Here is a 57671-nt window from a genome sequence, read left to right on the forward strand (position 1 = left end):
GGCAGTTTACCACCAAGGAGGCCCGGATAAAACTAAAAAAACTTTATCCGACAATATTATATTGACTAGACACTAGGGTGTAAGAATAAAATCCTAAGTGGTCTTAGCTTAAAGGGATGCTATCCTAAGGGGTCTGGCCAAAAACGGTATCTCTTTCCTTTGCAAAGGCCAGCATGGCTTCTTCGTTTCGTAATATCCGGACATTCGGATAGAAGATCTCCTGGATGGAATCGGCCTGTTTACCTGACATTACAATCTGCTTATCGGGGAAGAGACTGACCAACTTATCCACGTATATTTCGGGTTGACATCGGAACAGATTGGTAATCAGGTGGAAATACAAGTGCGTGACTGGTTTTCGGTCGCAGTAATGCTTCAATTGATCAAGGGGCGTATTTTTTCCAAAATAAACGGAGGATACCCCGTGTTTTTTCATTAAATAGCGCATATATAATAACGGGATCTCGTGGAATTCTCCTTCCGGGGCGAAGATCAGGACCGTTTTCCCAAAGCTGGGCATGGGAGTATCCAATCCATTAATCGCCACAAATATTTTCTTTAAAATCAAGGAGCTGGCAAAATGTTCCTGCGCGGGGGCTACATTACCGGTCAGCCATAAAAGCCCGATCTTTTGGAGAAAGGGAAAAGCTACCTGCGTTATTGCCTTTTCAAATCCCATATGAAGGATGATATTGTGCAATACTCTGTCGAAACGATCTTGTTCCAGATCCAGGGAGGCCTCAGTCAGATGGTTAATAAAAATATCCGATGATTTTCCCGTTGAGTATTGAGTGAGGGCCAGTTGGCAGATCTCCTTTTCATTTAACCTGGCAATGCTGGATATCTTATGTCCGTTATGATATAGAAAAGATATACGCAGCAGGTGTTTAAGATCATCATTGTCATAAAGGCGGCGATTACCCTCATTACGTTTGGGAACCCCCAGCTTATAACGTATCTCCCAAATGCGTAAAGTATGTGCTTTGATCCCGCAAAGGTTTTCAATATCGCGGATGGTAAATGAATTCATCTGACCTTAAAAGCTATTCATTTGATAAGTAAAAAAGTTCATTCGAACCGAAACTAGCATTTTTTTTATAATATTTACCCTTCTTACCGGCTAAATATCCCTGATCCAGCCCCTAAGCAGGTAATTACTATCTTTAATTATCCATTTTCAGGCCTTCTTATCGTTTCCGGCGGCCGGTACCGTTCATCCCTACAGCTTGGGGGTTTTCTCAAAACTTTATGGGTCATTGCTTTGGCGGGAGGATTATTATGGTATTTTTGCCGGAATCTAAAAAATACAGGAATGACGACGTCCCAGTTTCTCGTTTTAGTACTCATTCAATTACTGATCCTATTATTACCTTCGGTTGGTTTATATAAGTTATTTCTAAAAGCCGGTGCTCCTGGCTGGAAGGCTTTTATACCTTTTTACAACACCTGGATTATGCTGGAACTGGCAGAGCGACCCCGTCATTGGGTTTTCTGGCAATTGATCCCGGTGGTAGGCTGGTTCATCTCCATGGGTATATTTGTGGAATTTGTAAAAACCTTTGGAAAATTCCGGCTTTGGCAGCATGCACTGGCATCCCTTTTACCTGTATTTTATTTTCCCTATATCGGATTTAACCCAAAAGAAAAATTTTCAGGGCCTGAACCTGTCCGGAAACATAAAAAAAGTACGGCCAGGGAATGGATCGATGCCGGAGTCTTTGCCATTGTTGCAGCTACGCTGATCCGTACCTTCGTTTTTGAAGCCTATACGATCCCGACCGGGTCAATGGAAAAGACGCTTTTAATCAATGATTTCCTTTTTGTCAGTAAATTCAGCTATGGTCCGCGCATACCCAATACCCCCTTATCCATTCCCTTTGTGCACAATACCATGCCGATCACGAATGGCAAATCCTATCTGGAATGGATCAAAATTCCTTATACACGGTGGTTTCCCAGCCCAGTGAGGCGTACTGATGTCGTGGTGTTTAATTTTCCAGCCGGCGATACGGTTATAAACCTGCCGGACTACCAATCTCAAAAACCCTATTATGATGTGGCCCGTTTCGAGACAGGGCGTGGTAATTTTGATTCGGGCAGACAGGTCATCCTGGACAACCCGGACCAGTATCCCCTCGTCCTGCGTCCGGTTGACAAACAGGAAAATTATATTAAACGATGCGTGGCCATTGCCGGAGACACCTTGCAAATAAAAGATCAGGTCCTGTATATCGACGGCAAAGCACAAGTCTTCCCTCCGGAATCACAGACCTATTACACCGTGGAAACCAAAGGGCAACCGTTGGACGAAACCGTAATGAAAGAAGATTATAATCTGGATATGAACAATCCGGAAGAAGTAAGGCCTTATTCGGGATCTCCGAATCAATTTACCATGCTGCTGACATGGAAAGCAAAGGAAAAAATGGAAAAAAGCGGATTGGCTAAAAGTATTGTACCTGATATTGACAATACCCTTGATGTAGTATATCCTTATGATCATCTGCATAAATGGAGCCGGGATAATTTTGGCCCGATCTGGCTGCCCAAAAAAGGAGCCAGCCTTACCCTGACTCCTGAAAATTATTCTGTTTATGAAAGAGCGATTCGGGTTTATGAAGGCAATAAGCTGGAAAGGAAGGATGGTAAATTCTTCCTCAATGATCAGGAGGCCACCACCTATACTTTTAAAATGAATTATTACTGGATGATGGGTGACAACCGCCACGGATCACAGGATTCAAGATATTGGGGATTTGTTCCGGAAGATCATGTAGTAGGAGAAGCGTGGCTGATCTGGATGAGTTGGGACAAAGGAGTTAGATGGAGCCGTCTGTTTAAAAAGATTAAATAGCCTTCAGATTTGACATTGTCAACGAAAATGCATTTGAATGCAAAAAAAAGAATACGCATTTGTTTATGAGGAATATCCCTCAGAAGACGAATTAAGTGAACAGGATGCACAATTGCTAAACCAGGCAAAAGCCATAACAAACAATGCTTATGCTCCTTATTCCCGTTTCAAAGTAGGGGTAGTGGCAAGATTGACAAACGGCCATACCCTCTCAGGAACCAATCAGGAAAATGCATCTTACCCTGCGGGCATCTGCGCGGAAAGGGTGTTGTTATCAACTGCCTCTTCCTTATACCCCGGTGTAGCGATAGAAAGCATGGCCGTCAGTTATAAAAATGAGAACGGCCCCAGCGATCGCCCCATCTCCCCCTGTGGAATCTGCAGGCAATCCCTTCAGGAGTTTGAGCAAAGAACAGGCAAACCTGTACGCCTTATCCTTGGTGGACTGGAAGGTAAAGTCTACATCATTTCAAAATCCGTCTTTCTGCTGCCTTTGGCATTCACTTCCGAAGAACTGATCTGAACAGATCTTACCAGGGCCCATTCGTTTTCCAACTTGTTTTAGTATATTAGTTTTTTGCAAAAAACTGGCCTGAGTTTGAAGGGGCCTTTTTAACTATTGAAGTCAAGCTTCACATCCGTCTGCGCATAACCTACGCAAGTCAGGACCAATCCTTGCCGGAGGTCTTTTTCAGTCAGCACTTCATTTATACTCATTTTCACTTTTCCGGAAAGGCATCGGGCTACACAGGCCGAACAACGTCCTGCACGGCAGCTATAGGGGAGCGGGATATGCTCCTTCAGTCCCGCCTGTAAAATGGTTGCCGGCCAGGCAGCTTCATATTCATATCGTTTATTTCCGGAAAGGATGATTATTTTTTTCGGCGCCGGATCGGTCAGCGGTGGCGGAAGGGGGACAAACTCAACCGTAAAATTCTCCTTTTTGATACGATCAATGGCAATTCCCATTACCCGCAGGGTAAATTGCGCCATACGCATAAATGCAGGAGGTCCACACAGGTAAAATAAAGAGTCCTGTTGTTCCGCCTGTGATAAAAGGAGAAAGAATCCTCTAAGACTTTCCTCCAGCGACCAATTAGTAAACCTTCCTTCTCTGTTGGATAATCTGTTTACCCAGCTGAATCTTCTTCCTCCATCTTTTTCCAAATACTCCAATTGCCTTTTAAAAAGGATACTTTGTTCATCATGATGTTGTGAGAAAAGAATCACCCGGCTTTTCAGTTTTTCCTTAACGGCTTTTTTAACCAGGGAGAAAACAGGGACAACGCCGCTGCCAGCAGCTATAAAAAATAGCCATCCATCCTCCTTTTCCAGGGGCAATACAAATCTCCCGGAAGAGGGTAGGGACGTTAATTCATCTCCAATCTTAAGATGATCAAACAGATACCTCGAAACTTCCCCGTTAATTACTCTTTTTACTGTTATAGATGCCCTGTTATCAATACCCGGAGAAGAGGAAAAAGAATAGGACCGCCTTAACTCCCTGCCATGAATGCAGAATAGAAAAGTCAAAAACTGACCAGCCTGGTAGGCAAGGATGATCCCGTCAGCTCTTTCCAGAAAAATTGTGATGGTATCTTTTGCCTCCGGAGAGATCCCGGTTACTTTAAGTCTCCATAAATCCATACGGAAAGGTAAGGAGTTCCCCAAATGGTAAAAAGAATTAACCGATCATAAAAATCGTGGGATAAAGTATAAAAAATGTAATATCCAATTGCTTTTTTTAAAAAAAGCACCATTACGCGCCTGTGAAGGCCAAAACAATGATTTTTTAATCCTCTATTAATTCTTTTTTTAATCAATTGTTAACAGAACGGTGGAATGGCCGTAAGGATCCCCTCCGATCTCTGATCTTTGGTTAAATAGCGGATTCTGCCCGATTTCCATTTACCATCCATACAAAACCCGAAAACAGCTGATTTATACAAAATTTAAACTCATTATATTTGATATTAACAAATTATTTCTACTAAAATTACCTAGATGGTCTGGTTAACAGCAATAACAAGATATATCAGCATTCTGACCCATACTTTTATTTTCTTTCTTTTTTTCAGTTTCCTGTTATCGGGCTGTAAAGGAAAGGCTGAAGAAGATAAGCAGAAAACCCGTCCCAATCAGCCCACTATAGTTGACGTCATTATTGCCAGCTCCAAGAGCCTCGATAATACGGTAGAAGCAAACGGAAGTGTTGTCGCGAATGAATATGTCGAACTTCGGCCGGAGATCAGCGGACGTATTACCTATCTGAATGTGCCGGAAGGCGCCCATGTCGAAAAAGGTACTGTAATTGCCCGGATCAATGATGCTGATCTGCAGGCAACCCTCCAAAAATCAAAGGTGCTGCTGGATCTTTACCAAAAAACGGAAGAAAGGAACCATAAACTGCTGGAAGTTAACGGGATAAATCAGGCAGATTATGACCTGGCTCTGAACAATGTCAATGGAACAAAGGCAGATATGGAATATACAAAGGCTCAGATCGATAAAACGGTTATCCGTGCGCCTTTTAGCGGCACAGTGGGTCTGCGTCAGGTCAGTCCCGGTGCATATGTAACCTCTGCCAATATAATCGCTACCATCCAACAACTTGACAAAATAAAGGTAGATTTTACTATACCTGAACAATACAGCGCTATCATTAAAAAAGGTTCCACAGTCGATATCCTTATCGACGCTTCCTCCAGGACCCACCGAAAGGGGGTGATTATCGCTACCGAACCGCAGATAAATCAATCCAGCCGTAATCTGAAAGTAAGGGCTGTTTTGCAGGAAGGCAAAGGCCATCCCGGAGCCTTTGTCAAAGTATTGGTTGATGCCGGCGTTGACAAACAGGCCATTATGGTGCCAACGAATTCGATCATCCCTGATGACAAGAATAATCAATTGATCCTCGTAAAAGGGGGGAAAGCGGTTTTTGTAAATGTTCAGACGGGTATCAGGGAGGCAAATAATGTAGAGATCACCAAGGGTGTTCAGATAGGAGATACAGTTGTGGTAACCGGCGTATTATTTGCCAGACCTAAATCTACATTAACTGTAAGGAGTGTAAAATCCCTGGATAAATTAAATTAACCGTCCCCATTTTAATTAACCATGAATATTTCTGAATTATCATTGAAGAGGCCGGTTCTGGCAACAGTGATGAACCTGATGATCATCTTATTTGGGGTGGTGGGCTACAATTTTCTGGCTGTCCGCGATTATCCGGCGATCGATCCCCCTATCATAACCGTAACCACTTCTTATACCGGAGCCAACCCGGATCTGATCGAAAGTCAGATTACGGAGCCACTGGAAAAACAGATCAATGGTATTCCCGGTATTCGTACGATCTCATCGACCAGTTCCCTGGGAAACAGCAATATAACGGTTGAGTTCAACCTGGGAGTCGATCTGGAGGCAGCCGCCAGCGACGTGCGTGACAAAGTCGGTCAGGCTACCAGGAGTCTTCCCCTGGATATTGACGCCCCGCCCGTTGTCAGTAAAGCGGATGCCAATAGTGACTTCATCCTGATTCTTGCCGTACAAAGCCGTACCAAAAGCCTGATGGAACTGAGTGATTATGCAGATAATGTGCTGCAACAGCAATTACAGACCATCGATCAGGTAAGTTCCGTGAATGTATTTGGCGATAAGAGTTATGCCATGCGGATCTGGTTGGACCAGAATAAGATGAATGCTTACGGGATCGCTTATAATGATATAAATACCAGCCTTAATAATGAGAACGTCGAATTACCCCCCGGAAAGATCTATGGCAACAATACGGAAATGACCATAAAGACGCTGGGCCGTCTTACCACTGAAAAGGATTTCAGGGATCTGATCCTAAAGCAGGACAGCTCGGGTATTGTACGGTTGAGTGATGTGGCCAGGGTGGAATTGGGACCACAGATTGAGGAGCAAAGCTGGAAATACAATGGCGTAAATGCCGTTGGTTTGGCTATTATACCTCAGCCCGGGGCCAACAATATTGCCATAGCCGATGAGTTTAACAAACGTCTGGAAGAAATAAAAAAATCGAATAAATCAGATCTTGAGTTTAATGTGCTGATAGACAATACGAAGAATATCCGGCAATCGCTGGCAGAGGTTAAAGAAACCCTGGCTATCGCTTTTGCCCTGGTGGTATTGGTCATATTTTTCTTTTTCCGGAACTGGCTGATTGCATTAAGGCCGCTGATAGATATCCCGATATCGCTGATCGCTACTTTTTTTATTATGTATGTAGCCGGCTTTACCATTAATATCCTTACGTTATTAGGGATAGTACTCGCTACCGGATTGGTGGTGGATGACGGGATCGTGGTAACGGAAAACATCTTCCGTAAACTCGAGCAAGGCTTTCCCATTCATAAAGCGGCACTGGAAGGAAGTAAAGAGATCTTTTTTGCAGTTATTTCCACATCACTAACCCTTGCCGTGGTTTTTATGCCGGTCGTTTTCCTGCAGGGTTTTGTGGGAAGGCTTTTCAGAGAGTTTGGCGTAGTGCTGGCCGCAGCAGTATTGATATCTTCCTTTGTATCATTGACGATCACGCCTGTCCTGAATGTTTATCTTACCAGCAAAAAAAGTGGTCATGGCTGGTTCTATGATAAGACCGAGCCCTTCTTTGCGGGTATGGAGAATGGTTATCTGCGGCTGTTGAAAGGATTTATGCGGATACGGTGGGCAGCCTGGGTTATCATTGCCCTTTGTTTTGGTATGATCTTACTCATCCTTCGGAATATGCAAAGTGAAATCGCTCCTTTGGAAGACAGGAACAGTATCCGTTTCACGGTGACGCTTCCGGAAGGCGCCAGCTTCAATTATACACAAAGTGTCACAGACCAGATCTCGAGTTATCTGTATGATTCTGTTCCGGAAAGAGACTTCGTTTTTGCCAGAACGCCTGCGGGAAGCTCGGTGAATACCTCTCAACCCCGTATCGGCTTGGTCGATCCAGGTGAACGGCACAGAAGCCAGAATGAAATTTCCAATGATCTGCAGCGGAAACTTACCCGCTTTAATGATGCCAGGATATTTGCCATCCAGGAACAGACGATAGCCGTCGGCTCAGGATCCAAGACCAGTCTTCCGGTGCAATTCGTCCTCCAGAACCAGGATCTGAATAAAATGAAACAGATCATGCCTGCCTTTTTGGATGCAGCCAGAAAAGACAAGACATTTTCCAATGTGGATGTCAACCTTAAGTTTAATAAACCTGAATTGCAGGTCAGTGTGGATCGTATGAAGGTTAAGGACCTGGGATTGTCGACTAATGATGTGATCTCTGCCATGCAGGCGGCCTTCAGCGGAGGCAGACTGGCTTATTTTATCATGAACGGCTACCAGTATTATGTAATTGCCCAGTTGGAAAGAGGAGACCGTAATGAACCCACCGATATCAGTAAAGTCTACGTACGTAATAAGAACGGGGACAATATTCCATTGGATGCCGTCATTCATGTCGAATCCAACAGTAATCCTTCCACACTTTATCATTTTAACCGGTATAAAGCTGCCACGATTTCCGCATCCCTGGCTGAAGGCAAAACCATTGGCGACGGGATCAAAGCCATGCAGGCCATTGCCGATAAATTGCTGGATCCCAGCTATCAGACGGCTTTGTCCGGGTCTTCCCGGGATTACGCGGAAAGCTCTTCCAATATCGTATTTGCCTTTGTACTGGCGCTGGTACTCATTTACCTGGTGCTGTCTGCTCAATTCGAAAGTTTTATCGATCCGTTTACCATCATGCTCACCGTTCCCCTGGCACTGGCCGGAGCCTTGCTCAGTCTGTGGGTTTTCCATCAAACCCTGAATATATTCTCAGAGATCGGGATGATCATGCTGATTGGCCTGGTAACCAAGAACGGTATCCTTATTGTCGAATTTACCAACCAGAAAAGGGAGCAAGGCATGCCAAGGGTTGAGGCAGTGATAGAAGCCGCCTCCCAGCGATTGCGCCCCATATTAATGACGAGCTTGGCGACATCCCTGGGAGCTTTGCCGATAGCCCTTAGCCTCGGTGCTGCGGCTACCAGCAGGATCCCATTGGGGATCGTAGTCGTAGGCGGGATCATGTTTTCGTTGATCCTCACCCTCTTCGTTATACCCGCTATCTATACGTTTGTTTCCAGTAAACATAAGGCGCATATAACGGAAGTGAACGAATAAAGAAATACCTGAACAATTGACCTGATAAAACTGATTTAATTAATATGACGGGCATGAAAAAAAAGGTGTTGCAACGATCCGGACCACTACTCAAAGGATACAGGCTGGCTGTTATATACCTGCTATTCCCATCTTGTTTTTTGCAGGCGCAAAACCTTACGCTTCCGGATGCAGTGCAAATAGCCTTGAAAAACAGCCTGGGTATACGGCTTGCACAGAATTATGTTTCCATTGCAGGGATCAACAACAGTTATGGGATTGCGGGCGGCCTGCCGGTCGTCGCGGCTACTGCTTCAGACCAGGAACAACTTACCAGTCTTAGCCTGGAATCCTCGAATCCTGCCAATAACAAACATAGCACCAATGCCCAATCCAATAGTTTAACGGGAAACCTGAACGGATCCTTTTTAGTTTTTAACGGGATGCGGGTGGCCAGTGCAAAAAAGCGGCTTGAAATTATTGAATCCCAATCCCGGCTGCAATTAAGTTCCAGGGCTTTGGTCATCACCAATAATGTCATTCTGAAATATTATGATATTGTACGGCAACAGAGTTATGCCAAAACACTGGAAAGATCCATCGATGTTTCCAGGCAAAGGCTGTCTATAGTCCAAACTCAGCAAAGTGTTGGAGTTGCCAATAATGCAGACCTTTTTCAATCTCAGGTAGATCTGAATACTCAGATTCAAAACTTACAGGCTCAACAATTAGTGATCGACCAGGGAAAAACGGACCTGTTAACCTTGCTGACGCTGAACCCGGATTCGACCATTGTCGTAAACGATACCATCCTGGTTGACAAAAGCCTTCAGCTGGCCTCCATATTAAGCGCCTTGCAAACGGCAAATCCGGATCTGATAGCCGCAGATCAGCAGATCACCATCAACCAGTATATCCAAAAGGAAGTAGCTGCCCAGCGTTATCCCTCCTTAAGTCTGAATGCCGGTTATAGTTATAACCGGAACCAAAGTCCTCAGGGATCTACTTTATTCAATTTAAATTATGGTCCCTATGGAGGAGTTGGTCTTAGCGTGCCTATTTTTAATGGGAATATTTATAAGAAACAACAGGAAATTGCCGGTATTACTATAAAAAATGCGCAATTGCTAAAAGACACCATTCAGCTGAATTATACCTCCAATGCCGTTAAAAACTGGCAGGCGTATACCAATAATCTGCAACAACTCGAAACCTCCAAACAAAATTTCGATCTGTCGCAGAAATTACTGGACCTGGTCCTGTTACGGTTTCAATTAAAACAAGCCACGATCGTGGATGTAAAAAATGCCCAGCAAAGTTTTGAAAATGCCGGTTTTTTATTGATCAATGTGAGTTTTGCCGCAAAATCGGCGGAGATCCAATTAAGGCGTTACGCGAATCAACTGGTCTATTAAAACAGGATGAAGGGATAAGCCTGTTTACTGGAAAAAATAGATGCCTGGTCAAAAAAGCGTCTGCACCCCGTATAAGATCTTTGTTTCATGATCAAGAAGCCATTTTTTGCGCCAGAGGCCGCCCGCATACCCAACGAGATCCCGCTTGGATCCAATCACCCGGTGACAGGGGATGACGATAGCTATATTGTTTCTGCCATTTGCGGCTGCAACGGCACGGATGGCTTTTATGTCACCCAAACGCCGTGACTGGTCCAGGTAACTAATCGTTTTCCCAAAAGGAATAGAACTAAGTTCATTCCATACTTTTTGCTGAAAATCGGTTCCTTCCTGGAAAACCGGAAAATCAAAGAATCTGCGTTGACCTTGGAAATACTGGATCAGCTGTTCAATGCATTGGATGATCACAGGAGGTAAGGGGCCGGATAAAGGAGTAACAGATTTCCCGTCCAGGTTATCGATAAAACTGATTTCACTGATATAGGTGTCCGTACCTCCGATCCGGAGCAAACCCAGCGGGGATTGATAATAGGTAGAGGTGATCTCCAGCAAAGTTGACATTGTTCAGGGTTTTATGATCTGGTATGAATCAGCCGCCTTATCCGATCTTCCAGCCATTTTCCACTTTCCGTTCCGGTCCTATTAAAACTACTTCATTTTTGTCAGTATATATACCAAGAACCAGGCATTCGCTGAAAAAATTGGCAATTTGCCTGGGTGGAAAATTTACCACCGCCAGTATCTGTCTGCCAATCAGCTGTTGACTGTCATATAAATCGGTGATCTGTGCCGAGGATTTTTTGATCCCGAGTTCGCCAAAATCTATATTTAACTGATATGCAGGGTTTTTTGCTTTGGGAAAATCATTAACTTCCATGATCGTACCGACGCGGATATCTATTTTTTCAAAATCGTCCCATTTTATGGCAGAAGCCATGGTTTTTATAGTTGAAGACATCGGTGTAATTATTTATTTTAACTAAAAGTATAATTTTTTATGAAACGTACAGCAACAGCCGTTTGGAACGGTTCCGGAAAAGAGGGTAGTGGTAATTTAACCACTCAAAGTACATCCCTTAATCATACCCAGTATTCCTATAAATCAAGATTTGAAGAAGGGGTGGGAACAAACCCGGAGGAACTTATCGCGGCGGCCCACGCCGGTTGTTTTGCCATGGCCTTAAGTTTTGAATTGCAGGGGGCGGGTCTGACTGCAGATTCTCTGGATGCCACCGCTACGATCACTTTGGAGCCTGGCGTAGGGATCACCCGTTCGGATATAGTATTGAAAGCAAAAATACCCGGTGTAAGTCCTGAAAAATTCCAGGAATATGCTGCGAATGCCAAAGCTAACTGTCCCGTCAGTAAATTATTGAAAGCAGAGATCACCCTGGATGCCTCATTGGTATAACCAATGACCAATTTTTACATGGATGAAAACAGAAAGTTCCTTTTTAACCGATTAGTATTGCAAAATTTATGAACGAGAAACACACTAACCAGAGATCCCGCAGAAAGTTTTTGCGGGATGCTTCCCTTGCAGCCACCGGTTTTTTTATTGTTCCCCGGCATGTTTTGGGAAAGGGATTTATTGCGCCCAGTGACCGTCTGATCATTGCCGGAATTGGCGCAGGTGGGAAAGGGCAGGACGATCTGAAGAATTTTTATGGAAGCGGAAAGGCGGATATTGCCTGCCTCGTCGATGTTGATGACCGCCAGGCCGTAGATTCCGTTAAAAGATTTCCCAAGGCAAAATATTACAAGGATTTCAGGGAAATGCTGGATAAAGAGCATAAACATATAGATGCAGTATCCGTATCCACTCCGGATAATACCCATGCGGTTGCTGCCATTGCTGCTATGCAGTTAGGCAAACATGTGTATGTGCAAAAACCGCTGACGCATGATATTTATGAAGCCCGAACTTTAACGGAGGCTGCAAAAAGATACAAAGTGGTTACCCAAATGGGCAACCAGGGGGCTTCCAGCGATGGGGTACGCCAGATGCAGGAATGGTATAATGCCGGTTTGATCGGAGATGCTACAGCTATTCATGTCTGGACCAATCGCCCTGTATGGCCGCAGGGGTTCGGAAAACCCAAAAGCACGGACGCCATGCCAAAGGAATTGAATTGGGATCTCTGGCTTGGACCAGCGTCCATGGAAGAGTATCACAAAGAATATCTTCCTTTTAACTGGAGAGGGTTCTGGGCCTTTGGAACCGGTGCGATGGGGGACATGGGATGCCATCTGATCGACCCTGCTTTTAAGACAGTAGGACTTGGGTATCCTTCTGAAGTAGAATGCAGCGTTGCGAATGTATATGAAAAGATGTGGGACGCTGCTTATTACCCTGAAAGTTGCCCGGTAGCTTCTTCCGTGAAAATGAAGTTTCCGGGTAAAGAAGGTAAACCTAATGTAAGTTTATATTGGATGGATGGCGGCATTCAGCCGGAGCGTCCGGACGAATTAGGTCCGAATGAGCAAATGGGTGGAGATGATGGGGGCGGCGTCATAATAACAGGAACAAAAGGAAAAATCATGTGTGGTACTTATGGCAGTGATGCGACTTTGTTGCCGACTTCCCGCACCAAAGAAGTAAATGTTCCCCAAACAATTGCCAGAGTGCCGGAAGGGCACTATGTTCAATGGGTAAATGCCTGTATAGCCGGATATGGCAGGAACCAGGTCAGTTCACCTTTTGAATATGCCGGACCATTGACAGAGACTATTCTTATGGGTAACCTGGCCTTGAGAAGCTGGAATATTAAGGATAGCAAAGGAGAATTCCCTGGCAGGAAAAAATTGCTTTGGGATGCAGCCGCCATGAAGATCACAAATTTTGAGGAAGCGAATCGTTTCGTTAAACGGGAATACAGGCCTGGCTGGAAGGTTAGTTTGTAAGGACCGGCTATCCTCTCCTTCAAAAATGGTATTGTAGATATAATAAAAAAAGGCCTTTTCAGAAAGGCCTTTTTTTATAAAAATCCGATTTACTGATCCGATCACCACTATTCCGCTTATTCTATTCATTTAAAAGCCTGGAAAGCTCCATCAATTCTTTTTTCTTATAGGCATATCTCTCTTCCTCAAAACACTTTCCAAACTCTTCCAGGGCAATTTGAATAATGCGGTTATGAGATAGGGGTTTGAAATAAGAGGCTACCGGTGGAACGGAAATCCGTTTGAAATAACTTTCTACGTCCTTGTGGGAAAAGACCTGACCACTCATCGGGTCGATAAAGAACTCGACGCGTTCCTGGGGGCTGATCACATCAGAGCCTTCTTCATAACCAGGCTTGATATAGGCCAGCACGAACTGACGGGGAATATTAATGGCTTTTACCGGAATATCCAGCAATTCACTTAACAAGAGATATAATATTCCATTGGCGATGGCATTTCCCCTTTTTGTTTCGACCAGTTTGTTGATCAGGAATTCTTCGGGATGCAGATAAGCTACTTCGGTACCCTTTAATCCATAATAATTATAGAGAATACTGGTCAGGACATTAACCTGTTCCAACGGAGTCAGATAACTGTTGAGTTCCAGCCATATATTGCGGCGCAATTTTTCGACCTCCTGTAATACCGGCGTAGTGATCAGGTCGGGGTATTGAAATTTTGCCACCAACAGGGAGGCTGTGAGAAGGTCCTGGGTGCTGCTTTCTTTCCAATGGAGAAAATCTTCCGTAAGATCGTGATAATGCAATTTGTGAATAAGCAATTCTATCCGCTCCTGGATTTCCCCGCTGATGGTGTTTTCCCACAGATTTTCCAGATTCGGGATAATTCCTCTGCCATAACTTACAATACGGCTGCTAACCGAATCAAATACTTCCTGATCAGGGTCATCGATCAGGTGGAACAAGGCCTTTATTTCTTTATTCTCTGTCATGTGGTTGTTTTCTTCCCTTGTTTTGAGCCAGGAGGGGCTCTCCTGCTAAAGGATATGGGATCAAGATCGGGGAAGTTTATAAAACTATACTAAACTTATTATCCACAACCACCCGGATTATGTTTATTACTCAATTGGCCTTCTTTTTACGGGGCACACGTTTAGGAGGATTTGCCTTTACTTCTTCAATGATTGCCTTTACCTCTTCTATGCTAAGATCTGCCGCATTTTCCTGTTTCTCTTTAGGCAATTTATAATTACGCAACCCTTGTTTGATATAAGGGCCATAAGGTCCCCGCAATAACTGTATCTTTTCTTTTTCAAAAATTTTAATCGTTCGTTCTTCCTTTGCCGCCCTTTTTTCTACGATAAGTGGTGTAACCTGATCATAGCTTATACTATAAGGGTCAAATTCTTTTCCAAGGGAATAGAATTTTTTATCATGGGCAATATATGGCCCAAAACGACCAATATTTACCAATACATCCGTTCCTTCAAACTCTCCCAGCTTTCGGGGAAGACGGAATAGTTCCATTGCCTCATCAAAATTGATCGTTTCGATGCTTTGGGTGTTTTTTAATTTGGCAAAACGTGGCTTTTCTTCTTCATTGCTGGTATCCCCGATCTGTACCATCGGGCCATAACGACCCATCCTGGTTATCACCTTTTTACCGCTCTGGGGATCGATGCCAAGGTCTCTTTCCCCACTTATCCGTTCGGCCGTTTCAATCGTTTTATCAACATCCTTTTTAAAGGGGGTATAAAAATCATCGATCATTTTACTCCACTTCATTTTACCCTGGGCTACCTCATCAAATTCTTCTTCTATACGGGCAGTGAAATTATAATCCATAATATCGTCGAAATACAACTTCAGAAAATCCGTTACTACCAGTCCCAGATCGGTGGGAAATAGTTTGGACTTTTCAGCCCCGGTGTTTTCCTGTTCTGTCAGACTTCGGATAGTATCATTTTTTAGCTCCAATATCCTGAAATCTCTTTTTACTCCTTCTTTATCCCGTTTTTCCACATAACCCCTTTTCACGATGGTAGAGATGGTAGGGGCATAAGTAGAAGGGCGACCGATACCCAGCTCTTCCAGTTTTTTCACCAGAGATGCCTCCGTATACCTGGGTTGGGGGCGGCTGAAGCGTTCAATGGCCTTCATAGCGGTTAGCGGGAGCAGCTGTTTGACAGCCAGCGGAGGGAGTATGCCTTCGCCCTGCTCATCTTCAGTCATGTCCTCTTCATCCCTGTCTTCCATATAGACTTTCAGAAACCCGTCAAATTTTAATACTTCTCCACTAGCCGTTAATTCTTCTTTATTAGTGGATACCTGTATTTTGGCGATTGTTTTTTCCAGTTCTGCATCGGCCATCTGGCTGGCCATGGTCCTTTTCCAGATTAATTCATATAATCGTTTGCCATCGGAATCTTCCACCGTCATGGCATCCATATCCGTTGGCCGGATAGCTTCATGAGCTTCCTGAGCGGATTCATTCTTGTTTTTAAACTTACGAACCTGGATGTATTTAGCGCCATACTGGCTGCCGATCTGTTTCTTTACAGCATCAGTAGATGTTTCACTCAGATTGACGCTGTCGGTACGCATATAAGTGATCTTACCGCTTTCATATAATTTCTGCGCAAGTAACATGGTCCGGCTGACGCCATATCCCAATTTGCGGCTGGCCTCCTGTTGAAGTGTAGAGGTAGTGAATGGGGCGGCTGGAGTCTTTTTTCCGGGTTTGACCTGTATATCGCTGATCGTATAGTCCGCTCCAATACAACTTTTCAGAAAGGCCTCTGCATTTTCTGCCGAAGCCTGTTTTTTGCCTTCGGCCTTAAAAGAGACCATCTTACCAGACAAATCTTTTGCCGTAAAAAGCGCTTCGACCCTAAAGGTGCTGACCGTCGTAAAAGCGTTAATCTCTCTTTCCCTTTCCGCAATGATCCGGACGGCCACGCTTTGGACACGTCCGGCACTGAGATTGTTCTTCATGCTCATTTTGCGCCATAATACGGGGCTCAATTCAAATCCTACGATCCGATCCAATATCCTGCGCGCCTGTTGGGCATTCACCAGATTCATGTCCACCGTTCTGGGGTTGGTCACGGCCGCCTGTATGGCGGGCTTGGTAATTTCATGAAAAACAATGCGTTTGGTCTTTTCCGGATCCAGCCCAAGGACTTCGCACAAATGCCAGCTGATGGCCTCCCCTTCACGGTCCTCATCCGTTGCGAGCCAAACTTCACCAGATTTTTTGGCGATGCTTTTTAGCTCTTTGACCACTTTTTCTTTATCTTCCGGAACTATATATCTGGGCTGGTAATTGTTTTTCACATCAATTCCCATATCTCCTTTTTCCAGATCGCGGATATGTCCATAACAACTCTTTACTTCAAAATCTTCGCCCAGGATCTTTTCAATGGTCTTAGCTTTCGCCGGGGACTCCACAATCAATAAATTCTTAGCCATGTGTTCATTAACGGGTTTACGATCAATTGCTCAGAAAGTCTTTTTTTAAATAGAGCCATCCGGGCAACATTATCTTATTAATTGTCACGGACAATAGGTCCGGCCATGCCTGACGGCTTGCAAGTTTACAGTATAACTACCAAATTAAAAAATTGGTACAGCCGACAGAAAGGTGTACTATGGAAAATCGGCAACTGTTTTTTGCTGGATACCAGCTATTTATAGGCCAGGATGACCATTACAGGCAATTTCCAGCTGTATATTTCCGTACATTATAAAAAGTTTGTGCATACCCTTTTCAAAAAACTTTAATTTGCCTGTAAATATGTCGGACTTGAGCCCCTCTGTTTCTATATTTCCGCTGGGAGATGCGGCCATTACACTTGATTTGGGTAATCATATAGAGGAACCATTAAACAGAAAGGTTCTGGCCATTCAGGCATGGCTGGTAGGCCGCCAAATTAAGGGCGTAAAGGATATTGTAGTAGCCTACAGTTCGGTATCCATTTTTTATGATCCGGTTTTGGTCAGATCTGTAAAGGCTGGCTTTCAAGGAACTGCCTTTTTCATTTTTAAACAGATACTGGAAGAGGCTTATTCTAAGACTGATGTTCAATCTGTTGATTATCATGAACTTGATGAGATGAAAGTGGAGGGGAGCCTTATACATATCCCGGTTTCATATGGTGGGGAATTCGGACCTGATCTAAACGGGGTTGCCCTTCAAAAAGGGATATCCGAGGAGGAAATTATAAGGCTACATACGGACCGGATTTACCGTGTTTACATGATCGGATTTTTACCAGGGTTTTCGTATTTGGGGAAGCTGGATGAGCGATTGACCGTTTCCAGGAAAAAAAATCCGGTTCCGGTACGGGCTGGGGGCGTGGGAATTGCAGGAAGTCAAACGGGAGTTTATCCTTTGGATAGTCCTGGCGGCTGGCAGATAATCGGGCGAACCCCGATCAGGTTATTTGATCCCAAAGCAAAAATTCCAGTATGGCTAAAAGCGGGAGACCATGTCCGGTTTTTTGCGATTTCCACAGATGATTATCTTGCATTTAACCCTAAGAATCAGGCAACGATGTAAATTACCAGGGAAAAGCTGTAAAAGCAATGTCTTTTGTCGCAGGCCAATTGAAATAATCAATGATTAAGGGCCGTATTGAAATTTGTAGCTTCGAATCCTCCATTTGTTTGTTCTGGTTTGTTCCCGTACTCCTGCCTTTATCCTACTATTAGTGCCCAGTTTTATTGATTATGATTAATTATGGTATTTGGACTATTTATGTCTCACCCTAAATAGCATTCATGTCTTTTTCTATTATAAAGCCCGGATTATTAGATACTATACAGGATATGGGTAGGAATGGCTATGCAAATTGGGGTATTAATCCGGGAGGAGTGATGGATCGTTATGCCGCCCAGGTTGCCAATCTGCTGGTGGGTAACAGTAAACAGGAAGCATTGATTGAAATTCATTTTCCGGGTCCTCAGATTCTTTTCGAGCAAAACACGTTAATCGCCATTACCGGAGGTGATTTTTCTCCTACCGTGAATGATCAAAGGATTCCTAACTGGCAACCTGTGGTGGTGCGGAAGAATACAGTGCTTCATTTTCCTTCGCTGGTCCAGGGAGGACGTTGTTATATTAGTGTTCACGGTGGATTTTGCCTGAATAAATGGTTGGATAGTTACAGTACAAATCTTAAAGCCGGGGTAGGTGGTTGGAAAGGACAGGCTCTAAAAAAGGGAGACGAATTGCCATTCAAGGAGAATACCATTTATTTTGCCGGCTTACTTAAAGAAGCATGTAATTTTGAAGTGCTGCCCTGGAGAGTCAATACAAAAAAGGCCTACAACTACCCGCATGAGATTGGGTTTATTCAGGGAAGTGAGTGGGGGTTGTTGTCAACCTCTTCGCAAGATAATTTTATGGAAAGTAATTTTCTGATCCATCCTTCGTCGGACCGGATGGGGTACAGACTAAAAGGCAGCATTCTCCTTTCCGGAGAACCAGATTCAGGTACCGAGATGGTTTTCTCGGCAGTCAGTTTCGGAACGGTGCAATTATTACCCGATGGTCAATTGATCATATTGATGGCGGATCATCAGACTACGGGAGGATATCCAAGGATTGCTCATGTTATTTCTGCACATTTGCCAAAATTGGCCCAATTAAGGCCTTGTGATACCATACAATTTAAATTTATGGAATTAGAAACGGCCGAAGAATTATTAGAGGCCAGGCAAAAGGAACTGCATATTCTTCAAAGAGCCTGCATGGATCATCTGAATGAGCTGGTATGCTAACCCGGTCATGGCCATCTGGTTCAAATCTTCAAATTGACCTCAACTGCGATATGGGAGAGGGGCAGCCTACAGATGCCGAGATTTTTCCTTTTATTAGTTCGGCCAATATTGCGTGCGGTTCACATGCAGGGAATACGGATATAATGCGTCGAACGATCGAACTGGCACTTATTCATCAGGTAGCCATTGGAGCACACCCTTCTTACCCTGACAGGCTTAACTTTGGCAGAGTCGATATGCTGGAGCCCGGGTCAGGGGCTCTCCGGTTATCCGATCTTCGGCAAATATTGCTTGATCAGCTTTCAGGTTTACAAGAGATCTGTATGGAATTTGGCGTTCATATTCATCATATCAAACCGCATGGGGCGCTTTATAACAGGGCCTCACGGGATATTGAGCTTAGCGTGTTAATTTGTCAGGTTATCCGGGAGTTTGATTCAGGCCTTTTGCTGTATGGCCTAAGCGGTAGTGAAATGGAAAAGCAGGCGACAGCCAATGGTTTGCATTTTGTTAATGAAGTTTTTGCGGACCGGGCCTACCGGGAAGATGGAACCCTGACACCCAGATCAGAAAGAAATGCTTTGATTACCGATCCGGGGTTGGCCGTAAAACAGGTACTCAGCCTGATCAGGGAGGGAAAAGTGGTACTCAATGATGAAAAAGAAGTGTTTTTGTCAGCTGAAACGATCTGTATTCATGGTGATGGTGTTGCTGCTGTTCGGTTTGCCCACGATATTTACGAAGTTTTGCGTAACGAAGGAATTGTTATACGGTTTCCCGCCGGAGAATAGGAGAATAAATGAGGGCAATCAATACCTTAGGGCAATGGATTTTAATGCCTGAGTGGTTTTAGCATTTTCTTTGCAATTTATCTCCCGTTTTGTCGTTCATTTTATTGTTCCCACTCCAACCAGCTATCGATATCTTCTTTTTGAGATATCTACTTGTTCTTCTGTCTTTTTTAGAGACAGGATCTATTTAATTATGCTAACTGATAACCGATGTCTGAAAACAAAACAAATGGTCAGGAGCCGGGTTATACCTATGACTCCTTTACTGGTGGGAATGCAAAAAGAAAAACGGAATCACATTTTTTATGGTGGTGTTCAGGTGCCTATCAGGATCTTTTAAAAGAATGTCCCTCGGAACAAACGAAATATGCCGGTTTGGGTGGGGTGATCCTGGCTACTTTCGTGCTGGCCTCATTATCCTCCGGTTATGCGATTTTCAGCGTATTCGACAATGTTTTGTGGGCTGTGTGTTTTGCCCTGATCTGGGGAGCTGTCATCTTTAATTTTGACCGCTTTCTGGTTGCCACCATGCGGAAATATGGGGTATCCGGAAGCAAACAGATCTGGATGGCCATGCCTCGCCTTGTATTGGCTTTATTGATCGGTGTTACCATCGCCCGGCCCCTTGAGTTAAAGATCTTTGAGAAAGAAATTGATGTTCAGATCACAGAGAACAGACATAAGAAAATTTTATTGAATGATAGCCTTTTGCAAGCTGAAGGGCAAACTGTTCTGGTTACTGCCCAGGGAGAAAAGAACCGGCTGATTCATCGCAAATCGGCACTGGAAGATACGCTGCACCGGCTCCAGCAGGCATATGTAGAAGAGGCAGATGGAACGGGGGGGTCTTTGCACCGGGGTGTTGATAAGCTAACCCGGTTAAAACAGCAGGCATTTCAGGACGCCTTACATCAATATAGCCCCGAACTGCATCAATTGGAAGGGCTGATCCGTTATCAGGACAGTCTGCTTAACGGGGTCCATGCCGGAATAGAAACAAAAAATCGTCAATATGAGTCCCAGGTGAAGAATGACATAGGATTTCTTGAAAAAAATAAAGCACTGTCAGATCTTTCAGAACGGGAAACCAGTGTTTTCTGGGCAAACCTGTTGATTTCTCTTTTGATCATTCTGATAGAAACAGGGCCTGTATTGTCCAAACTGATCATGAGTACGGGACCTTATGACTTGTCCCTTGCCAGGTTCGAATTATTACAAATGGCGGCAGCTGAAGATGAAATGCATCGGGACAAGGAACTGATATATGAAAAGAAAAAAGACATTTATTCCCAAAAGAAGAGTATATCGACGGAATTGATCCGGAAGCTGGAAAATCTGCAAAAAAAGCATATTCAGGAAGAATTGGATCAATGGGAAACAGGAAGGAAGGTCACTCCCTCCCGGGAGTCTGTCGAAAACCTTGTCAGGCGAATAAAGGATCTCTATGATTACCGGGAAGAAGATATTCTGTAGGGGGCTTCTTCTAACCATGGCGTGAATTTTTCTTTCCTATGGGTAAAAAGTAATGCCGGCTATGAAAACAGCCTTCCTTTCTTTGAAAAGTAAACCCTGGTATGAAGTGGTATTGCAGTGTAGAAAAATCATCCCTTTTTATCGGGTGTATCCGGGAAATTTTTCTACATTGTTTTATAGCATGTCATGTTTTCTTGCCCTAAAATGATGGCAAAAAGGAGGTTTAGCTGCGAGTGCATTTAACTCTTTTATCCTTTTGGCATCGGGTGGGGATACCAGGGGTAATTGAATAATTTCGCGTCTTTCCCTGTTATGTTTTGTAGTATGTACGGCGAGCAAGGGTTCGGGTAATAAACGGGGAGAAACGGTTAAGGAATTTGTTTTCATATATATAAGTTTTCAACTGGTAGTTAATCGGTAATTGAATTTATAGTAGAACCATTTACCTGTCATTATGGTTCAAAAACAATACCATCCTCTTTAATAAATTATCCGGTAAAGCCTGTAACTGCCTTTATAACAATATCGTAACAAATAACATCCTGAAATTGAGTATAAGCCAATAATCCTTAAATTGGAACTTCTATTGTTAAAATAGATGCATTATTAATTTAAAATTAATCGACCCCCATTAGTTACTTGAGGAAGAATATTATGATACGGCCAGCGGCAGCGATCGTTTGCTTTTTATTTTGTTTTCATTCTTTCGGCCAGGTGGTTGATAGTAGTCGTAAACCTATCCGGGTCGACAGTAGTCTGGGGGTGTATCATATAGACAGCAGCAGGGGGTTTATTTTGGTTGATAGTATACATGGGAAACTTCGGATAGATAGTCTCCGGGGACTTAACCGGTTGAGGAATAATAATATTTTTCAATTTTTTAGAAATGCCGTCACCCGGGGAGGCCAGTCGGATTCTGTGATCAAACCTATCCTGCCCAGGGGAAGTCATACGGATTCGGCGGCTTTGACTACTGCGTTGAATACCAAGAGTGAAAGTCCTTTTAAGCCTTACGAGGGTAAAATTATCAGGAAGATCATCATAAAAAATTTCGGTTTTGAAAGGACCTTTACCGATACCTCCAAAAGACTGGAGCATTTTGGTAATAAGGTTTTAAATGACCTGCATCACAAAACCCGTGACTGGGTTATCCACAATTCGTTGTTTGTTAAAGAAAATACACCTCTCAGTGCATTTAAACTGGCAGATAATGAAAGACTGATCCGGTCTCTGAATTTTATCCAGGATGTCCGGATACTGATAAATTATCTCCCGGACACCCCTGATTCTGTGGATCTGGTGGTAGTTGTTAAGGATGTATTCAGCATAGGAGGGGAAATCGGCAGTTTCGGGGTTGGCCCAACAAGTATCCGGGGAAATATAAGTGATGCCAATGCTTTTGGGAGTGGGCAGAAGATTCTGTTCGGGGCTTTTGTGGAGCAAAACCGTGTTCCTAATTTCGGGTATCAATTATTGTATAGCAAGACCAATATCGGCAACTCTTTTGTAACCGGTACGGCCTCCTATACGCAGATCAACAATGACCTCAAAGACGGTACTCCGGATGAGCTGGCCTGGTTCGTTAAATTGGACCGCCCTTTATATGCTCCATATGCTCATTTGGCGGGGAATATCACCGTTGGGGAATTCGAGACTTTTAACCGATATTCAAGACCTGATTCTGTTTTTTTTAAATATCACTATAGTACACACGACGCCTGGATTGGCTGGAACCTGGGGTCGGAGAAATTTTTGAGCAATACATCCGTCCGGGATCGCCGTTTTTTAGGGATCCGGTATTTTCAGAATCATTTTCTTCAGACGCCTTATCAGTTGAAAAAGGATTTTAATTTCAGGTTCAATGACAGGGCGGCTGTTTTGGCACAATTCACATTTTTCAGGCAGGATTTTTATAAAACCAATTATGTATATGGTTTTGGTACTACGGAAGATTTGCCTGAGGGGTATAATATTGCCCTGACCGCAGGGTGGTACCGGCAGCTGGATCTGAAAAGGCCATATGGCGGAGTCGATGCGAATAATTTCATCGTAACAAAAAGAGGGGGGTTTATTCAATATTTTCTTCGGGCGGGCACTTTCCTGAATAAGGGAAAAATCCAGGATGGCAGTGTTCTGGTAGGGACGGGGTATAATAGCCCGCTTTTCCTGTTTGATCATTTTAAAATAAGACAATATGTTAATTTTAGTTATACCCGTCAATTTAACCGGCTCGCCATTGACCCACTTACCATTAATAATGTTTTCGGATTACGTTATTTCAGTGGGGATTCCACATTTGGATCTCAGCGTCTGACTTTTCATTCGGAGACCACTTTTTTTATAAACTACCGGTTACTGGGATTTAAATTTGCTCCATTTGCTTTTGCTGATTTGTCTTTATTGACCCCCGAAAAGGGACAATTCAGTAAGTCCGCGCTCTATCACGGTTTGGGCGCCGGTATCCGGACGCGAAATGAAAACCTGGTATTTCAAACGATTGAAATGCGGTTTGCTTATTTTCCCCGCAAGACTGATCAGAATAGTTCCTTTAAAATAATGATCAGCACCGGGCTTCAGTTCAGGTATAATAATACGTATATAAAGGCTCCGGATATTGTTTTTTTGAATACGGATGGCGTGAATACGATCTATTAAGGAATGGCCAGGATCTTTTCCGCTAATTGTGCTGCCCAGAACTTATATTCTTTTCCGGATGGGTGAAGTCCGTCGGAGGCAAATAAATCCTTATCTGAAACCGCCAAACGGGTATGGGTGGTAATATCCAGGAAATTCACACTGTATTGGTGGGATATTTGTTGGGCAGCTTTATTGAAGGCATCAATTTCCCCTGCGATCTTTTCTTTATTTCTGCCACCGGTATCGGGAAGATACGTATTGGCAAATGGTGTAACGCTCCAGTCCGGAATGGACAAGACAAAAACATGCGTTGTTTTGTTGCCTGCAAAATCAATTGCCTGTTTAAGTAAAGTTTCGAATTGGGTTTGGTATTCTTCCAGCTTTCTTGAGCGAAATTCATTATTAACGCCGATCAGCAGGGAAACAAAATCGTAGGTAGGCAACAAACAGGTATCCCTGATCCCATCCATCAACTCGTCGGTTGTCCATCCTGTTTTCGCTATAAGTTCCGGGGCGGCAACCGGAATCCCGGATTGCCGGAGACGTTGAACAGTTTGGCAAGGGAAGTTTTCATAGAACAGAAGACCCTCTCCAATGGTATAGGAGTCTCCCAAAGCCAGGTAGGTTTGTAGTTTGCCGGTCATGCCGACAAATATCCGGTATTTCCCGGATATCGTTAATTTTGCCCCTGTCCGCCCTGAGCTCCCTGAATACTTTCCATTTCTCCCTTCAGATTTTTCCGCTTGAATAAGGCCACATCGAATTTGCCAAAACGATAATTGAATTGGAGACGAAAGAATTGGGGGTCTCTTCTGCGCGTTGTCTCCTGGTTAAAATAATTGGATGAGGTATAAACATCGGAGACCCTGCTGCGAAAAATATCGCTTACACTGAGGGTCAATGACGCTGCCTTGTTTTTGAGGAATTCGTATTTCAGTGCTGCGTCGACTCCTCCGGATGGTTTGGAGTATCCCTGGGCGCTGCCACTGACGGTTTGGTTAAAACCCCTTCCACCGCCTCCGCCTCCGCCGCTACTGGCGCTGCCGCCGGGAGGAAGTACGGTTTTAGACGTATAATCACCGGTCAACTGCAGGGTGAAATTTTTGGGTAGTTTAAAGGTATTATTGATTTTTCCGAACCAGCTATACGTTTGATCGGCGGTGTGGATACTGGTATCGGCAATATTGATCTTTGAGGTAAATATGTTTACACTCGAAGTGATATCCCACCATTTGGTGATGGAGTTGCGGCCGATCAATTCCAACCCTCCCACATAACTGGATCTGGCATTAATAAAAGAACTGATGATTACAATCGAATCATTGATTGGGTTTTGCCCGGTAAATTGATAACGGGTGATCAGGTCGGTTGTATATTTATAGTATACGGAAGCCAGGAAACTGCTGTTACCGGCATAAGTTTTAGCATAGGAGATTTCGAAGGAATTGGTGAACTGGGGTTTCAGATCCGGATTACCCCGGCTTAAATTCAATGAGTCGGAATAATCGGTGAAAGGGAAAAGCTGGAAGAAACTCGGCCGGTCGATCCTGCGGGTATAATTCAGGGAAAGGTCCTGATCTCCTTCCAGTTTTTGGCTTAGGAAAACACTAGGGAAAAAGCTCAGTGGAAATTTATTACTGAAATTCCCGATAGTATCATTGAGCCCTCCGCCAACGGGTGCTTTTACCGAAAAATTCTGGGAACCGTTATAGTCGGAGCTTTCGGCCCGTAACCCTAATTGATAACCGAAGTCTTTGATGGCGTTGGAATAGGTCACGTATCCTGCATAGACACGGTCGCGGTATTTGTATCGGGAAGAAAGCAGAGGTTGGTTGTGGTATTGACCATCATTACCAAGCGTGTTAATGTCGTTGATGCTGGTTACGTTGCGGATGGCGATCCTGGCACCGGTTTCGAATTTTGATTTATCATTGATCGGTTTGACGAAATCCGTTTGCCCGGTTATATTTTCATTGGTTCCTGAACCGATTTGCTGTTGGTTGTAAATAGAACTGAGTGGACCATCCTTTTCGTTGAAAATATTGGAATTGACATAGTTTTTGTTCGAGTTGGTGCCTTTACTGTAATTAACATCACCTGTCCATTCCTGACCGGCCTTGGGAAAGGTATGTTTAAAGCTGAGCATACCTCCGTGATTATTAAATTGGGCATCGGTTGTAGCGGCCCTTTGGGTATAAGAGGAAAGGGTGCCTGATGGATAAAGCGTGTCCACATAAAGGTCGCTGTTGGTATAGGGATTAAAACTACCATGGACTATGGTTCCTGAAGCCGAAAGTGTATTTCTGTTATCGATCAGGTAATCGAGACCGAACCTGCCGAAGGCAAAATATCCCTTGTTAACGTTGTTGTCGTACTGGTGAAGGGTATTGAACGGTGATTGAAAAAATGTATTCCGATCCGTAGTTCCGGGTGAAATGGATTTGCGCTGACCGTAATTGGCATTGGCAAAGACATTGATTTTTCCTTGTTTGACGTTAATGTCCCCTCCCAGATTATATCTGCCCCGCTTGTCGACACCGGCACGGATGTTTCCATTATAACCAGCTTTGCGGTTCTTTTTCAATACGATATTCAGGATGCCGGAAGCGCCCCCGGAGGCATCGAATTTAGCGCCCGGGTTGGTGATGATCTCCACGCTTTGTATAGCATCTGCCGGGATCTGGTCGAGTGTAAGGGTGCTTGGCCGGCCGTCCACGAAAATGGTTGGTGTACTATTTCGCAATGTGACATTTCCATCGATATCCACCTGTACGGAGGGCACATTTTTCATTACATCGACCCCTGTTCCTCCTTGTGCTGAAATATCCTTTTCCACATTATAAATTTTCCGGTCGACTCCCATCTGGATCAGGGGTTTGGATGCGGTGACGGTGACCTGGGCAAGGGTTTGAGCGTCTGCGGCCAGTTTAATATTGCCGAGATCCCGGTCTACACCATTAAGAGCAGACTGCATGTCCCCGGATTTTCCTGCTTTCATTTCAAAGGCCACTTTTTGATCGTAGGCCTGGTAGCCTATCGCCGTAATTTTGAGACGGAAATTTCCAAAGATGGGGAGATTTTCGAGGCTGAAGTCCCCTTTCCGGCCGGTGATCATTCCGGCGATCACGGTATCTTTTCTTTTACGGGTGACCGTATCGAATTTGCTTTGTATCAGTTGAACGGAAACTCCGTCCATACCTTTGTCTGTTTTGGCGTCCAGGATCCTTCCGTAAAAATGCCCGATATTTGCAGCCTGGCCATTTCCGAAGCCTCCTTGTCTGCCTCCTCCTCCCATACCCGTCATTTGCCCAATACCGGAAAAAGCAGAAGTCTGTATTAAAATCAGTAGCCAAAATATTCTCATGAGTATAATATATTCAATTAATAGAGTAAAATTAATAGGGTAAAATTCCGCTCTAAAATCGGTGTTATGGTTTTAATCTATACAAACGGCATAAATTAAAGATAGAAGGGCTATTGCATGCAGGCCTCCGGGCCAATGCAGGGGCTTGTAGCCTGATATCCAGGCATGGGCGGCAAATTAGCGGTTATCGGTTAGTTATTAATGGTTCATCCATAAGGTCAGAAAGATCTGCAGAAGGCCGATGAAGAAACCAAGGGCTGCCCCGATAACTTCAACGAACCGGAATTCTTTGGTAAGGATCTGGTTGAGCATCGTTTCCAGTTTGTCAGAGGAGAAATTGGCGATTTTATCAACGACGATTCGTTCCAGGTCGAGGTCATTTTTCAGGTTAGCCACATAATTCTTCATGATAACGGGGAACAGTTCTTCCAGTTCCTGCATAAAGACCGTTTTTAATTGAGTAATGGTCTTATCACCGATGAACATGGAGATCATCGGCATACTTTCTTTCAGTTTGTTGCGCAGGAAATTGTCTATATGTTCTTCGGCCAGGGGGAGTATCCGCTGGACATTGGCGGGATTGGTGATCGTCTTTTCGATATCCTGGAAGGAGAGGAGCTCCTGTCCGACGATCTTACCCAGGCTCTCCGCTATCTGGCGTTGTCTTTTGGGGAATACGCCATGCAGGGTGAGCCCCAGAAATTTTTTCGGCTGACGTGGATGGAATAGTAGTTTCAATGCCATCCAGATGGTCAGCCAGTGAATAAATGCGGAAATGAAAGGAATACTATACAGCCACGGGTTCATGAAAGGTAAATTTGGATGCAAATAAACGCCAAATCAATGGCCCAAAAACAAAAATTTTGTTTTGCCCAAGTCCCCCTCAAAATTGATTTTGTGTTAAATCCAAAATATCCTAAATTTGCAGCTCCAAATACAATTTGGAAGACCTCATGGTGGTTGTAGCTCAGCTGGTTAGAGCACTAGATTGTGGTTCTAGGGGTCGAGGGTTCGAGCCCCTTCATCCACCCGGAAAAGATGCCGTTTCTGAAGAAAAATCTTCGAAACGGCATCTTAATTTATAACCGGGTATTCTTATCCGAACAGTTCCTGAAAACTTCCGTTCATGGAATATATCGTAAATCCGGTGTTAATATTCTTCTTTTCCGGCAACATACCTTAGTATTTATCGTTATTTTTGGATAGCTATGTTAAAAGTGTTAAAGTATATGATTAGTAAAAGAAACTTGCCGATCGTCCTATTGATCTTAGGAGCTGGTGTTTTTGTCGCTTTCAGGACATTGGGGATAGGGACGAACCCGCCTACGAAATATGAAAAGATATTGCATAATGTAGGGGAGATGCTGGCGCAGATCCATTATAGTCCCAAGCAGATCGATGATAAATTTTCAAAGGAAGTCTTTACGAAGTACCTGGCAGATGTGGATGTGGAGAAGAATGTGTTATTGATGTCCGATATTGAGGGATTGAGGAAGTATGAGACGCGGATCGATGATGAAATCCTGGGAAAAACGGGGATCCAGTTTGTTCCTGCCGTTACGGAGGTTTATAAGAAAAGAATGGCCGAGACGGAATTGATCTATAAGGATATTCTTTCCAAACCATTTGATTTTAATACGGATGAAAATGTCAACCAGGATTATGACAAGGTTGACTTTCCGAAAGATGAGGCGGAAAGAAAGGAATCCTGGAGGAAGCGGTTAAAATATCTGACATTGGAGAGGTATGCTGATCTTATCGAGCAGCAGGAGAATAATAAGAATAAGCCTGGATTTGTGGCGAAGAGTCAGGAAGAGTTGGAGAAGGATGCCCGTGGGAAAGCGCTGAAAGTAATGGATCGTTTTTATGACAGGCTTAAAAAGAAAATAAACGATGACGACCGGTTTAATATGTTTGTACAGACCATTGTACAATCGATGGATCCACACACTGATTATTTTCCCCCTGTAGAAAAGAGGTATTTTGATGAACAGATGAGCGGGCATTTTTTTGGCATTGGGGCATCCTTGCGGGATGAGGATGGGAATATAAAGATCACTACGTTAGTAACGGGCAGCCCTGCCTGGAAATCCGGTCTTGTCAATGTTGGGGATATTATTCAAAAGGTTGCACAGGGAAGCCTGGAGCCGGTGGATCTGACAGGATTTCTGGTGGAAGATGCGGTGAAGTTGATCCGTGGAACGAAAGGTACGGAAGTGAAGCTGACCTTGAAGAAGACAGATGGCTCGACAAAGGTGATCACGTTGATAAGGGATGAGATCGTACAGGATGAGGCAACCTTTGCGCGGAGTGCTATTGTTAATTCGGACAAAGGGAAAATCGGATATATTTATTTACCTGAGTTTTATGCAGATTTTGATAATCCAAAGGGAAATCGTTGTTCGGTGGATGTAGCCAAGGAAGTGATAAAACTTAAGGAGCAGAAAGTAGACGGAATAGTAATAGATCTGCGTAATAATGGTGGAGGTTCTTTATATGATGTGGTGCAGATGGTAGGATTATTTGTTGAGCAAGGGCCAATTGTTCAGGTAAAAGACAGGGACGGCAAACCTCAGATATTGCCTGACCACGACAAATCGGTTTTATATGAGGGGCCGTTGGCGGTGATGGTCAATGAACTGAGTGCATCTGCCTCTGAAATATTTGCGGCTGCTATTCAGGATTATAAGAGGGGAGTAATCATTGGCAGCACATCTACCTATGGAAAGGGAACGGTTCAACGGAATATCGGATTGGATAAAACGTTGGGTTTTATGGATGCGAACAGTGAGTTGGGAACGTTGAAACTTACCTTACAGAAATTCTATCGTATCAGTGGCGGGTCCACTCAATTGAGGGGAGTCTCTTCGGATATAATACTACCGGATTTATTTGAATATTCGAAGATCCGGGAAAAGGATAATCCTGATGCTTTGCCCTGGGATGAGATCCAAAAGGCGGATTATACTACCTGGAAGTATGCCTATGATCTTAATATTATTAAGGGGATGAGTAATGAGCGGTTGAAGAACAATTCGGCTTTTAATCTGATCCGGTCGGATGCGGAATGGCTGAGTAAAGAAAATGATAAAGTATATCCGTTGAACCTGCAGAAATACCGGGATGAGCAGAAGCAGATCAAGTCTACCATTAAGCAGGTTGAGACTTTAAGCAAATTAGGCGGGGCCAATGAATTAAAAATTCAGGCGCTTCCACAGGATGCCAATAAATACGAGGGAGATAAGGCGAAGGCTGATCGTTATCAACAGTGGTTAAAAGATCTTCGGACGAATATATATCTGGGTGAAGCGGTGAATGTGCTGGATGATATGATCACGCAGAAGAACCTGGTATATAATAAGTAGAGCAAAACAAATAAAGGAATGGCGAATGGCCATTTTGAACAAAATATTCTTTGGAAAAAAATCCGGGCTAATGGTCTTAATGACAGGGCCCGGATTTTTTTATGCTTTATTTCAGCTTTTTACTTTACTTTATTGCCGCTGTTTTAACGAGTATCTCGTTTTGAGACCTTGTTTAGGCGATTTCAGGATGTCTTTTTGAGTTTGCAGCATTTACGGCAACATCTTTTCCTAATAAAAAGTCACCAACTTCCTTCCAGTCATTCAGCCGGGTATGATGGGTGATGTGGATATTGTGGGTTGCAGTGAATAAGAGTGGTTTACCGGTGAAATTATCAAGATTTCTTAGGTGGTCGTCGATTATAAAATCCCCGATTACTGGTTTTTTAGATCCGCAGAGAATGATTTGTTTCCAGGAAATAAACGGAAAATGTTCCTGGAGCCAATCATATTTCTCGATCAGGGATTGAGGGAATTCCATAGCTGCAGAAACGATAAATACTTCATAGACCTTATTTAGCTCTTCTATTACTTCCTGGCTTCCGGGGATTACTTTGGCGGAGCGGAAAAATCCCGGACTGTTTAAAAATTGCCTGATAAGTTCAGGCTGGGGGAAGGCCAGGTCTTCGGGTTTACCCAGGAGAGATTCCCTTTCGACCTTCACCCCGGTGGCTTTTTTATACCATTGGATATAGTTGGTCGTAATATCGGCCATTACATGATCCATATCGATTAATACCCTCTTTTTTTCCATTGTTATTCCTTTTTGTTCCTAGCAAATGTATGCAAAATATTGCAAAAAATTAACCCGAATTAAGATCTTTTTTGTAAATTTGTAGCAAAATATTGCATAATGTTGAAAGAGGAAAGACTTGATTTTATTGTAAAGCATTTAAAATCAAATCAATATGTAAAATTGGCAGAGCTTAGCGAGGCTTTGCAGGTCTCTTCCGATACAATTAGGAGGGATATCGAATGGCTGGATAAGAATGGTTTATTGACGAAAGTAAGAGGCGGAGCTATTCCTCATTCTCCCAATGCCCGAAGCTTTAAGGAAAGGATCCATACTTCGGAGGATGAGAAACTGGTCATTGCCCGCAAGGCACTATCCCTGATAAAACCTGGAGATACCCTTTTATTGGACGGTGGGACGACTACTTATGTGTTAGCGAGCCTGTTGACTATTCCCCTTACGGTAGTAACCATTAATATTCCGGTAGCGGCGCTGCTTGCCGGGCGGAAAGACATCGAAGTCATTATTCCGGGGGGGCGGATCCTGCCGGATTCATTGGTTACTTCAGGTGGGGATGCCATCCGGATGCTGCAGCAATTGCATGTAGATACCTGTTTTATCGGCGTTTGCAGTCTGCATCATAAAATAGGAGTGAGTAGTATGGATTATTTTGAAAGTGAGATGAAGCGGGTCATGATCAGTTGTTCGGATAAAATAGTAGCCGTGGGGAGTCATAATAAAATAGGAACAGCGGAGCCGTATAAGGTTTGTGAGATTGAGACATTGGATGCAATAGTGACGGAAAAGGAACCTTCCGATCCGTTATTCGATCCTTATCATGCCTTGAATATTTCGATCATTTAATTTGTCAATTATGTCAGTTGTTTTTTTTCAGAGGCTGCCAGCGCAAAGAGTTCACCGGATAGCCGCCAGTGTTTTCTTTTTTGTGGCAGGGATATGTTTTGCCAGCTGGGCATCGCGCATTCCGGATATTCAGGGGCACCTGGGTTTGAATGATGCAGGATTAGGAAGCGTTCTGTTTGCTTTGCCGGTTGGCCTGATGACCAGTCTGCCCTTATCAGGATGGCTGGTCACTAAATTTGGGAGCAAAAGAATGTTGTTGGCTGGTTCCTTAACCTATCCCCTTATTCTATGTCTGTTAGGGGTAGTGGATCATACCTGGCAATTAGTAACGGTACTGTTCTTTTTTGGTCTGTTCGGCAACCTGATGAATATCTCCATCAATACTCAGGCAGTAGGGGTGGAGTCTCTGTATGGAAGATCGATCATGGCTTCTTTTCATGGAGTTTGGAGCCTTGCCGGATTTGTTGGTGCTTCTGTTGGTACGTTGATGGTTGGGGGCCATATTCCACCTTTCCTTCATTTTTGCCTTATCGCATTGTTGGTTATAATTACCACGGTTATTTTTTATAATTCCAGTCTGGAAAAGGATTTGCCGCATGATACCAGTCAGCCATTGTTCGTGATGCCGGATAAGGGGCTTTTGAATCTGGGAATGATTGCCCTATGCTGTATGATATGCGAGGGAAGTATGTTTGACTGGAGCGGTGTGTATTTTAAAAAAGTGGTTTCCGGAGGTGGTTCCATTCCTACTTTAGGGTATGTTGCGTTTATGTTTTCGATGGCTACTGGTAGGTTTCTGGGAGATTGGCTGGCTACCACGATCGGGGTAAAAAAAATATTGCAGATGAGCGGGGTCGTTATTGCAGCCGGTTTATTGCTGGCGGTCATTTTCCCAAATCTCGCGGCAGCAACTAGCGGATTTTTATTGGTTGGTTTAGGCGTGTCCTCAGTAGTTCCCCTGGTTTACAGTGCTGCGGGGCGTTCCGGAACCATGGCTCCGGGAGTGGCTATTGCTGCTGTATCCACAATCGGATATTTCGGTTTTTTGTTTGGGCCTCCTTTGATCGGATTTATTGCCCAGGCAGCCAGTCTGCGTTGGTCATTAACCTTAATTGCCTGTCTGGGATTTTGCACGACTATTCTGGCCAGCCGGTCAAAAATTTAAATAGCGCTCTTTAATAATTTTAATATGGTGGGCAACATGACCTGGGATAATAAAGCCGATAGCCAGTGCATTAAGCGGTTGGCCATTTGCTTCACCTGCAAATCTTAGTTGATCTTCACTGAAAGAATGGAAAAGCCATTCTGTGGATTTTCGAACAGACTTATATTCCTTAACCAACTCATCCCATTTGCGACTGGCTGCTCCTGCATGGACAGCCCATGTATTTTCATCAAATCCAGGAAGGGGGCTGCTATCCTTACGGGAAAAACTAAGTGCCCGATAGCCAAAAACCCTTTCTGCATCGATAAGATGTTGGACTACTTCGCGAATTGTCCATTTCCCTTCGGCATAAGCGTAATCTATTTTTTTATGTGGTATTTTTTTTAAGAGTTTAAAGATCTGCGTGGTGTTTTTCTCCAATCCTTTTAGGATATCAGTCTCCTTAATAAGTTGAATATAATTGGCATGGAAGGGCGAAGAGATGATTTCCGATTTGTCGGGCATAGGAAATGTTTTGATTATAAATATATAAAAAATGCCGGACTATTTTGCCCGGCATTTTTATAACAGGAAGCTTGAAAAATCAATCTTTTTGTTTTTGAATGAGCGTAGATCTTTCCGGTTTGTCTTTTTTCCTCACGCCAGAGTTAAGGGTCGAAGCCAACTTTAGTGCTTCGTAGGCATTTATGATACCACCAGATTTACTTATATCGGACAGGTTTACGATCTCACCTTCCGTACCCGGTTTTTTTACCTTTACCGGAGGAGGGGTAGCAGATTTCTCAATACAATATTTAACCTGCTGAGGAGTTAGCCCCGGATAGTATTCGAGGATAAGGGCCGCCAGGCCGGTAACAACCGGTGCTGCCATACTTGTGCCCTGAAGGTTGCCATAATTTTTACCACCAGGAAGGGTGGAGTATATGCGGGTGCCCGGAGCAAATACATCAACTTCTTTTTTTCCATAATTCGAAAAGGAGGCAGTATAGCTCGAAAATCCTGGTTCTGCCAAGGGGTCGCTACTTGCACCTACGGTAATCCAATTCGTCGCTTTGTAGGTTGAATTCCTGAAATTTTCATTGGGGAAATTATCCGCTGTGTCCACATCGGCGTTGTCATTCCCTGCCGCATGGATCAATAAGACACCTTTACTTTCGGCATAGCTGACGGCAGAATCCACCCATTCCTTTTGAGGCGAAAGATTCTTTCCAAAGCTCATATTAACGACCCTGGCCCCGTTGTCCACCGCATAGCGGATAGCGAGCGCAATATCTTTGTCATGCTCATCTCCGTTTGGAACAGCCCGGATAACCATTATCCGTACATTATCGGCAACCCCGTCCATTCCTTTTCCATTATCCCTTTCTGCTGCAATAATACCCGATACATGTGTTCCATGCATTGGATCCCCGGCCATTACATCATTGTTGCCATAATAGCGGTCATTGATATCCGATTCATTATCCTTTACGATTTCTTTACGATAGTCTTTTGGCGCATTTTCTTTGGCAGAAGCTTTCTTTTCTTCCTGCTCCACCTGCTCGTTAAAATCGTTTAAAAAGGTGGTATTACTCATATCCATGATCTTGTTTGCCTTGAATAAATAGAGCAACACAGATTTGGCGCTTTTGCTTTCAGGATTGGAGGTTTGGAAAGAATCCAGGTCGTTTCCGCTATATTCTTTTTTCCCCATTGACTTTTGAAGGATGCTGTCGCTTTTGATACATGCAGACAGGGCTCTGCGCAAGATCAGCAGATCCACTCCGCTTTCCGTCCCATCGCCCATGACCGTTCTGCGGGCTTTGGCCCACATAATGTAATTAATATGATCTCCTGCACTTAATTTTGAGGTATCCAGTTCCGGTGCGTCAAATTTATTTTTGAACTGATAATAGACCCTCGCTTCTTCCTGTGAGTCATCCTTTACATTCTTGCCTTCCTTGCCTCCAATAAAATTCCATCCATGAATATCATCCACATAACCATTATGGTCATCGTCAATTCCGTTCCCGGGAATCTCTTTGGGATTTACCCAAAGAATACCTTTCAGGTCTTCGTGCAGGGTATCTACTCCGGAATCAATTACAGCTACCAGGACTGTTTTACTTTTCAGCTTCTTTAAATGGGCAAATTCATAGGCTTTTTTGAGACTTATTCCGTAAAATCCGTCCTGGTCTTTGTCCAATAAATGCCAGCCTTTAGGTAATTCCGTTTTAACGGAGGTTCCCTGCGCAAGCAAGGCAAGGCTAAAACCCGTCAATAATATCATGATCAATCCAAATTTCCCACCAAGGCGTAACCACTTTTTCTTTCCAGGCTTCATTTTATTATCTTTTTATTAAAATAAGAGGCAAAATACTTAAAAACAGGATAAATACCAGTAAAGCTAATAAAACATAGGCCATCACCTGTATGGAAATTACATGGATGGCCTTATTATGTTGTTAAAGTTTTTATTTCTGGGGGCTTAGTTTCAGTTCTACCCTTCGGTTGGCAGCCCTGCCTTTGGCTGTTGAATTATCTGCTATGGGGTTGTTTTGACCTAGTCCTGTTGCCGTCAGGTTCTTTTCCAATACACCGTTTTTAACCAGGAAGTCTTTGACAACCAAGGCTCTTTTTTGGGATAAAAGATGGTTTCTTTCGGGAGTTCCCTCATTATCCGTATAACCCTCTATTGTCAGATGCCATTCCGGATGGTCTTTTAAAATTTCGGCCAGGTCTTCGAGGGCTCTGAAGGATGAGTCTGTTAATTGATTGCTGGCCAGGTTAAACAGAATGTTTTTAGCCGTATAATCCAATTTTTTCCGGATGTCGGGAGTATCTTTTTTTATGACCGGGCATCCCTGATTTTCGGCAAGACCTGCAATATCCGGGCATTTATCTTCCTCGTCATTGACCCCATCGCCATCTCTGTCAGGAATGGGGCACCCCTGGTACCGGGCAAGCCCGGACAGGTGCGGACATTTATCTTCTTCATCATTGATTCCGTCCCCGTCAGCATCAGGGATCGGGCAACCGTTATACCGGGCCAGACCAGGAACCGTTTTGCAGGAATCATGTTCGTCATCTATCCCATCCCGGTCTGTATCCGGAACAGGGCATCCATGCCAGGCAGCAGTGCCGGGTTGAAGGGGGCAAAGATCCCGGGCATCGGGAATTCCGTCTTTATCGGTATCTTTTGGAGGGGGCGGCTTGGGGATGGCTGTGGAAGTTAGCCAAATGCCAATCGAGGCACCGAATAACTGGTTATGGAAGGAGCCGGTATAGGGAGCATTGTAAAAACTGGTAAGCCCCTGGCTGAAGTATACATTAAGAAGAACGTTCCCCAATTCAAAACCAGCCCTTGCATTGACGCCCAGATCCAATGTTTTATAAGTGTCCGGTCCTTTTCCTACCGTAAGAGGGTCGGACTGATCGGTGAATTTATTGGTATTGTAGCTGAGACTCTGCGTTGATAATTTTCCACTAAAATAGAAACCCACTGAAGGCCCTGCACTTATAAAAAAACTGTTTTTATGATTGGCGGAAAGGGGTAACTTATAGGACAGGTTCAGGGGAATGTCGATATAGTTAAGTGCCAGGGTTTGTTTTTTATATACAAGCTTTGTGGCAGGCATCTCAGCGGAATCATAGTTTCTTGTGTATTGACGACCTTTGGAGGAATAAGTAATGGCAGGCAGGAAAAAAAAACCCTTATGGCCGACAGGAATTTCCAGGATGACCCCTAACTGGACTCCGGAACGGGACGATTCATATTTTTTAACGGCAGTATCCCAGCCAGGAATCTGATTGGTTTCCTTCACACTTGCGGAATGTATTCCTCCTAGGACCCCCAACCGGACTTGGGCCTCCGCTCCGGCAACCTGTAACAGCACCAGCAGAACCAGGCACATCATCTTCCTTAGTATAGCAGTCGGTTCGTTGGTTGCGGACTTCAACTTCATAGTAGAGTAGTGATCTAATCTACGTATAACGCTGAAAGGAACGGTTTATTATACCTGCAAGCCTGCAGCTTGTAGCTGTTCACCGTTAAATATCGAACTTGATCCCTTGTGCCAGAGGGAGATGGGAGGAATAATTGATTGTATTGGTCTGCCTGCGCATATAGGATCTCCAGGAATCGCTTCCGCTTTCACGGCCGCCCCCGGTTTCCTTTTCTCCCCCGAACGCGCCTCCTATCTCTGCACCTGAAGTGCCGATATTTACATTGGCAATGCCGCAATCGCTTCCTGCTGCCGAAAGGAATTGTTCTGCTTCGCGAAGATTGAGCGTCATGATGGAAGACGATAACCCCTGCGGAACGCCATTCTGGATGGCGATGGCTTCTTCGAGCGTGTTGAATTTCAATAAATAAAGGATCGGAGCGAAAGTCTCATGCTGCACAATTTGAAAATGAGGTTGAGCCTCAGCTATACAGGGTTTTACGTAACAACCGCTTTCGAATCCGTTACCTGTCAGCACTCCTCCCTCCACGATGAATTTACTTCCTTCTTTTTTGCCGGCTTCAATAGCTTGCAGGTAAAGTTTCACGGCATCTTTGTCGATCAAAGGGCCAACATGATTTTTTTCATCGAGAGGATCTCCGATGCGGAGCTGTTGGTAAATGGTAGCCAGCTTTTCCTTAACCTTTTCATACATACTTTCGTGAATAATCAGGCGTCTGGTAGTGGTACAACGCTGACCGGCTGTTCCGACCGCTCCAAAAACAGCCCCCGGAATGGCTATGTTCAGATCGGCATCCTTTGAAATGATGATGGCATTATTTCCTCCCAGCTCCAACAGGGCCCTTCCGAGCCTGGCGGCCACAGTAATGCCGAGGGCTTTGCCCATCCGGGTAGACCCCGTTGCCGAGACGAGCGGAATGCGTGTATCCGCTGCCAGCCATTCTCCGGTTTCTCTTGCTCCGGTGATCAGGCCACTTACGCCTTCGGGAACATTGTTTTTTGCAAATACTTCGGCAATAATATGCTGGCAGGCCAGCGCACAAAGAGGCGTTTTTTCTGAAGGTTTCCAGATACAAACATTCCCGCATACCCAAGCTAACATACTGTTCCAGGCCCATACGGCGACGGGAAAATTAAATGCGGAAATGATGCCGGTAATACCGAGGGGATGCCATTGTTCATACATACGATGCCCCGGCCTTTCACTATGCATCGTTAATCCATGCAATTGCCTGGATAATCCAACGGCAAAATCACAGATATCAATCATTTCCTGGACTTCACCATACCCTTCCTGTAAACTTTTACCCATTTCATAGGATACCAGTTTCCCAAGCGGGATTTTGTTATGGCGGAGTGCTTCACCGATCTGCCGGACTATCTCCCCTCTTTGTGGAGCAGGCCATTTTCGCCATTCCAGAAAGGCTGCCTGAGCTGTTTTTACCACCGTTTCATAGCCTTCTTTATCCGTCGTGGTCACGATTCCGATGCTTTTTCCATCTACCGGAGAAAAAGATTCCAGGTCGGTCCCTCCACGGGAAATGAGCCAGTTCTGGCCTGTAGAAGTACCTGTATTCTTATTTTCTATCTTCAATTGTTGCAGGAATTCCATAATAAACTTGCCATTTTTGGGCAATCGCTGGCAATTTAGGAAAAACTAATCAATTCAGTTTATTTTCCATGGCCGCAAAAAAGCTTTCGCTGTAACTGACTCCAATAGGGATTTCCTTGTTTGCGATTTTTATTTTGCTTTTACTGATATGCTCAATTTTACTGATAGGCACGATATAGGAGCGGTGAGCCCGTAGAAATTCCCTGGAAGGAAGTTTTTGCGAGATTGTTTTGAGTGTCATCAGGGTAAGAATTGATTTGCCAGGGAGGTAAATCTTGATATAATCGTCCAGCCCTTCAATATACTGGATCTCTTTCAGATTCACCTTGACCATCTGGTAATCCGATTTAACGAAGATATATCCTTCCTGTAATTCCTGGCTGGCCAGGTAATCGGTGTATTCTTTTGCCTTGTATACCGCTTTAAGAAACCGATCATATTCGATTGGCTTCAGCAGGTAATCGATCGCATCAACATTAAACCCTTCCACAGCATATTCGCTGAAAGCGGTGGTAAATACAACAGCAGTATTTTTTTTGGTAACGATCCGGGAGAATTCGATCCCATTAATATCAGGCATCTGGATATCGAGGAAGAGGATGTCCACCGGGTTGGTCTCCATTAATTTTTGCGCTTCAAAGGGATCAGTAAATACACCTTTAAGCTCCAGGAAATATATTTTGGCAATATATTTTTTCAATACCTCCAATGCGAGAGGTTCATCGTCGATAGCCATACAAGTAAGCATCATACCTTAATATTTAAATGGACAGTAAATGTACCCGGCTCGTCCGTGATCACAAGCGAATGCCGGCCCGGGTATAACAAATCCAGTCTTCGCCTGGTATTTTCAATCCCAATCCCCGTGTTATCTGCAATCTTGAGGGAGGTATTGGGATGTTTATGATTACTGGCACTAAAGTTCAGGGAATCTTTCTTTATTTCCAACAAAACTGTGATGGGGGACCATTCCCTGGTGCTGGTACCGTACTTGAATGCATTTTCGACGAAAGGAAGGAACAGAAGGGGGGCCACCTGTATTCCTATGGGGTCTCCGACAACTTTAAAATCAACGGTTGATTTTTCGGTTAACCTCATTTTCTGTAACTCGATAAAGTGAGTAGTGAATTGGATCTCTTTCTCAAGGGGAACAAGGTCGTTTCTGGCTTCAGTCAGCACATACCGCATGATGCTGGATAATTTCATGACGGCCGGAGCTGTCTTTTCGGACTGGCTTGATGCCAATGCGTAAATATTATTCAGGGTATTGAATAAAAAATGAGGATTGATCTGGGCTTTCAGGAAAGAAAGCTCAGCCTGCAATTTTTCATTGGCGATTTCTTTATTACGTTGTTCTGACCTGAGCCATTGGTTGATCACATTGATACCCGTGCTGAATACAAATACCAACAGGAAAATAGCAATATTACCTGGGGCCAGAAGGGGCTGCTGAAAATTTCGCGGTTTCCCGGAAGGAGGGGGACGTAAGCCAGGTGGCGGTGGAAAGATATTACCAAAGAAATAATGGTAGATCCGGGGCAAACATCCATAGAGGATCAGGAGGGCAAGGATGAGGAGGGTATAAGGAATGAATTTTTTATGTTCCAGGATCCTTGGAATAAACAGATAGGTATTGAGATAATAAAAGGCAATGATAAATGCCGTATTCAATACGAAAAATGCGGAAAGATATCTTTCCGTAAAAAAGGAAAAATCCCTGGGTCTTGGGTAAAAAACAAAGGGCAGTGTCAGGAAACAGATCCAGGCTGCAATATGAATAATGATCTGTACGATTCGCTTCTTCACGATTTCTAAAGCTTTACATGAATGGAAATCCCTGATTTTGAGTTTACTTTCTTCGGGGCAGCACCAAATCTAGCAGGGAATAGGCTAATCTGTAGAATTAATTAGATGAATGGGGGGAATAAACCGGTGAACGGGTCAGTATGCCAGGGGGCAAATAAAGCAGAAGGTCCGGATATTCCGGACCTTCTGCTTTAAGAAATCAACCGGGACCTCAGTTAAAAATTAAGCGCCAGTTTTCCAAACAACCTCAGGCCATTAAAGCCCATTTGCACAGAATCCCAGGGCCCCCCGGATTCGTTATCTTCCGCCCAACCTTTGGCCAGCGGATTAACACCGAGGTCAGGATGGACATTGAATAAATTATCTGCACCTACAAAAAGACTGACCTTCCTGGAAAATTTATAGGAACAATAGATATCCGTAGTGACTTTGCCATTATAATTGAAATTCTCGGGAACCAGAATTGCATCATCTTTATCTGAAGGAACCATCGGGTTGATCCCTGTCTGGTTCGGATTATCCGCCGTGGATGCTCCAAAGCCCAGCAGAACAATTTTGCCAAAATAAGTTATATGGGTGCCAATAGCGAATTTGTCAATTCCATATTCCAGGCTGAGTGCGAATTTTTGTTTGGGGGCCGAAGCCAGCAGAAAGGCTTCTTCCCTGTCACTAAAGAAAGTTTTTTGATTCAGGGGCGTGCCATTCAGGGCTGCCGGTACATGAATGGCATCGATGGTCATATCCTGGATATTTCCGGCCAGCAAGGCAGTGAAATGGTTCTTTCCCCAATGCCTGGAATATTCAGCAACGATATCCAATCCATAGTTCGTCGTGTTGACTGCATTATCGAAGAATTGAACGGTGGATACGTCTGTCGGGATCTGGTCAGTAAAGGAGGGAGGCAATGTATTGTCATACTTACTGAAAAGGCCTGACAATACGATCCTGTTCTTTACTTTGACCATATATCCATCCATGGTAAAGGTCAAACCTTTGGCCGCCTTCCAGCTGAAGCCTAAACTTCCGTTTATGGAAGTCTCTTGTTTTAATTTAGGAATGCCGGCTGCCCGGGTTATCGGATCATTATTGTCAGCTATACGGGATTGTATTAATTGCCCGCCTGAAAAAGAGGTAAGGGTATTACTGAAATTGATTTGCTGCAGGGAAGGAGCCCTGTATCCGGAGCTGACCGATCCCCTGATATTAAAATCATGGGTAAGTTTATAACGGGTCGCTAATTTATACGTGCTCACAAAACCAAAGTCGGAGTAATTTTCGAAACGAATAGCACCGTCCAGAAGCCATTCTTTCGTGACATTCAATTCTGCATCGGCATAAAATCCGATATTGGACCGGTTGGCCACTTTCACATCTTCCGGACTAAATCCGGGAAATCCCTGGGAGCCGGAAGCCGGTGCCCTTAAAGAATCTCCGTTTCCATCGCCGACCAGGTTAGCATAAATGATTCCGGCGCCATTGTTCAGGGAAGCATAGGATGCAAGTTCTCCTTTGTAAATCCCATATCTTTCATACCGGTATTCTCCGCCAAAACCAAGATTGAGGCCTTCCAAAACAGATTTAAATGGCTTGTTGAAATCCAGGTTGAGGGTATTCTGCAGGAAATTAAATCCGCCGTCATCAAAATGCGTTGGCGTATTGGATCCTATATGGGAAGCATTAAAGGTCTTGTCTCCATAATAATGGAAATCATTTCTTCCGATCGTGTTACTCAGATCCCATGTCCAATCCTTACCCGCATCTCCACGGATACCCGCGGCAAAAGACATGTCTGAAATATGTGTTTGGATATGGGGGTTATAATAGGTCTCTCCATCATTGGTTGTTCGCATGATCGACATATCAGGGATCAGGGTGCCATTTTGCTGCACCGGAAAACGTTCGGGTTTACCGCTGTAATTCCTGCTGTAGGCATATGCGTCAGAGCCTTTATAATTATATCCGCCGAAAGAATAGAAGGTTGTTTTTTTACCGGAGGCAAAAGGTATTTCCATATTATACATAATGCCGGCTGTCTTAACACTCCCATCACCGAAAGCACGTCGGCCGGTATTCAAATAAGGCGTTGCATCCTTCTTTGAGGTCCAGTTAGCCGTATCTACCTGCCGGTAAGTTTTCCCCTGGGATAACAGGTCCACAGACACATTAATGAATCCTCCGTTCTTGCCAAGAGCTACGCCGTTATTAATGGATAAGGATAACGCATTTCCATCGATTGCCCCTCCTGAATAGTATTGATTACCCGCATTGAATTTCCGTGCATTGAATTTTGAATCGTCGTATCCGCTCCAACCGGCATTCACAGACCAATGGTTGATGTCCTTTCTCAGGATAAGGTTGATCACGCCGGCTATCGCATCCGAACCATATTGGGCAGAAGCCCCATCGCGCAATATTTCTATCCTGTCTACGGCACTTTCAGGGAAGGCATTGAGATCCACCCCCGAATTACCTCTTCCCCTGGTTCCGAACAAGGCAACAAACGCGGTTTGATGTCTTCTCTTTCCATTTATCAAAACCAGGGTCTGATCCGGTCCCAGCCCTCTTAATGTTCCCAGATCGACATGGTCTGCTCCATCTGCACCGCTCTGCTTATTGTAATTGAAGGAAGGTGCGGCTACGTTCAGAATAGAGGTGAGATCCATTCTGGCTGTTGGCATATCCACCTGGTTTACTTTTATAACATCAACAGGAACGACAGTTTCCGTTTTGGCCCTTCCTGCGCCGCGGGAGCCTACAAAGACGATTTCCTGCAGCTCTGTAGAGGCGCTTTGCAGGGCTATGGTTAGGTAATTCTGTCCTTTTACCGGTAGGGATTGATTGGAATAGCCAATATTGCTGATCTCCAAAATATCGGTGGCATTTGCCTGTATTTTGAAACCGCCATCATTGTCCGTTGAAGTTCCTGTTCTGGAAGATTTAACTTTTATAGACACTCCCGCCAGCGGGGCACCCGTTTTGGCATCTACTACTTTACCAGAAACGACATTTTGTCCATAAATCGCTGAATATCCTATAATAAAGAAAAAAAACAGAAGCAGTTTTCTCATACAAATTTTTTTGGTTACCATAAGTTAAGCATAATAATGCAAAAAGAAATGGTTACCCGGCAAATTTGTATAAGAAATTGCTATAATAAATGGATATAGAAAATAATAATATCTAAAACGGCAAAGATTAATATTGTTCTTGCTCGCCGGGAAAGTCCCTGGCTTTAACATCCTGTATATAATGTTTTACGGCTTGCGTGGTTTGCTCATGGATGTCCAGATAACGGCGAAGAAAACGAGGCTGAAATTCTGTCGTAATTCCCAAAAGGTCGTGCATGACCAGGACCTGTCCGTCGCAATATTTACCGGCTCCAATACCTATGGTTGGGATCAGTAAACTTTCTGAAACCTGTTTGGCCAGCTGTGCCGGAATTTTTTCAAGGACCAGGCCGAAGCAGCCTGCTTCTTCAAGGAGTTTGGCATCTTTTTTTAATTTTTCGGCCTCTGCATCTTCTTTGGCTCTTACGGTATAGGTACCGAATTTGTAAATGGACTGTGGGGTTAACCCCAAATGGCCCATAACCGGGACACCGGCGGCCAGGATTCTTTTCACCGATTCCAATATTTCCTCTCCACCTTCTACTTTTACCCCATGGGCACCGGTTTCTTTCATGATCCTTATGGCAGAAGCCAAAGCTTCTTTCGAATTGGATTGATAGGAGCCAAAAGGCAGGTCCACTACTACAAAACAACGATTGACACCACGTATCACGGAAGATGCGTGATAAATCATCTGGTCAAGGGTAATAGGAAGTGTGGTCTCATGACCGGCCATCACATTCGAGGCAGAATCGCCCACTAAAATGACATCGATCCCTGCTGCATCAAAAATTTTGGCAAAGGAAAAATCATAGGCAGTGATCATGGAGATTCTTTCTCCATTGATCTTCATTCGTTGCAAGGTATGTGTGGTTACCTTTTTGACTTCTGTGTGTATGGACATGACCGGATGATTTTACAAGAAAATTAGTAAAAACCGATGGGGGAATATGGCTCTGCTTTAGAATAAAACATATCCGGCTGCATCAACTGTTAATAGGATTGGACTGTTTGATTTACCCGGTACTTACCGGTAAAGAGGGGCGAAAGGTACGGAAACATTTTAAATTTCCACCCCTTTGCGTTTCAAATCTGCATATAAGTGCTGGATAAGACCGTCGGCCAGACCTATCTTGGGAACATAGATTTCCGGCGAGTTGGCCCAGCGCATTACATTTATATAAATCAACAGGGCAGGAACGATCACGTCCGCACGGTCTTCCCGTAAACGGTAAAGGCGCATCCGGTCCGGCAGGGTGAAGCTGGAGAATTCTTTGTAATAATCTTTCAACAGTTCAATAGGGAGTGATTTTCCTTCCTTTCGTTTGGAAATGGAAAATATCTTATTGATGTTACCACCTGAGCCGATAGCAATGATATTATTAAGATAGGGTCGGGTCTCTTTTTTAATAAAGTCCTTCATAACATCCCATTGGGCTTCTTCTACCTGTTTTTTTAATATCCGGATCGTACCGATATTAAAGGACGCGGAAAAAACCAGTTTATTTTCGGCAAAAAAGGTCAATTCGGTACTTCCGCCTCCAACATCTATGTACAGGTATGCGTGGTCTTTGTCAAGGTTCTCGGCTATGTGATTCTCATAAATCAGGGCGGCTTCGTTTCCACCTGAAATAACCTCAATGGAAATACCGGTTTCCTGTTTCACCTGGTCGATGATCTCCTGGGCATTTACCGCATCCCTCATCGCAGAAGTGGCGGTTGCTTTTAAATATTCGACTCCATAGGCTTCGATAAGATGTTTGTAAGCCTTGATCGTATGCAGGATCATACTTGTCTTTTCCGGGGAGATCTCTTTTTTTTCAAATACATCAAAACCCAGGCGCAAGGGAACCCTGACCAGGTTGATTTTATTGAACTCTGTTTTTCCATTATTGATCGATACATCCGTAATGAGCAGCCTTGCTGCGTTACTCCCAATATCAATGGCTGCCAGTCGCATTTTTCCGTTCTCCAGTTTATGAAGCCGACGCTACCGTATCACCCACCTCAGTTGCCATAGGCAATGGAACGGCTTCCTCTCCGCGCAGGGCTTTATTGTACAAATAATTATAAATATCTATCTGGGACCTGACCTTTTTCTCGGTTGGGTCTCTTTTATACTTGTTTAATAATTCATTGTCCAGCCAACGGGCTTTTACATTATCGGATAATTGGATCTCCAGGATCTTCTTTAATTCCTGGGTGATGGATTCATCCAGCACAGGACAGGTAACTTCCACCCGATGGTCTAAATTGCGTACCATCCAATCGGCCGAAGATATATAAACTTTTTCTTTACCCCCATTATGAAAAATAAAGACCCTGGCATGTTCCAGATATTCGTCGATGATACTGATCGCTTTTACCGGCCTGATGAATTTGCTGTTTTCTGAAAACATGCAAAAAATACCCCTGATGATCAGTTTAATTTCTACCCCTGCCCTGGCGGCATCGTACAATTTGTCGATCAATTCCTCATCGGAAACGGAATTCATTTTTAAGGTAATGGCTGCAGGCTTTTTTTCCCTGGCCAATTTTGTCTCGCGGCTGATCATTTTCATTAATTCTCTGCGCAGACCTGAAGGGCAAGGGATAAGGGTTTTACAAGCCTTCAATGGGGTGGGACCTTCCTTCCATTTTTCCAGATAGTTAAAGATCCTGTTGACATCGGCCATGATATGCCGGTTTGAGGTCAGCAGGCAATGATCCCCATAAACTTTAGCCGTCTTCTCGTTGAGATTTCCGGTGCTGACGAAGCCATAATGGATCGTGAAATTGTTGATCCGCTTCTTGATCAGGCAGATCTTGGCGTGGATCTTTAAGTTTGGGATCCCGATAAGCACTTTTACTCCTTCGTCCTCCAGCCGTTCTTTCCACTCTAAATTTGCCTCTTCATCAAAACGCGCTCTTAATTCAAGCATGACCGTAACATGTTTCCCATTCCTTACCGCATTTACCAGCGCATTTATAACCTTGGAATTGGTAGCCAGCCGGTAGCAGGTGATCTTGATCGTGGTAACATTCGGATCGATGGCGGCTTCGCGCAGCATATCGATAATGGGGTTAAAAGAATGATAAGGAAAATGAAGCATTACGTCCTGCTCCAGCACAACATCCGTCACCCGCGGTGTTTTTACCAATAAGGGATGCGTAAAAGGTTTTTTTCGTTGACCGATCTTATGGAAAACATCGGGGAAGTCCATAAAATGCCGGAAATTATGGATCCTGCCTCCGGGGATCAGGTTCCCTTTACGGGCGAGATTCAATCTTTTTATGATATATTCCAGCAAACCATTATCCATTTCCTTGTCATATACAAAACGGACAGGTTTACCCTTGCGTCTGTTCTTAAGTCCTTTTTCGATCTTTTGGATCAGTGTAGTGGAAATATCGTTATCGATGTCAATTTCTGCGTCCCGTGTCACTTTAAATACCCAGGATTCATAAGTGTCATATCCAAAATAAGCAAAAATATTCCGCAGGTTGTACCGGATAATATCTTCCAGCAGTATGATCGGATGTTCATCAAGAGCCGGTGCGGGGAGCAAAACAAAACGGCCTAAAACTTTACTCGGTACTTCGATCAGGGCATATTTCCTTTTCATGCTGCCATCCTTACGGGATAGAACCACGCCCAGGTAAATTGATTTATCCCGCAAAAATGGGAATTGGGGAATACTTTCGACCATTAAAGGAATGATATTGGAGCGTATTTCCTCCTCGAAATAAGTTTGTATGAATTGCTGCTGGTTCTTATCCAGACCTGTTTCCGTGATTAAAAAGATCTTTTCCTTTTCCAGTTCTTTGCGGATACTTTCCCAGATTGTATCAAATTCTTTACCCTGCTCCAAAACGATGGAGTTAATGTCATTCAGAATTTTTTCCGGGGATATTTCCAGGTGCATATTCATTTTGGATTTGCCACTATACTCACTCATACGTTTCAGCGTGGCAACCCGCACGCGAAAGAACTCATCCATATTATTGGAAAAAATCCCCAGGAAACGTATCCTTTCTCTTAGGGGCACGGTAGGATCCGCGGCTTCCTGAAGTACTCTTCCATTAAAGGAAAGCCAACTGATATCTCTGGCAATGGTTTTTCTTCTCATTTGTTCGCCTGTTTGTTTGTCCTTGTGCTGATGTTTATGCCCGCTATGCAATTGATCTGCCATATAATTCCCTCTTTTACGCAAAGTAGAGAATGAAAAAGAACGGTAAATTAAATAATTATTAAATACGGTGGCCTGTTTACTTCATTGGAGCCGCAGGTAGCGGCTCGACCGTAGCCGAAAGGCTACGAACGAGTTCGTAACTGTGTTCCGAACGAAGTTCACAGACATTAGCCGTTTGTTTGACAACCGAGCAAAGCGAAGGTTGCGAACAAGTCCTTGCCAGCGGCAAGGGCGAAGTTCTGCTATATTTTCAAATGCCCTTTTCAAAACATACTCCTGTCATCGGAAACGGTCTGTTTGTCAAAAAAAGTATAATGGGCGGAAAGGAAAGTATAGGTTTGATAAAAACCTGTTAATATGGAAAAAAAGCATATCGGGGGTATCCTTTGCGTCCTGCTGATGACGGCCAATTTTTTACCTGACCAATTGCCGGGGCAATCTCTGAAGCCTCCGGCAGACAAGAATAAACCGGACTCCGATAAAGGATGGGCCTTTTACGGCGGTGATGCGGGAGGATCCCGTTATGTTTCCCTGGACCAGATCAATACCAAAAATGTTAAACGGCTTAAGGTGGCCTGGATTTACCGGACCGGAGAGTTAAAAACGTATGAAGGTACCGAAACGATTAAAAAAGCTGCTTTCGAAGCCACCCCGATCCTTATCCATCGTGTTCTTTATTTTAGTACCCCCACCTGCCGGGTTATTGCTTTGGACGGGGTCACCGGTAAGGAGAAATGGATGTTCGATCCTGAGGTCAATCTTCATAGAGGTTATTCTGAAATCGCTTCCAGGGGGGTATCTGCCTGGCCCGCACCCGGCCTGACAGATCCGGATCCTACTCCTCAACGGATCTTTGTTGCCACGATCGATGGCCGGTTGATTGCGCTTGATGCGACTACCGGCCATCCTATTCCTTCGTTCGGAAAGGACGGCACGGTAGATTTGCGGGAAGGATTGGGTGAGGATATCGCAGAAACTTCCCCTCCCGCAATTATCGGGGATAAACTGGTTATAGGATCTTCGATGGGCGATAACCAGCGTTTGGATTATCCTCCCGGAACGGTAAGGGCTTATGATGTGGTGACGGGCAGTCAAAGCTGGAGTTGGGATCCCAATCCCAGGGACCCCCGTGACCCTGCCTGGCAAACCTGGATTGGACCCAAGGCACACCGGAGCGGCGGCGCCAATGCCTGGTCCCTGATTTCAGCCGATGTACAAAGAGACCTGGTTTTTATCCCGACAACCTGTCCAAGTCCGGATTATTATGGCGGAGAAAGACTTGGGCAGAACCGGTATGCAAATTCGCTGGTTGCGGTAAGGGCATCGACGGGAAAAATGATATGGCAATTCCAGGTGGTACATCACGATCTGTGGGATTATGATATTGCGGCTCAACCGATGCTGATCGAAATAAGCAGGAATGGCAAACGGATTCCGGCCGTAGCCGTAGGAACAAAGATGGGGCATGTATTTATCCTGAACCGGGAGACCGGTGAATCTTTATTTCCAATTGAAGAGCGTCCCGTACCGGTTTCCACGGTTGCCGGAGAAGAAGCCTGGGCTACACAGCCTTTCCCTGTCCTTCCGGCTCCTTTGGGGCTGCAAAAGGTTAATAAAGACGATGCCTGGGGCCTGACAGCCAAGGATAAAGAGGAGGCTGTGCAAAGGATCGCCTTATTCAAAAATAATGGCATTTTCACGCCCCCGAGCTATGAAGGAAGCATAATGGCACCTGGCAATGCAGGGGGCATTCATTGGGGTGGGATGTGTTACGATCCTGAAAACGAGCTGCTTATTACGAATATTAACAGATTGGCTGCGATAATCCGGATGGTTCCCCGGGCAAAAATTGTCGATTTGGAAAAGGAAGGCTCAACCCTGATGAGGGCGGAAACCGGATGGCAATCAGGAACTCCTTATGTTATGAAAAGGGATTATCTGTTCAAAGCGGTCAAAGAAGGGGTAATGATGCAAACAAAACCTCCTTGGGGCACCTTATTGGCCATTGATTTGCATACGGGACAAAAAAAATGGGAGGTTCCTTTAGGTTATATGATGGACCCGAAATTGATTCCCGGAGCCAAAAAATGGGGATCCCTTAACTTCGGGGGAGCCATCGTAACCAAGGGTAACCTGGTTTTTGTAGCAGCGAGCCTGGACGGCCATTTAAGGGCCTTTGACAGTCGTACCGGAGGGGTGCTTTGGGAATTCCTGCTTCCGGCAGGAGGGCAGGCTACTCCCATGAGTTACCGGATCGATGGCAAACAATATATTGTTATTGCCGCAGGTGGTCATGGTAAGTTAGGGACCAAACAAGGGGATTATGTTATGGCTTTCACGCTACCTTGATGGCTGCCAGGATCGGAATACCGGAAACCGGGATCGGGTTAAAGGAATTGCCGGTAATGCTTAAATTTGTAGCTAAATTAAAAAACCTGAGCATGGGTAAGCTGGTTAAACCCTTTTCCGGAAGCTTCTATGAGGAGTTGGAAATGCTTGTTTTAAGTAAAAAATCCTGCGAAATTATATTTTATAGTGAAAATGGAGGCAGAACGGTGATCAGGGACAAAATTGCCGGCTTGTACGCCGATGGGGATAAGGAAACCCTCAAGACCGGCTCCGGGTTGATAATCGGGCTGGAAAAACTAGTTCAGGTTGACGGAATGATACCATCCAACTATTGTTAATCCACCTATGTTGATAACTCGTTTAAAAAAAGACTATTTCTTTTTGATAATTGAATAGATTTAACGACCTTTGCGGTCCTAAATTTTGTGTTATGGCAAGAGTATGTCAGATTACAGGCAAGTCGCCAGTTTCCGGAAACAGCGTATCGCATTCAAATATAAAGACTAAGCGCAGGTTTCTGCCCAATTTACAAACCAAGCGTTTTTTCCTGGCTGAAGAAGACAAGTGGATTACACTGAAAGTTTCTTCGGAAGGACGTCGTACGATCAATAAGAATGGTCTGTATAGTGTGGTTAAACAATTAAGAGCAGACGGAGTTAAGATTTAAATTATTATTATAAACCTTCCAGATTATGGCAAAGAAAGGCAGCAGGGTTCAGGTGATAATGGAATGTACCGAGCATAAGAACAGTGGTAAACCCGGTACCAGTCGTTATATCACTACCAAGAACAAAAAAAATACTCCAGAGCGCCTGGAGCTGAAAAAATTCAACCCCATTTTAAAGAAAGTAACTGTTCATAAAGAAATTAAATAATCATGGCAAAAGCTGCAAAAACCGCGATAAAAAAAGATGCTAAGGCTGCTTCGGAAGCGAAGAGCTGGACTAAAGTCATTCGTGCGGTACGGAGTCCTAAAACAGGAGCCTATACTTTTAAAGAGGCAATTGTTCATAAGGACAAGATCAAAGATTTTTTAGCTCAGAAATAATTTCCCCGCTTTTTAATAGCAACCTCCTTTGGAGTTGAGATAAGGAATAGAAATTAGAAAAGGAATTGAAACACGGGTTAGTAAGATTATAAAAGCTGTCTCAGTAATTGAGGCAGCTTTTTGTCATTACTCCAGGCTTAAAATGGGGCAGGTTTCTATAAACTAATAAGTAACAGCATTGTTGGTTTAATATAGTTATAAAATTAAAATAAGTCCTCCGTAAGGGGGCACGGGAGTATGGGATTCTTAAATAAACTCTTCGGAAAAAAGGAAAAAGAAAGTTTAGACCAGGGTTTGCAAAAAACCAAGGACGGATTTCTTTCCCGTATAACCAAGGCCATTGCCGGTAAAAGCAACGTGGATGAGGAAGTGCTGGATAACCTGGAAGATGCCCTGGTAAGCGCTGATGTAGGCATTGATACTACGATTCAGATCATCAAACAGATCGAAAAGAGGGTGTCACGGGACAAATATATCAGTACCGGAGACCTGAACAATATATTACAGGAGGAGATCGAAGCCATTTTGGTTGACGCACCGGAACAATCTTATCGGGATTTCAGCACACCATCGGGGCATAAGCCGCATGTGATCCTGGTTGTAGGTGTGAATGGAGTTGGTAAAACCACTACCATCGGCAAGCTGGCCTATAACTTTAAAAAAGCAGGAAAATCTGTCCTTCTCGGGGCCGCAGATACCTTCCGGGCTGCAGCGGTAGAACAATTAACCATCTGGAGCGAGCGGGTAGGAGTTCCCATCGTAAAACAGGGTATGGGCGCGGATCCGGGTGCCGTAGCTTTTGATACCGTCCAAAGCGGTGTCGCTAAAGGTGCAGACGTCATTATCATTGATACCGCCGGCCGCCTTCATAATAAGGCTTATTTAATGGAAGAATTAAGCAAGATAAGTCGGGTGATAAAAAAAATAATGCCGGATGCACCCCATGAAGTATTATTGGTATTGGATGGATCTACCGGTCAAAATGCGTTGGAGCAGGCCCGTCAGTTCACGGCGGCTACCGAAGTAACAGCCTTAGCCATTACTAAGTTGGATGGTACGGCAAAAGGTGGCGTTGTACTCGCGATTGCCCATCAATTCAGGATCCCCGTAAAATTTATTGGAGTTGGCGAAAAAATGGAGGACCTGTTGGTTTTCGATAAACATGAATTCGTGGATAGCCTTTTTAGTCTGGAGAAAAAATAAGATCATCCAAAGGAATGAATAAAAGCAGGATACTGCCAGGTATATACTTATTACGATCTAAAATATACGCATAAAAAAAGCCGTCCCGGAATTGTCCCGGACGGCTTTTTTGCAATGGAAAAACTATTGATTAGAAGGTATATTTTACACCTAATCCACCCCAGACATCAAAATAGGCATGATTCACCAATTCAATATAGGGTTGAATATCCAGGCTTAAAGCGATTGGCGCGCCGCTGATTTTATAATCAAGACCTAATACTCCATCGACTCCAAAGGAAACACCGCCATCTTTATAGTAGTAATCGTTATGTGACCAATTTCCGTTATAGAAACCAATATGGGCGCCCGGACCAACATACCATTTCAAACCGGGGGCGCCATTGATATCGCCGTGTATTTCGTATAATCCTGTAAGGCGGAAACCATGGTCCCAGAAATTAACCAGACCTTCCAAGGCCCGGTTTTCCTGGGTAAAATGTTTGATACTAAGGGCCCCAGGCCAGAATTTTACCCCAATCGCGGTTTCATAACTACTACCCATGGATTGTGCGGATAATTTGCCGGCACCTGCTAAAACAATAACAGAAAATAAAATCAAGACCTTTCTCATAATTATTCTACGTTTTATGCCACAAATATCGAAAAACTGTGCCAGATTTAAAAGCAAAGGGTATTAGTAATTGCTGTTAATCAATTATAAATGTAATTAATTCTTTATTTTATCCGAAGAGATAAAAAGACAGAAATACCCTAGAATGCTGGCCAAAAGGGATGCCGCAAAAATGGCAATTTTGGAGTTTTGAATAATTGTTTCGTTTTCAAAGGCAAGATTGGTAATGAAAATGGACATAGTGAAACCTATGCCTGCCAATAATCCCAAACCCAAAATGTGCCGCCAGGTCATTCCATCCGGGAGTTTGCAAATCCCGGAACGTATAGCCAGGAAGCAGCATAGTAGAATGCCTATAGGTTTCCCAATCACCAGGCCTGCCAGGATCCCAAGACTATTGTGGCTAATCAAGGTCGAAGGCCAATTTCCGGAAAGCAGAATCCCGGTATTAGCCAGGGCAAAGAGGGGGAGAATAAAAAAGGCCACAGGCAAGTGGAGCCAATGCTGCAATTTTTCGGAAGGATTGACGGGAGAGACGACAGCAATCGGGGAGGATTTAGGAAAAGGAATGGCAAAAGCTAATAAAACTCCACTTAAGGTCGCGTGTATTCCGGACTGGAGCATACAATACCACATAATGATCCCTGGCAGAAGATAGAATATTAAACTTCTGACTTTCAGGCGGTTAAGTAAAAGCAGACCTCCGAAAATTCCCAATGAGGCGACCAACCATATCAAAGAAAGGGTTTTAGTATAAAAAATGGCTATCACTAAAATAGCACCCAGGTCATCCATGATGGCGAGTGCGGTGAGAAATATTTTAACAGCAACGGGAACTTTTTTACCCAGTAAGGAAAGTATTCCCAGGGCAAAAGCGATGTCTGTTGCCATGGGAATTCCCAAACCAGGCTGTTCAGGAGTACCATGGTTGAGCATAAAATGAAAACCGGCAGGGATCATCATTCCGCCAAAAGCGGCAATCAACGGCAATAAGGCCTTTTTAAAATCGGCTAATTCTCCGATATAGAGCTCTCTTTCGATTTCCAGGCCAACCAGCAGAAAGAAAATGGCCATCAGGCCGTCATTAACCCAGTACTCGACGGAATGATCGAGATGTACAGGTCCGAAAGACAGGTCCAGCCCACTGTGCCAGAAATGCAGATAGCCGGGACCGGCGCCGGAGTTGGAAATGAGGAGGGATAATACGGTACACCCAATAAGGATCAGCCCTCCGCTTTTTTCGCTTTCAACAAATTCTCTGAATAATTTTGTCAGTGCCGTGCTAGCCATATGTTCAAATTTAGCAAGATTGCCCTAATAGTTGCTACCTTTGCCCCCTTATTAAAGGAAAAGGATGAAAGTAAGAACATTAAAAAAAGATAAGGTCAATATTATTACCCTGGGGTGCAGTAAAAATATGGTGGACAGTGAAGTGCTGAGCGGTCAGCTTAGGGCCAACGATATAGATGTAGTGCACGAGAACAAAAAAAAGGATCATAATATCGTGGTCGTAAATACCTGCGGGTTTATAGATAAGGCCAAAGAGGAATCGGTCAATACGATCCTGGATCAAGTTGCCCTTAAAAAAAGCGGCAGATTGGATAAGGTATATGTGACAGGTTGTTTGAGCCATCGTTACCGGGAAGATCTGGAAAAAGAGATTCCTGAGGTGGATGCCTGGTTCGGAACCATGGAACTGCCCCTGATGCTGAAGCAGTTTGAAGCGGATTATAAGGCCGAGCTGCTTGGCGAGCGTCTGCTCGCGACTCCCAGACATTATGCCTATCTGAAAATATCTGAAGGGTGTAACAGGACCTGTGCATTTTGTGCTATTCCTTTAATGCGGGGGACCCATGTAAGCCGGCCCATGGATGAGCTGGTAAAAGAAGCGGAAAGCCTCGTACGAAGGGGAGTTAAGGAAATATTACTGATCGCTCAGGAACTGACCTATTATGGTTTGGATATCTATAAAAAAAGAATGCTGCCGGACCTTCTGCACCGTTTAGCGGATGTAAAGGGGCTGGAATGGATCCGTCTACACTACGCATACCCGTCAAAATTCCCCCTGGAAATCTTAGATGTAATGAGGGAACGGGAAAATATTTGTAATTATCTGGATATGCCTTTGCAACATGCAAGTGACAACATGTTGAAAGCCATGCGCAGACAGATTACCAGGGCTGAGATGACCGATCTGATCCATGCCGTCCGGGAAAAGGTTCCGGGGATCTGTCTTCGGACGACACTGATTGCGGGATTTCCGGGAGAAACTTTAGATGATGTAGAAGAATTGAAGAGCTTTTTACAAGAACAGCGTTTTGACAGAGTAGGAATCTTCTCTTATTCTCACGAAGAGGGTACCTCTGCCCATGAGCTGGCTGATTCGATCCCCGCAGAAGAAAAACAAAGAAGGGCTGAGGAAATCATGGAAGTGCAGCAGGAAATTTCCCTGGAAAAGAACCAGGAGAAATTGGGCCAGGTATTTAAAACCCTAATCGATAAGAAAGAAGCCGGCAGGTATCTGGGCCGGACGGAATTTGATTCGGTGGAGGTAGATAATGAGGTAATCATTCACAGTGATGATAAATTAGCTATAGGAGAATTTGTGAGCGTGAAAATAACCAAGGCCTATGATTACGACCTGGAAGGAGAGGTTGTTGGTTAAAATCCGCAAAGAACAGATTAATTCCTAATGGCTGCCCGGCCGCGTAAACCAGTATTTTTGTTGAAATATTGAAACTATACTATGACCTTTCAAGATGAGAGCATTTCAGAAATTGATAAAGTGATGCAGGATGCCTGGGCTGCCTTTGGACAATTTCGCAAAACCAGTTTGCAACAACGTGCCGGATTAATGCGCACCATTGGAGCAGAGATCGAAGCGCTGGGAGATGAATTGATCCTGACAGCTATGGAAGAAACGCATTTGCCGGAAGCTCGTCTGAAGGGTGAAAGGGCAAGGACAATATTTCAACTGACCAGTTACGCAGCAGCCTGTGAGGCGGGTAACTGGCTGGAGGCGAGGATTGACGAGGCTGCTCCGGATAAGGGTGCTCCTGATATGCGCAAAATGCAGGTTCCTTTAGGACCTGTCGTAGTTTTTGGAGCCAGCAATTTTCCGTTTGCCTATTCTACGGCAGGAGGGGATACGGCATCTGCACTGGCTGCGGGGTGTCCGGTGATCGTTAAGGCACATCCGGCACATGCCCAAACCTCGGAATTGGTAGCAAAAGCTATTTTAAAAGCCGTAGATAAATGTGGAATGCCAAAAGGTGTTTTTGCCCATGTACATGGAGCCGGCTTCGATACAGGGAAAGCTCTGGTTACCCATGATTATACCCGGGCAGTCGGTTTTACAGGATCCTATGGAGGAGGGAAGGCTTTATTCGATTGGGCAAATCAACGCAAGGTTCCTATTCCGGTATTTGCGGAAATGGGCAGTATCAATCCTGTATTTCTTCTTCCTGGAAAGATGAAAGAGTCTGCAAAAGAAATTGCTTCGATGTACGCAGGTTCGATAACCCTGGATACGGGTCAGTTCTGCACCAACCCGGGAATTTTGATAGGTATCGATAATGATGATCTGGACCAGTTTGTAAAGGAGCTCGCCCTGGCGATTGAAAAATTAACACCTGGCACTATGCTCCATCCGGGTATTGCCAAAGCCTTCACCCAAAAAAGAAGGGAAGCTCTTGCCCAGGCGGAGGTAACTACCGTCGCCGTTGCTTCTGTTGCACCCAAAAAGGATCAGGGAGCGCCAACTATCGCTTCTGCAACGGCCAAAACATTTTTTGAAAACCCTCTTTTACATCAGGAGGTATTCGGCCCCTATTCCCTGGTGATCCGATGTGCAGATCAACAGGAAATGGTAAAGGTTGCCAGGCACCTTGAAGGGCAATTGACTACTACCCTGATGGCTACCGAAAAGGACATGCAGGATCATCAGGACCTGGTAGAAGCCGCAGAACAAATATGCGGAAGGTTCATCCTGAACGGAGTTCCTACAGGTGTCAGGGTTGCGCTTTCCATGCATCACGGAGGGCCCTTTCCGGCGACCACCGATAACCGTTTTACATCGGTCGGTGCAGACGGGATCAAACGATGGGTCCGGCCTGTTTGTTATCAGAACTGGGCTGATTCATTGCTGCCGGATGCCCTGAAAAATGCCAATCCCCTGAATATCTGGAGAACGGTTAATGATCAGTTGATACCTCCTTCAAAATAAATTTCATGTCCGAAAATAGTCCCATTACCATTCCTTATACCCTCCATAAAGAAATGGGAGGCCAGGTTTTTTTTTGTATAGA

Annotated in this window: 47 protein-coding genes and 1 tRNA gene (1 of these 48 running past the window's edge); 25 read left to right on the forward strand and 23 right to left on the reverse strand. The window is 44.3% G+C overall.

Features of this window, described 5'->3' with window-relative positions:
• Positions 1 to 124: 124 nt before the first annotated feature.
• Positions 125 to 1030: a MerR family transcriptional regulator gene (locus ACX0G9_RS24275; RefSeq protein WP_459067560.1), complete on the reverse strand. Its 906-nt coding sequence runs from the start codon at positions 1028 to 1030 to the stop codon at positions 125 to 127.
• 282 nt (positions 1031 to 1312) lie between these two features.
• On the opposite strand from ACX0G9_RS24275, the gene ACX0G9_RS24280 reads away from it, so the two are divergent.
• Together ACX0G9_RS24280 and ACX0G9_RS24285 are read left to right on the forward strand one after the other, a co-directional pair.
• On the forward strand, positions 1313 to 2854 hold the full coding sequence (locus ACX0G9_RS24280) for a S26 family signal peptidase (protein WP_459067561.1): 1542 nt from the start codon (positions 1313 to 1315) through the stop codon (positions 2852 to 2854).
• Positions 2855 to 2891: 37 nt separating this feature from the next.
• On the forward strand, positions 2892 to 3377 hold the full coding sequence (locus ACX0G9_RS24285) for a cytidine deaminase (RefSeq protein ID WP_459067562.1): 486 nt from the start codon (positions 2892 to 2894) through the stop codon (positions 3375 to 3377).
• A gap of 89 nt (positions 3378 to 3466) precedes the next feature.
• Here ACX0G9_RS24285 and ACX0G9_RS24290 read toward each other — a convergent pair whose 3' ends face one another.
• The gene (locus tag ACX0G9_RS24290; protein ID WP_459067563.1) at positions 3467 to 4501 is read right to left on the reverse strand and encodes a flavin reductase family protein; all 1035 of its coding nucleotides are present in this window, start codon (positions 4499 to 4501) and stop codon (positions 3467 to 3469) included.
• Between the two features lie 357 nt (positions 4502 to 4858).
• Between ACX0G9_RS24290 and ACX0G9_RS24295 the strand changes: the two genes are divergently transcribed.
• From ACX0G9_RS24295 to ACX0G9_RS24305, 3 genes are read left to right on the forward strand one after another with little or no spacing between them, the layout of a single operon-like run.
• Positions 4859 to 5950: an efflux RND transporter periplasmic adaptor subunit gene (locus tag ACX0G9_RS24295; protein ID WP_459067564.1), complete on the forward strand. Its 1092-nt coding sequence runs from the start codon at positions 4859 to 4861 to the stop codon at positions 5948 to 5950.
• 21 nt (positions 5951 to 5971) lie between these two features.
• On the forward strand, positions 5972 to 9037 hold the full coding sequence (locus tag ACX0G9_RS24300) for an efflux RND transporter permease subunit (RefSeq protein WP_459067565.1): 3066 nt from the start codon (positions 5972 to 5974) through the stop codon (positions 9035 to 9037).
• 53 nt (positions 9038 to 9090) lie between these two features.
• Positions 9091 to 10431, forward strand: a complete 1341-nt coding sequence (locus tag ACX0G9_RS24305; protein ID WP_459067566.1) for a TolC family protein — start codon at positions 9091 to 9093, stop codon at positions 10429 to 10431.
• Between the two features lie 48 nt (positions 10432 to 10479).
• On the opposite strand, the gene ACX0G9_RS24310 is transcribed toward ACX0G9_RS24305, so the two are convergent.
• Complete coding sequence (locus ACX0G9_RS24310) at positions 10480 to 10992, reverse strand: methylated-DNA--[protein]-cysteine S-methyltransferase (protein ID WP_459067567.1); 513 nt, start codon at positions 10990 to 10992, stop codon at positions 10480 to 10482.
• Positions 10993 to 11029: 37 nt separating this feature from the next.
• Positions 11030 to 11389 (reverse strand): tRNA-binding protein, encoded by a 360-nt coding sequence (locus ACX0G9_RS24315; RefSeq protein WP_459067568.1) that lies wholly within the window; start codon positions 11387 to 11389, stop codon positions 11030 to 11032.
• 39 nt (positions 11390 to 11428) lie between these two features.
• On the opposite strand from ACX0G9_RS24315, the gene ACX0G9_RS24320 reads away from it, so the two are divergent.
• Positions 11429 to 11842 (forward strand): OsmC family protein, encoded by a 414-nt coding sequence (locus ACX0G9_RS24320; protein WP_459067569.1) that lies wholly within the window; start codon positions 11429 to 11431, stop codon positions 11840 to 11842.
• A gap of 68 nt (positions 11843 to 11910) precedes the next feature.
• Positions 11911 to 13335, forward strand: a complete 1425-nt coding sequence (locus ACX0G9_RS24325) for a Gfo/Idh/MocA family protein (RefSeq protein WP_459067570.1) — start codon at positions 11911 to 11913, stop codon at positions 13333 to 13335.
• A 121-nt stretch (positions 13336 to 13456) separates the two neighbouring features.
• Here ACX0G9_RS24325 and ACX0G9_RS24330 read toward each other — a convergent pair whose 3' ends face one another.
• Complete coding sequence (locus ACX0G9_RS24330) at positions 13457 to 14329, reverse strand: transglutaminase family protein (protein ID WP_459067571.1); 873 nt, start codon at positions 14327 to 14329, stop codon at positions 13457 to 13459.
• A gap of 130 nt (positions 14330 to 14459) precedes the next feature.
• Complete coding sequence (gene topA, locus ACX0G9_RS24335) at positions 14460 to 16808, reverse strand: type I DNA topoisomerase (RefSeq protein WP_459067572.1); 2349 nt, start codon at positions 16806 to 16808, stop codon at positions 14460 to 14462.
• A 325-nt stretch (positions 16809 to 17133) separates the two neighbouring features.
• On the opposite strand from topA, the gene pxpB reads away from it, so the two are divergent.
• The 4 genes from pxpB (at position 17134) to ACX0G9_RS24355 (ending at position 21385) form a co-directional block, all read left to right on the forward strand.
• A complete protein-coding gene (pxpB, locus tag ACX0G9_RS24340) occupies positions 17134 to 17898 on the forward strand; it encodes a 5-oxoprolinase subunit PxpB (RefSeq protein WP_459067573.1) in 765 nt (254 codons plus the stop codon).
• A gap of 221 nt (positions 17899 to 18119) precedes the next feature.
• Positions 18120 to 19121, forward strand: coding sequence for a 5-oxoprolinase subunit C family protein (locus ACX0G9_RS24345; protein ID WP_459067574.1), 1002 nt, complete (start codon positions 18120 to 18122; stop codon positions 19119 to 19121).
• A complete protein-coding gene (locus ACX0G9_RS24350) occupies positions 19115 to 19912 on the forward strand; it encodes a 5-oxoprolinase subunit PxpA (RefSeq protein WP_459067575.1) in 798 nt (265 codons plus the stop codon). The genes ACX0G9_RS24345 and ACX0G9_RS24350 overlap by 7 nt, the downstream gene beginning before the upstream one ends.
• A 210-nt stretch (positions 19913 to 20122) precedes the next feature.
• Positions 20123 to 21385, forward strand: coding sequence for a DUF4407 domain-containing protein (locus ACX0G9_RS24355; protein ID WP_459067576.1), 1263 nt, complete (start codon positions 20123 to 20125; stop codon positions 21383 to 21385).
• Between the two features lie 174 nt (positions 21386 to 21559).
• Here ACX0G9_RS24355 and ACX0G9_RS24360 read toward each other — a convergent pair whose 3' ends face one another.
• Positions 21560 to 21772: a hypothetical protein gene (locus ACX0G9_RS24360; protein WP_459067577.1), complete on the reverse strand. Its 213-nt coding sequence runs from the start codon at positions 21770 to 21772 to the stop codon at positions 21560 to 21562.
• A 267-nt stretch (positions 21773 to 22039) separates the two neighbouring features.
• Here ACX0G9_RS24360 and ACX0G9_RS24365 point away from each other — a divergent pair, with 267 nt between their 5' ends.
• Positions 22040 to 24040 carry a hypothetical protein gene (locus ACX0G9_RS24365; protein ID WP_459067578.1) on the forward strand — a complete coding sequence of 667 codons (2001 nt, stop codon included), beginning with the start codon at positions 22040 to 22042 and terminating at the stop codon, positions 24038 to 24040.
• On the opposite strand, the gene ACX0G9_RS24370 is transcribed toward ACX0G9_RS24365, so the two are convergent.
• From ACX0G9_RS24370 to ACX0G9_RS24380, 3 genes are all read right to left on the reverse strand, one after another.
• Positions 24037 to 24666, reverse strand: a complete 630-nt coding sequence (locus tag ACX0G9_RS24370; protein WP_459067579.1) for an SGNH/GDSL hydrolase family protein — start codon at positions 24664 to 24666, stop codon at positions 24037 to 24039. The two genes, ACX0G9_RS24365 and ACX0G9_RS24370, sit on opposite strands and share 4 nt — an antisense overlap.
• A 32-nt stretch (positions 24667 to 24698) precedes the next feature.
• Positions 24699 to 27386: a TonB-dependent receptor gene (locus ACX0G9_RS24375; protein WP_459067580.1), complete on the reverse strand. Its 2688-nt coding sequence runs from the start codon at positions 27384 to 27386 to the stop codon at positions 24699 to 24701.
• 198 nt (positions 27387 to 27584) lie between these two features.
• Complete coding sequence (locus tag ACX0G9_RS24380; protein WP_459067581.1) at positions 27585 to 28193, reverse strand: DUF445 domain-containing protein; 609 nt, start codon at positions 28191 to 28193, stop codon at positions 27585 to 27587.
• A gap of 149 nt (positions 28194 to 28342) precedes the next feature.
• Here ACX0G9_RS24380 and ACX0G9_RS24385 point away from each other — a divergent pair.
• Together ACX0G9_RS24385 and ACX0G9_RS24390 are read left to right on the forward strand one after the other, a co-directional pair.
• A tRNA-His gene (locus ACX0G9_RS24385) sits at positions 28343 to 28416 on the forward strand.
• Between the two features lie 199 nt (positions 28417 to 28615).
• Positions 28616 to 30751, forward strand: a complete 2136-nt coding sequence (locus ACX0G9_RS24390; protein ID WP_459067582.1) for a carboxy terminal-processing peptidase — start codon at positions 28616 to 28618, stop codon at positions 30749 to 30751.
• A gap of 172 nt (positions 30752 to 30923) precedes the next feature.
• Here the strand turns inward: ACX0G9_RS24390 and ACX0G9_RS24395 are convergent, their stop codons facing one another.
• Positions 30924 to 31502 carry a 5' nucleotidase, NT5C type gene (locus tag ACX0G9_RS24395; protein WP_459067583.1) on the reverse strand — a complete coding sequence of 193 codons (579 nt, stop codon included), beginning with the start codon at positions 31500 to 31502 and terminating at the stop codon, positions 30924 to 30926.
• A 99-nt stretch (positions 31503 to 31601) separates the two neighbouring features.
• On the opposite strand from ACX0G9_RS24395, the gene ACX0G9_RS24400 reads away from it, so the two are divergent.
• Both ACX0G9_RS24400 and ACX0G9_RS24405 read left to right on the forward strand, forming a co-directional pair.
• Positions 31602 to 32345, forward strand: a complete 744-nt coding sequence (locus tag ACX0G9_RS24400; protein WP_459067584.1) for a DeoR/GlpR family DNA-binding transcription regulator — start codon at positions 31602 to 31604, stop codon at positions 32343 to 32345.
• A gap of 10 nt (positions 32346 to 32355) precedes the next feature.
• The gene (locus ACX0G9_RS24405; RefSeq protein ID WP_459067585.1) at positions 32356 to 33510 is read left to right on the forward strand and encodes an MFS transporter; all 1155 of its coding nucleotides are present in this window, start codon (positions 32356 to 32358) and stop codon (positions 33508 to 33510) included.
• Here ACX0G9_RS24405 and ACX0G9_RS24410 read toward each other — a convergent pair.
• The 10 genes from ACX0G9_RS24410 to ppk1 all read right to left on the reverse strand — a co-directional run bounded on the left by ACX0G9_RS24410 (position 33499) and on the right by ppk1 (position 48151).
• Positions 33499 to 34014 carry a DinB family protein gene (locus tag ACX0G9_RS24410; protein WP_459067586.1) on the reverse strand — a complete coding sequence of 172 codons (516 nt, stop codon included), beginning with the start codon at positions 34012 to 34014 and terminating at the stop codon, positions 33499 to 33501. The genes ACX0G9_RS24405 and ACX0G9_RS24410 overlap by 12 nt on opposite strands.
• Before the next feature lie 79 nt (positions 34015 to 34093).
• Entirely contained in the window at positions 34094 to 35833 is a 1740-nt protein-coding gene (locus tag ACX0G9_RS24415; RefSeq protein WP_459067587.1) for a S8 family peptidase, read from the reverse strand.
• A 130-nt stretch (positions 35834 to 35963) separates the two neighbouring features.
• Positions 35964 to 37454: an OmpA family protein gene (locus ACX0G9_RS24420; protein WP_459067588.1), complete on the reverse strand. Its 1491-nt coding sequence runs from the start codon at positions 37452 to 37454 to the stop codon at positions 35964 to 35966.
• 85 nt (positions 37455 to 37539) lie between these two features.
• A complete protein-coding gene (gene amaB, locus ACX0G9_RS24425) occupies positions 37540 to 39066 on the reverse strand; it encodes an L-piperidine-6-carboxylate dehydrogenase (RefSeq protein ID WP_459067589.1) in 1527 nt (508 codons plus the stop codon).
• Positions 39067 to 39115: 49 nt separating this feature from the next.
• Positions 39116 to 39817 carry a LytR/AlgR family response regulator transcription factor gene (locus ACX0G9_RS24430; RefSeq protein ID WP_459067590.1) on the reverse strand — a complete coding sequence of 234 codons (702 nt, stop codon included), beginning with the start codon at positions 39815 to 39817 and terminating at the stop codon, positions 39116 to 39118.
• The gene (locus ACX0G9_RS24435; protein WP_459067591.1) at positions 39814 to 40872 is read right to left on the reverse strand and encodes a sensor histidine kinase; all 1059 of its coding nucleotides are present in this window, start codon (positions 40870 to 40872) and stop codon (positions 39814 to 39816) included. The genes ACX0G9_RS24430 and ACX0G9_RS24435 overlap by 4 nt, the downstream gene beginning before the upstream one ends.
• Before the next feature lie 215 nt (positions 40873 to 41087).
• Positions 41088 to 43940: a TonB-dependent receptor gene (locus ACX0G9_RS24440; RefSeq protein ID WP_459067592.1), complete on the reverse strand. Its 2853-nt coding sequence runs from the start codon at positions 43938 to 43940 to the stop codon at positions 41088 to 41090.
• Between the two features lie 127 nt (positions 43941 to 44067).
• The gene (panB, locus tag ACX0G9_RS24445; RefSeq protein WP_459067593.1) at positions 44068 to 44883 is read right to left on the reverse strand and encodes a 3-methyl-2-oxobutanoate hydroxymethyltransferase; all 816 of its coding nucleotides are present in this window, start codon (positions 44881 to 44883) and stop codon (positions 44068 to 44070) included.
• A 159-nt stretch (positions 44884 to 45042) separates the two neighbouring features.
• Positions 45043 to 45939, reverse strand: a complete 897-nt coding sequence (locus ACX0G9_RS24450) for a Ppx/GppA phosphatase family protein (protein ID WP_459067594.1) — start codon at positions 45937 to 45939, stop codon at positions 45043 to 45045.
• Between the two features lie 16 nt (positions 45940 to 45955).
• Positions 45956 to 48151 carry a polyphosphate kinase 1 gene (gene ppk1 / locus ACX0G9_RS24455; RefSeq protein ID WP_459067595.1) on the reverse strand — a complete coding sequence of 732 codons (2196 nt, stop codon included), beginning with the start codon at positions 48149 to 48151 and terminating at the stop codon, positions 45956 to 45958.
• A gap of 357 nt (positions 48152 to 48508) precedes the next feature.
• Here ppk1 and ACX0G9_RS24460 point away from each other — a divergent pair, with 357 nt between their 5' ends.
• From ACX0G9_RS24460 to ftsY, 6 genes are all read left to right on the forward strand, one after another.
• Positions 48509 to 50500: a pyrroloquinoline quinone-dependent dehydrogenase gene (locus tag ACX0G9_RS24460; protein ID WP_459067596.1), complete on the forward strand. Its 1992-nt coding sequence runs from the start codon at positions 48509 to 48511 to the stop codon at positions 50498 to 50500.
• Positions 50500 to 50838, forward strand: coding sequence for a hypothetical protein (locus ACX0G9_RS24465; RefSeq protein WP_459067597.1), 339 nt, complete (start codon positions 50500 to 50502; stop codon positions 50836 to 50838). The genes ACX0G9_RS24460 and ACX0G9_RS24465 overlap by 1 nt, the downstream gene beginning before the upstream one ends.
• Positions 50839 to 50930: 92 nt before the next feature.
• A complete protein-coding gene (gene rpmB, locus ACX0G9_RS24470) occupies positions 50931 to 51167 on the forward strand; it encodes a 50S ribosomal protein L28 (protein ID WP_459067598.1) in 237 nt (78 codons plus the stop codon).
• Between the two features lie 25 nt (positions 51168 to 51192).
• A complete protein-coding gene (rpmG, locus tag ACX0G9_RS24475) occupies positions 51193 to 51375 on the forward strand; it encodes a 50S ribosomal protein L33 (protein WP_459067599.1) in 183 nt (60 codons plus the stop codon).
• A 2-nt stretch (positions 51376 to 51377) separates the two neighbouring features.
• On the forward strand, positions 51378 to 51548 hold the full coding sequence (locus tag ACX0G9_RS24480) for a DUF4295 domain-containing protein (RefSeq protein WP_459067600.1): 171 nt from the start codon (positions 51378 to 51380) through the stop codon (positions 51546 to 51548).
• A 237-nt stretch (positions 51549 to 51785) separates the two neighbouring features.
• Positions 51786 to 52751, forward strand: coding sequence for a signal recognition particle-docking protein FtsY (gene ftsY / locus ACX0G9_RS24485; RefSeq protein ID WP_459067601.1), 966 nt, complete (start codon positions 51786 to 51788; stop codon positions 52749 to 52751).
• Positions 52752 to 52881: 130 nt separating this feature from the next.
• On the opposite strand, the gene ACX0G9_RS24490 is transcribed toward ftsY, so the two are convergent.
• Positions 52882 to 53364, reverse strand: a complete 483-nt coding sequence (locus tag ACX0G9_RS24490; RefSeq protein WP_459067602.1) for a hypothetical protein — start codon at positions 53362 to 53364, stop codon at positions 52882 to 52884.
• Between the two features lie 96 nt (positions 53365 to 53460).
• Entirely contained in the window at positions 53461 to 54654 is a 1194-nt protein-coding gene (nhaA, locus tag ACX0G9_RS24495) for a Na+/H+ antiporter NhaA (protein WP_459067603.1), read from the reverse strand.
• A gap of 64 nt (positions 54655 to 54718) precedes the next feature.
• Here nhaA and rimO point away from each other — a divergent pair, with 64 nt between their 5' ends.
• The 3 genes from rimO to ACX0G9_RS24510 all read left to right on the forward strand — a co-directional run.
• The gene (gene rimO, locus ACX0G9_RS24500) at positions 54719 to 56029 is read left to right on the forward strand and encodes a 30S ribosomal protein S12 methylthiotransferase RimO (RefSeq protein WP_459067604.1); all 1311 of its coding nucleotides are present in this window, start codon (positions 54719 to 54721) and stop codon (positions 56027 to 56029) included.
• An 81-nt stretch (positions 56030 to 56110) separates the two neighbouring features.
• Positions 56111 to 57589: an aldehyde dehydrogenase (NADP(+)) gene (locus ACX0G9_RS24505; RefSeq protein WP_459067605.1), complete on the forward strand. Its 1479-nt coding sequence runs from the start codon at positions 56111 to 56113 to the stop codon at positions 57587 to 57589.
• A 5-nt stretch (positions 57590 to 57594) separates the two neighbouring features.
• A protein-coding gene (locus ACX0G9_RS24510; protein ID WP_459067606.1) for a 4-hydroxyproline epimerase crosses the window boundary here: on the forward strand, positions 57595 to 57671 show its beginning. The gene runs 976 nt beyond the window's last position; only the first 77 of its 1053 coding nucleotides appear in the window; the start codon lies at positions 57595 to 57597; the stop codon falls past the right edge of the window.

Source organism: Flavitalea flava, assembly GCF_054461575.1.

Excerpts from the sequence above, each read along its gene's own strand:
- ACX0G9_RS24460 (WP_459067596.1), top strand. The coding sequence starts at position 48,509 with ATGGAAAAAAAGCATATCGGGGGTATCCTTTGCGTCCTGCTGATGACG.
- ACX0G9_RS24490 (WP_459067602.1), bottom strand. The coding sequence starts at position 53,364 with ATGAGAAAGGTCTTGATTTTATTTTCTGTTATTGTTTTAGCAGGTGCC.
- ACX0G9_RS24360 (WP_459067577.1), bottom strand. The coding sequence starts at position 21,772 with ATGAAAACAAATTCCTTAACCGTTTCTCCCCGTTTATTACCCGAACCC.
- ACX0G9_RS24505 (WP_459067605.1), top strand. The coding sequence starts at position 56,111 with ATGACCTTTCAAGATGAGAGCATTTCAGAAATTGATAAAGTGATGCAG.
- ACX0G9_RS24405 (WP_459067585.1), top strand. The coding sequence starts at position 32,356 with ATGTCAGTTGTTTTTTTTCAGAGGCTGCCAGCGCAAAGAGTTCACCGG.
- ACX0G9_RS24350 (WP_459067575.1), top strand. The coding sequence starts at position 19,115 with ATGCTAACCCGGTCATGGCCATCTGGTTCAAATCTTCAAATTGACCTC.
- ACX0G9_RS24390 (WP_459067582.1), top strand. The coding sequence starts at position 28,616 with ATGATTAGTAAAAGAAACTTGCCGATCGTCCTATTGATCTTAGGAGCT.
- ACX0G9_RS24380 (WP_459067581.1), bottom strand. The coding sequence starts at position 28,193 with ATGAACCCGTGGCTGTATAGTATTCCTTTCATTTCCGCATTTATTCAC.
- ACX0G9_RS24440 (WP_459067592.1), bottom strand. The coding sequence starts at position 43,940 with ATGAGAAAACTGCTTCTGTTTTTTTTCTTTATTATAGGATATTCAGCG.
- ACX0G9_RS24285 (WP_459067562.1), top strand. The coding sequence starts at position 2,892 with ATGCAAAAAAAAGAATACGCATTTGTTTATGAGGAATATCCCTCAGAA.
- rpmB (WP_459067598.1), top strand. The coding sequence starts at position 50,931 with ATGGCAAGAGTATGTCAGATTACAGGCAAGTCGCCAGTTTCCGGAAAC.
- ACX0G9_RS24355 (WP_459067576.1), top strand. The coding sequence starts at position 20,123 with ATGTCTGAAAACAAAACAAATGGTCAGGAGCCGGGTTATACCTATGAC.
- ACX0G9_RS24420 (WP_459067588.1), bottom strand. The coding sequence starts at position 37,454 with ATGAAGTTGAAGTCCGCAACCAACGAACCGACTGCTATACTAAGGAAG.
- ACX0G9_RS24450 (WP_459067594.1), bottom strand. The coding sequence starts at position 45,939 with ATGCGACTGGCAGCCATTGATATTGGGAGTAACGCAGCAAGGCTGCTC.
- ACX0G9_RS24365 (WP_459067578.1), top strand. The coding sequence starts at position 22,040 with ATGATACGGCCAGCGGCAGCGATCGTTTGCTTTTTATTTTGTTTTCAT.
- ACX0G9_RS24325 (WP_459067570.1), top strand. The coding sequence starts at position 11,911 with ATGAACGAGAAACACACTAACCAGAGATCCCGCAGAAAGTTTTTGCGG.
- ACX0G9_RS24300 (WP_459067565.1), top strand. The coding sequence starts at position 5,972 with ATGAATATTTCTGAATTATCATTGAAGAGGCCGGTTCTGGCAACAGTG.
- rpmG (WP_459067599.1), top strand. The coding sequence starts at position 51,193 with ATGGCAAAGAAAGGCAGCAGGGTTCAGGTGATAATGGAATGTACCGAG.
- ACX0G9_RS24310 (WP_459067567.1), bottom strand. The coding sequence starts at position 10,992 with ATGTCAACTTTGCTGGAGATCACCTCTACCTATTATCAATCCCCGCTG.
- ACX0G9_RS24430 (WP_459067590.1), bottom strand. The coding sequence starts at position 39,817 with ATGATGCTTACTTGTATGGCTATCGACGATGAACCTCTCGCATTGGAG.
- ACX0G9_RS24315 (WP_459067568.1), bottom strand. The coding sequence starts at position 11,389 with ATGTCTTCAACTATAAAAACCATGGCTTCTGCCATAAAATGGGACGAT.
- ACX0G9_RS24280 (WP_459067561.1), top strand. The coding sequence starts at position 1,313 with ATGACGACGTCCCAGTTTCTCGTTTTAGTACTCATTCAATTACTGATC.
- nhaA (WP_459067603.1), bottom strand. The coding sequence starts at position 54,654 with ATGGCTAGCACGGCACTGACAAAATTATTCAGAGAATTTGTTGAAAGC.
- pxpB (WP_459067573.1), top strand. The coding sequence starts at position 17,134 with ATGTCGGACTTGAGCCCCTCTGTTTCTATATTTCCGCTGGGAGATGCG.
- ACX0G9_RS24320 (WP_459067569.1), top strand. The coding sequence starts at position 11,429 with ATGAAACGTACAGCAACAGCCGTTTGGAACGGTTCCGGAAAAGAGGGT.
- ACX0G9_RS24275 (WP_459067560.1), bottom strand. The coding sequence starts at position 1,030 with ATGAATTCATTTACCATCCGCGATATTGAAAACCTTTGCGGGATCAAA.
- ACX0G9_RS24465 (WP_459067597.1), top strand. The coding sequence starts at position 50,500 with ATGGCTGCCAGGATCGGAATACCGGAAACCGGGATCGGGTTAAAGGAA.
- ACX0G9_RS24375 (WP_459067580.1), bottom strand. The coding sequence starts at position 27,386 with ATGAGAATATTTTGGCTACTGATTTTAATACAGACTTCTGCTTTTTCC.
- ACX0G9_RS24345 (WP_459067574.1), top strand. The coding sequence starts at position 18,120 with ATGTCTTTTTCTATTATAAAGCCCGGATTATTAGATACTATACAGGAT.
- ACX0G9_RS24295 (WP_459067564.1), top strand. The coding sequence starts at position 4,859 with ATGGTCTGGTTAACAGCAATAACAAGATATATCAGCATTCTGACCCAT.
- ACX0G9_RS24400 (WP_459067584.1), top strand. The coding sequence starts at position 31,602 with ATGTTGAAAGAGGAAAGACTTGATTTTATTGTAAAGCATTTAAAATCA.
- rimO (WP_459067604.1), top strand. The coding sequence starts at position 54,719 with ATGAAAGTAAGAACATTAAAAAAAGATAAGGTCAATATTATTACCCTG.
- ACX0G9_RS24395 (WP_459067583.1), bottom strand. The coding sequence starts at position 31,502 with ATGGAAAAAAAGAGGGTATTAATCGATATGGATCATGTAATGGCCGAT.
- ACX0G9_RS24370 (WP_459067579.1), bottom strand. The coding sequence starts at position 24,666 with ATGACCGGCAAACTACAAACCTACCTGGCTTTGGGAGACTCCTATACC.
- ACX0G9_RS24290 (WP_459067563.1), bottom strand. The coding sequence starts at position 4,501 with ATGGATTTATGGAGACTTAAAGTAACCGGGATCTCTCCGGAGGCAAAA.
- topA (WP_459067572.1), bottom strand. The coding sequence starts at position 16,808 with ATGGCTAAGAATTTATTGATTGTGGAGTCCCCGGCGAAAGCTAAGACC.
- ACX0G9_RS24410 (WP_459067586.1), bottom strand. The coding sequence starts at position 34,014 with ATGCCCGACAAATCGGAAATCATCTCTTCGCCCTTCCATGCCAATTAT.
- ACX0G9_RS24305 (WP_459067566.1), top strand. The coding sequence starts at position 9,091 with ATGAAAAAAAAGGTGTTGCAACGATCCGGACCACTACTCAAAGGATAC.
- ppk1 (WP_459067595.1), bottom strand. The coding sequence starts at position 48,151 with ATGGCAGATCAATTGCATAGCGGGCATAAACATCAGCACAAGGACAAA.
- ACX0G9_RS24415 (WP_459067587.1), bottom strand. The coding sequence starts at position 35,833 with ATGAAGCCTGGAAAGAAAAAGTGGTTACGCCTTGGTGGGAAATTTGGA.
- ftsY (WP_459067601.1), top strand. The coding sequence starts at position 51,786 with ATGGGATTCTTAAATAAACTCTTCGGAAAAAAGGAAAAAGAAAGTTTA.
- ACX0G9_RS24330 (WP_459067571.1), bottom strand. The coding sequence starts at position 14,329 with ATGACAGAGAATAAAGAAATAAAGGCCTTGTTCCACCTGATCGATGAC.
- ACX0G9_RS24480 (WP_459067600.1), top strand. The coding sequence starts at position 51,378 with ATGGCAAAAGCTGCAAAAACCGCGATAAAAAAAGATGCTAAGGCTGCT.
- amaB (WP_459067589.1), bottom strand. The coding sequence starts at position 39,066 with ATGGAATTCCTGCAACAATTGAAGATAGAAAATAAGAATACAGGTACT.
- panB (WP_459067593.1), bottom strand. The coding sequence starts at position 44,883 with ATGTCCATACACACAGAAGTCAAAAAGGTAACCACACATACCTTGCAA.